The organism is Burkholderia vietnamiensis LMG 10929, assembly GCF_000959445.1.
GTDB lineage: Bacteria > Pseudomonadota > Gammaproteobacteria > Burkholderiales > Burkholderiaceae > Burkholderia > Burkholderia vietnamiensis.
The window spans coordinates 343,731-400,065 of the sequence record NZ_CP009630.1; the positions used below are offsets into that span (position 1 = coordinate 343,731).

Sequence of the window (56,335 nt, forward strand, 5' to 3'; positions counted from 1 at the left end):
GCTGAACCCGAAGAAGCTGATCCAGGATCTGGTCGTCGGGATGGCCGGCGGCACCGATGCCGCGTATGCGGGCAGCCCGTACCCGGGCATCCCGGTCGGCCAGCATCGCGGCGAGCCGAACGGCCCGATCGTGTCGGGCCTGATCGAGGAGCAGACGCTGTGGTCGTGCACGACCTGCCGTGCATGCGTGCAGGAGTGCCCGATGCTGATCGAGCACGTCGACGCGATCGTCGACCTGCGCCGCAACCGCACGCTGGTGCACGGCACGGTGCCGGGCAAGGGCCAGGAGGTGCTCGCGAACCTGCGCGAGACGGGCACGATGGGCGGCTACGACACGGCCGCGCGCTACGACTGGTCGGTCGACCTGAACGCGCCGATCGCGCAAGCGGGCAAGCCGGTCGACGTGCTGATCGTCGCGGGCGAAGGCGCGTTCGACATGCGCTACCAGCGCACGCTGCGTGCGTTCATCAAGGTGCTGAACAAGGCGGGCGTCGACTACGCGGTGCTCGGCGGCGCCGAGACCGACACGGGCGACGTGGCGCGCCGCCTCGGCGACGAAGCGACGTTCCAGCAGATGGCGAAGCGTCTGATCGGCACGCTCGACGCGCTGTCGTACCAGCAGATCGTCACGGCCGATCCGCACGTGATGCACAGCCTGCGCAACGAGTATCGCGCGCTCGGGCTGCGCGTGACGGTCAAGCATCACACGACCTACCTCGCGGAGCTGGCCGACAGCGGCAAGATCGCGCCGAAGGCCGTCGATGCGCTGCGCGAGAAGCGCACCACGTACCACGATCCGTGCTATCTCGGCCGCTACAACGGCGAGACGGAGTCGCCGCGCAAGTTGCTGAAGACGATCGGCATCCAGGTCGTCGAGATGGAGCGCAACGGCATGCGCGGGCGCTGCTGCGGCGGTGGCGGCGGTGCGCCGCTGACCGACATCCCGGGCAAGCAGCGCATTCCCGACATCCGCATCGCCGACGCGCGCGCGATCGGTGCGGACGTGGTCGCGGTCGGCTGCCCGAACTGCACGGCGATGCTCGAAGGCGTCGTGGGCCCGCGCCCCGATGTGCTCGACGTAGCCGAACTCGTTGCCGCCTCGCTGGAGTGAATCGATGAACCCGATCAAACGAATCGATCCGCGCCGGCCGTTCATCATCACGGCTGCCGGCCTGAAGCGCATCACGCTCGGCGAGGAAGGCAGCGCCGACGCGAGCGCCGCGCAGTGGTCCGCGCACGGTCATGGCGGCGCGGCCGCGAAGCCGCGCCGCGCGGTGCAGGACCCGAAGCACGTGATGCTGGTGGTCGCGCACACCGAGCGCGGCGCGCTCGACGACCACGCGCGGCAGGCGATCGCCGCCGCCGCGGTGCTCGCCGACGCGCAGACGGAAGTCGCGCTGCTGGCGTTCGGCGAACTGAAAGACGACGCGGCCGCGCTCGGCGTCGACAAGCTGGTCGAGCTGACCGGCTTCGACCGTCGCGCGTTCGCGCCCGAAAGCGAATTGCAGGCGTTGCAGGCCTGTGCGGCCGCGCTCGCGCCGAAGCACGTGCTGATGCCCGACAACGCGACGGGCGACGGCGATCTCGGCCGGCGCTACGCGGCGGCGGCCGGCGCGAGCGTCGCGACCCATGTGGTCGAGATCGACGCGAAGCACGTCGGCGCGTATGCGCACGCGGGCCGCGCGTTCGCCACCCGTGACCTGCCCGACGTGATCCTGCTCGCGCCGAACGCGGTGGAGCCGAAGCTGCCGTTCGTCGGCGCCGGCGAGCGCCTGGCTGCGGACTTCATTCATCCGACCGGCGACGCGGCCGGCGCGGCCGGTGCGGCCGACGCCTATCGCGACCTCGGCCTCGACGAAATCGACGCGGCGCAAGTCGCGCTGGAGGAAGCCGACTTCATCGTGTCGGCCGGCAACGGCGTGTCCGACATCGCTGCGTTCGAGCGGCTCGCCGGCGTGTTCGGCGCGGCGATCGGCGCGAGCCGCGTCGCGGTCGACAACGGCCATTTCACGCGCGACAAGCAGGTGGGCGCGACCGGCAAGACGGTCGAGGCGAGCGTGTACATCGCGTTCGGCATCTCCGGCGCGGTGCAGCATCTGCAGGGGATCAAGGACTGCCGCCATGTGATCGCGGTCAACCTCGACGGCAGCGCGCCGATCGCGAAGCGCGCGAACCTGACGGTCGTGGGCGACGCGCAGGCGACGATCTCGGCGCTGATCGAACAGGTGCAGGCCGCGCGCGCGGCGCGCGGACAATCGCCGGCCGCGGTCGGCGCCCGTGAAACGGAAGGAGTCGCAGCATGAACGCCCCCCGCCAGTTGCAACGCATCGCGGTGCTCGTGTCCGTGGGCCGGCATCCGGTCAGCGGCACCGCACGATACAGCCGCAACGACGCGGCCGCGCTCGAGCTTGGCCGCCAGCTCGCCGAGCGGCACCGCGCGCAGCTCGACGTCGTCCATGCGGGCGACCCCGCCAATCAGGCGCTCGCCGAATACCTCGCGCTCGGCGCGCGCGAGGTCGAGGTGCTCGCGTGCCGCGACGGCGACGACGCCGCGCACGCGCTCGCGGCCCGCGTCGAAGGCTACGACCTCGTGCTGACCGGCACCCGCGCGGAAGGCGCGTACGACACCGGCATGCTGCCGTACCGCGTCGCCGCGACGCTCGGCTACCCGCTGGTCGGTGCGGCCGTCGACGTGACGGTGGACGCCGGCCGCGCGGCGGTCCGGCAATTCTTGCCGAAGGGGCTGCGGCGCCGGGTCGACACGGCGCTGCCGGCGGTCGTCGCGGTGCATCCGCTCGCGAACGCGCAGCCGCGCTACGCGTATGCGCGGCTGCGGGCCGGCGCGATCCGGCCGGCGCTCGCGTCGAGCGGCGCGGATGCCGAGGCGGCCGCGTGGAAGGTCGGTCCGATCGAGCGTAAACCCGTAAAACTGGTCGCCGCCGAGAAGCGCTCCGGGCACGCGCGGATGCTGTCCGCGACGACGACCGAAAGCCGCGGCGGGAACGTCGTAAATGAAGGGAGTTCAGTCGAAAAAGCACAAGTGATCCTCGCGTATTTGCGCGAGCATCAGCTCATCGACTACTGATTTTTGGGGCCTGTCGGCAACCACCCAGGGATGCAAGGAATCCGGAGCAAACGATGAAAGTATCGGCAGACATTCGCGCACTGATCGAACGACGCAAGGCAGGCTACAGCCTCGAGGCACCGTTCTATACGAGCGAGGAAATTTTCGCGCTCGACATGGAGGCAATCTTCCGCCAGCACTGGATCCAGGTCGCGGTCGAGCCTGACGTCCCGGAGCCGGGCGACTACGTGACCGTCGAGCTGGGCAGCGACTCGATCCTGATCGTGCGCGACGACGACATGGAGATCCGCGCGTTCCACAACGTGTGCCGCCACCGCGGTGCGCGCCTGTGCAACGAGGACAAGGGTTCGGTGGGCAACATCGTGTGCCCGTACCACAGCTGGACCTACAACCTGACCGGGCAGCTGATGTTCGCCGAGCACATGGGCGAGCAGTTCGACCGCTGCAAGCACAGCCTGAAGTCGGTGCACGTGCAGAACCTCGCGGGCCTGATCTTCGTGTGCCTCGCCGACGAGCCGCCGGCCGACTTCGCGCAGCTGCGCGCGCAGATGGAGCCGTACATGCTGCCGCACGATCTGCCGAACGCGAAGATCGCCGCACAGGTCGACATCATCGAGGAAGGCAACTGGAAGCTCACGATGGAGAACAACCGCGAGTGCTATCACTGCGTCGCGAACCATCCGGAGCTGACGATCTCGCTGTACGAATACGGCTTCGGCTACCAGCGCTCCGACGCGAACGCCGAAGGCATGGACGCGTTCGCGGAAACCTGCGTGCGCCGCGGCAAGGAATGGGCCGAGATGGGCCTGCCGTCCGCCGAGATCGAGAAGCTGCTCGACGTGACCGGTTTCCGCACGCAGCGCCTGCCGCTCGACCGCAGCGGCGAATCGCAGACGCTCGACGCGAAAGTCGCGTCGAAGAAGCTGCTCGGCAAGTTCGAACAGGCCGACCTCGGCGGCCTGTCGTTCTGGACGCAGCCGAATTCGTGGCATCACTTCATGAGCGATCACATCGTCAGCTTCTCGGTGATTCCGCTGTCGGCCGGCAAGACGCTCGTGCGTACCAAGTGGCTCGTGCACAAGGACGCGAAGGAAGGCATCGACTACGACGTGAAGAACCTCACGGCCGTGTGGAATGCGACCAACGACCAGGATCGCGCGCTCGTCGAATTCTCGCAGCGCGGCGCGAGCAGCAGCGCGTACGAGCCCGGCCCGTATTCGCCGTACACGGAAGGCCTCGTCGAAAAATTCTCGGCCTGGTACATCGCCCGGCTCGCCGAAAAGATCGGCGCATAGTATCCAGCAGCGGACAAGCGGAGCAAGACATGATGCGAGATGCGGCCAATTTCGAGCCGGTGGACAGCCGGGTCACGCACCCGGCGTTCTGGAACGCGCTGCCGGAGCGCTGGACGAGCGACGTCGAGGAAACGCTGGTGTGCTGCCACGTGCGCCAGGAAACGCATGACGTGAAGAGCTTCTTCTTCCGTTCGCCGCAGGGCCGTACGTTCTCGTTCGAGCCCGGGCAGTTCATCACGCTCGAGCTCGACATCGACGGCGAGACGATCAATCGCTGCTACACGATCTCGTCGTCGCCCGCGCGGCCGCACACGATTTCGATCACGGTCAAGCGGGTGCCGGGCGGCAAGGTGTCGAACTGGCTGCACGACAACCTGCAGCCGGGCGCGCCGGTGCGCGTGCTCGGCCCGGCCGGCGAATTCACCTGCGCGCGCCATCCGGCGCGCAAGTATCTGTTCCTGTCGGCCGGCTCGGGCATCACGCCGCTGATGTCGATGAGCCGCGCGCATCACGATCTCGCCGAGGATCGCGACATCATGTTCGTGCACAGCGCGCGTACGCCGGACGACATCATCTTCGCGCGCGAGCTCGACCTGATCGCATCGAACCACACGAACTTCCGCACGTCGTTCGTCGTCGAGCGCGTCGGCGCGCGCACCAACTGGCCGGGCGTCACGGGTTTCCTGACGCTGCCGCTGCTGAAGCTGATCGCGCCGGACTTCATGGAGCGCGAGATCTTCACGTGCGGGCCGGCGCCGTACATGAAGGCCGTGCGCGACCTGCTCGACGAGGCCGGCTTCGACCGCAAGCAGTATCACGAGGAGAGCTTCTCGTTCGAAACGCTCGCGCAGACCGCGAGCGACGACGTGCTCGCCGAACTCGTGCCCGCGGCCGACGGCGGCGACGTCGCGACGAAGCAGTACACCGTCAGCTTCGCGAAGAGCAACCGCGAGATCTCGTGCGGCTCGGAGCAGCACGTGCTCGACGCGGCGCGCCAGTCGGGCGTGCGGCTGCCGGCATCGTGCACGCAGGGCATGTGCGGCACCTGCAAGGTGAAGCTCGTGTCGGGGCAGGTCGAGATGAAGCACAACGGCGGCATCCGCCAGCGCGAGATCGATCAGGGCATGGTGCTGCTCTGCTGCAGCAAGCCGCTGTCGGATCTCGTCATCGACAAATAGCGCGCAACGCATCGTCGGCCGTCCGTGCGCGTCGCGTGCGGACAAGCATCCGTCGCAAAATAGCGATACCGTGGATTTGTGGTTGAAGAACCTAGAGAGGCAACGCGCAGTGAGCGCATATCAAGGAGATCGACCATGAAGCTGTTCGGGAAACTGCTGTGGGCCGGCGCAGTGTCGGCGATGGTGACGCTGAGCGCGTCGGCAATCGCGGATACGAAGCCGACGCTGAAAATCGGTTACGTAGAAGGCTGGGACGACAGCGTCGCGACGTCGAACGTCGCGGCCCGCGTGATCGAGAAGAAACTCGGCTACCACGTGCAGCTGGTGCCGGTCGCCGCCGGGATCATGTGGCAAGGCGTGGCGCGCGGCGACCTCGACGCGACGCTGTCGGCGTGGCTGCCCGTCACGCACGGCTCCTACTGGAGCGAATACAAGACGAAGGTCGTCGACCTCGGCGTGAACTTTCCGGACGCGAAGATCGGCCTGATCGTGCCCGACTACGTGAAGGCGAAGAGCATCGACGATCTCAACGCCGAGAAGAGCAGCTTCGGCGGCCGCATCGTCGGTATCGACGCGGGTGCGGGCGTGATGCGCAAGACCGACGAGGCGATCAAGAGCTACGGGCTCAGCTACACGCTGATGCCGAGCTCGGGTAGCGCGATGACGGCCGAGCTGTCGCGCTCGGTCGGTGCGAACAAACCGGTGATCGTGACCGGCTGGGCACCGCACTGGATGTTCGCGAAGTGGAAGCTGCGCTTCCTCGACGATCCGAAGAAGGTGTTCGGCGGTGCGGAGCACGTCGACAGCGTCGTCAATCCGCAGCTCGAAACGAAGGCGAAGCCGGTCGTCGCGTTCCTGAAGAAGTTCCAGTGGAAGCCGGGCGAGATCGACAGCGTGATGCTGGCGATCCAGAACGGTTCGAAGCCGGATGCGGCCGCCGACGCATGGATCGCAGCGCATGCGGACCGCGTGAATGCGTGGACTGAAGGCGCGCAGTAAGCCGCAATAAGCACACGACGGTTCGTCCCGCGAATCGTCACGACGACACGCCGGGAATGGCTAGCAGGAATCCGAAACAATCGCGAATCGTCACGACGACACGCCGGGAATGGCTAGCAGGAATCCGAAACAATCGTGAATCCATGCGTCCATATCCCGGCTTTCTTTTGCTGATTCTGCAAAAAACCCCGCAAGTTGTTACACTACGGCGCTCGTGCGGAGTCATCTGCTTTGCATCGAACCAGCGTAAACGCTAAAGCGCCAACACTGATCGAGAGGAGGAATTGGATGAGTCAAGCAGGACTGCGTGCGAATCGCACCAGCGATGTCGAGACAACCATCTCACATGATTCGACGGGCCACACGCTGCAGCGTGGCCTGACATGGAAAGACGCATTCTGGGTGACGAGCGGCGTGCCGGCTGGCGTGCTGTTCACGATCGGCGGCGTATGCACGACGATCGGCCAGCCCGCGTGGGCGATCTGGATCGCCGCGATCACGATGGGGCTGATTCAAAGCGCGACTTATGCGGAAATTTCGGGGCTATTTCCTCATAAATCGGGCGGCGCGTCGGTGTACGGCGCGATCGGTTGGGTCCGTTACAGCAAGCTGATTGCCCCGGTTTCAGTGTGGTGCAACTGGCTCGCGTGGTCGCCGATGCTCGCGCTTGGCTGCGGCCTCGCGGCGAGCTACGCGCTCACGAGTCTCTTTCCCGCCGACGCGGCGGTGCTGCACTGGCAGCTCAAGGTCGCCGATCTCGGTTTCATCAAGCCCGGCCTCTCCCTGCGAATCAACGCGACGTTCATCATCGCGACGATTCTTCTCCTCATCACGTTCAAGCTCCAGCACAGCGGCGCATCGAAGGCGGCGCGCACGCAGCGCATCCTCGGCATCGCGTCGCTCACGCCGCTGTTGATCGTCGGCATCGTGCCGTTCGTCACCGGCGACGTGCCGATGTCGCATCTGCTCCCGCTGCTGCCGCTCGGTCACGACGCGAACGGCAACGTCACGGCCGCGACGTTCGGCACGTGGAACGGGCAGGGCGTCACGATGGCGCTCGGCGCGATGTTCATGGCCGGCTGGGCGTCGTATGGGTTCGAGACGGCCGTCTGCTATACGCGCGAGTTCCGCGATCCGCGCCGCGACACCGCGAAGGCGATCTTCTGGTCGGGCGCACTGTGCCTGGTCGTGATGACGCTGGTGCCGATGGCGTTCCAGGGCGCGCTCGGCACGCAGGCGCTGCTCGATCCGGCGATCGGCGACGGCACCGGCGTCGCGGCGGCGATGGCGAAGATCGTCGGCGGCGGCGCGTGGGTCGCGAATGCGGTCGTCGTGATGCTGATGCTGTCGATCCTGCTGATCGTGATGACGTCGATGATGGGCTCGTCGCGCACGCTGTATCAGGCATCGGTCGACGGCTGGCTGCCGAAGTACCTGTCGCACGTGAACGAGCACGGGTCGCCCACGCGCGCGATGTGGACCGATCTCGGCTTCAATCTCGTGCTGCTGATGATGTCCGACTACATGACGGTGCTGTCGATCTCGAACGTCTGCTACATGTTGTTCGTGTTCCTGAATCTGCAGTCGGGCTGGATTCACCGGATGGATCGCGGCAACTGGGAGCGGCCGTTCCGCTGCCCGACCTGGCTGCTCGTCGGCGGCGCGATCTGCGGCTATGCGAATCTCGTCTACGTCGGCGCCGGTGCGAACCTGCAGGGCGACGGGACGCTGCGCAATGGGCTGATCGCGATGCTGCTGATCGTGCCGGTGTTCCTGTATCGCCACTACTGGCAGGATCGCGGCCGCTTCCCCACCCAGATGCAGCGCGACATGGAGCTCGAAGTGCCGCAGCGTGCGACGTGGCTGAACCTGATGCCGTATGCGTCGCTGGTCGGCGCGGCGCTCGCGATCGGGTTGTCGTATTACTTCGCCTGGGTGAAATGAGTCACCGCGCGCGACACGCGTCGCGCGCTTCACCGAAGTGCACGTGACAAAAAAAATCGACCGGCTTTTGCCGGTCGATTTTTTTGCGCGCAGCCCGCGTCCGAGCGGGACCGTCGGCGCGCGCTTACGGAAACACCACCGTCCGGTCGCCGTTCAGGAACACGCGCCGCTCGATGAACGCCTTCACCGCGCGCGCGAGCGTGAGGGATTCGACGTCGCGGCCCACCGCCAGCAACTGCTCCGGCCGCAGCGCATGATCGACGCGCTCGACGACCTGCTCGATGATCGGGCCTTCGTCGAGATCGTCGGTCACGAAGTGCGCGGTGGCGCCGATCAGCTTCACGCCGCGCGCATGCGCCTGGTGATACGGCTTCGCTCCCTTGAAGCCGGGCAGGAACGAGTGATGGATGTTGATCGCGCGATTCGCGAGCTTCGCGCTGGTCTCCTGCGACAGCACCTGCATGTAGCGCGCGAGGATCACGAGTTCCGCGCCGCTCGATTCGAAGAAGTCGAGCCACTGCGCTTCCTGCTGCGCCTTCGTATCTGCCGTGATCGGGAAATGGCGGAACGGCAGCCCGTGCTGCGCGGCGAGCGGCTCGAAGTCGGGATGGTTCGACACGATGCCGACGATGTCCATCTTCAGCTCGCCCATCCGCCAGCGGAACAGCAGATCCGCGAGGCAGTGCTCGAGCTTCGACACCATGATCAGCACCTTGGGCCGCGCGTTGACGTCGTGAATCGCCCATTGCGTGTCGCCGCCGTCACCGGCGAGCGCGGCCGCGATCGGCCCGAACTCGTGGCGCAGCGCGTCGATCTGCAGCGTCTCGTCGGTCGGATGAAACACGCAGCGCACGAAGAAGTGGTTGCTGAGATCGTCGTCGAACACGTTCAGCGCGTCGACATAGCAGCGATGGCGCTCGAGAAAGCCGACGACGGCAGCGACCTGGCCGGCCGCGCTCGGGCACGACAGCGTCAGGACGAATTGATCGGGGCGTGAGTCGGCGGTCATGGGATTCCTCGGATGTCATGGGGCGCGAAGCCGCGGCGCAGCGCGGCTTCGCGCCGCGTGTCGCGGTAGCGGGAGGCTCAAGTAAATCAGGACGATTACGCGGCGGATAGAACCATCCCGCCGTGTGGCTGGTATCGGTGCGCCAGCGCCGCCGCGCCCATGCGCGATGGCGCGCGGCGCGTCACGCCGTTGCGCACGCGTCGAGCAGCCAGCGCCGGAACACGTGGGTCGCGTCGGTTTCGGGCCGTTGCGGCGGCCGCACCAGGAAGTAGCCGCGCGACGTGACGACCGGCGCGTCGACGAGTTTCACCAGTTGCCCGGACGCGACCAGCTCGTCGACGAGCGGCGACCAGCCGAGCGCGACGCCTTCGCCGAGCAGCGCCGCGTGGATCACCAGCGCATAGCTGTTGAAGGTCACGCCGCGCGCGGCGGCTGGCGCGTCGAGGCCGTGCGCGTCGAACCAGCCGGCCCACGACAGCCAGCGCTCCGGGTGCGTCGGCTGCACGTGCAGCAGCGGCAGCGCGTGCAGATGTTCGGGCCGCGCGACGTGCGCGTGCGCCGCATGGAACGCCGGCGCGCAGACGGGCGTGACCGCTTCGGGAAACAGCCGCGCGGCCGTGCACGACGGCCAGTGGCCGTCGCCGAACAGGATCGCGATGTCCGCGTGATCGCGCTGCACGTCGTAATCCTGTGACGTGACGACGCGCACGTCGACGTCCGGCATCACGCGTTTCAGCCCGGCCAGGCGCGGCATCAGCCAGTAGGTCGCGAAACCGACGTCGGTGACGATCGTCAGCGCGCCGTGCTCGCGGCGCGCGCGCAGCGTCGCGGTCGCGCCGCGCAGCGTCTCGAGGCTCGCGCGCACGGCTTCGTACAGGCACTGGCCGTCGTTCGTCAGCGTGACGCCGCGCGGGCTGCGCTCGAACAGCGGCACGCCCAGCTCCGCTTCCAGCTGGAACACCTGCTGGCTCACGGCCGGCTGCGTCGAGCCGAGCTCGCGCGCGGCGGCCGTGAAGCTCTGCAGACGCGCGGCCGATTCGAACGCGCGCAGCGCCTGCATCGACGGTAACGATTCGGATTTCGACATAAGCCTCTCTAATGGCCCCATAAGAGCCGGACGTCTTCCCGCGCGGATTCGGGCGGGAGATAGTGCATCGGACGGCTCGGCGCCGCGCCGCCTGTCGCGATTCTAGCCAGTCGCGGCCCGAGCGCGCGGCACTTCGTGCAGCCGCGTCCGTCATGCCGGCTGCGTCGCTGCAACAGCGTCGCGCCGTTCCGTTCGAACACCGATTTCCCCACGACCGCCGATGACGAACCCGACACCCAACATCCTGATCCTGATGGCCGACCAGCTCACGCCGTTCGCGTTGCCGGCCTACGGCAACCGCGTCGCGCGCACGCCGACGCTCGACCGGCTCGCCGCGCAAGGCGTGGTGTTCGACGCCGCGTACTGCGCGAGCCCGCTGTGCGCGCCGTCGCGCTTCTCGCTGCTGACCGGCAAGCTGCCGTCGCGTATCGGCGCCTACGATAACGCCGCCGAATTGCCCGCGCAAACGCTGACCTTCGCGCACTACCTGCGGGCGGGCGGTTACCGGACGATGCTGTCCGGGAAAATGCACTTCTGCGGCCCCGACCAGTTGCACGGCTTCGAGGAGCGGCTCACGACCGACATCTATCCGGCCGACTTCGGCTGGGTGCCCGACTGGGACCACCCGACCGAGCGGCCGAGCTGGTATCACAACATGAGCTCGGTGCTCGACGCCGGGCCGTGCGTGCGCACCAATCAGCTCGACTTCGACGACGAAGTGACGTTCGCGGCCCGCCAGAAGCTGTTCGACGTCGCGCGCGAGCGTGCGGCCGGCCACGACGCACGGCCGTTCTGCATGGTCGTGTCGTTGACGCATCCGCACGATCCGTATGCGATCACGCGCGAATACTGGGACCTGTACCGCGACGACGAGATCGACATGCCGGCGGTGCGGCTCGACGCCCAGCAGAGCGATCCGCATTCGCAGCGGCTGCGCTTCGTCTGCGAGAACGACCGTACGCCGCCGACCGACGCGCAGATCCGCGCCGCCCGCCGCGCATACTACGGCGCGACCTCGTACGTCGACGCGCAGTTCGCCAGCGTGCTCGCCGCGCTCGAGCAATGCGGCTTCGCCGACGACACGATCGTGATCGTCACGTCCGACCACGGCGACATGCTCGGCGAGCGCGGGCTCTGGTACAAGATGACGTTCTTCGAAGGCGGCTGCCGCGTGCCGCTGATCGTGCATGCGCCGCAGCGCTTCGACGCGGCGCGCGTGCGCACGCCGGTGTCGCACCTCGACCTGCTGCCGACGCTGGTGGACCTCGCCGGTGTGACGCCGGCCGGCGGCTGGCCGGACCCGGTCGACGGCGCGAGCCTCGTGCCGCAGCTGCGCGGCGCGCCGGCGCACGACGTCGCGCTCGGCGAATATCTCGCCGAAGGCGCGGTCGCGCCGATCGTGATGATTCGCCGCGGCGACTGGAAGTACGTGCACTGCGCGGCCGATCCCGACCAGCTGTACAACCTCGCCGACGATCCGCACGAGCGCATGAACCTGGCCGGCCTGCCCGAAGCGGCGGAGGTGCTCGCCGCGTTGCGCGCGGAGGCCGCGCGGCGCTGGAACCTGACGGAGCTCGACGCGCAGGTGCGTGCGAGCCAGCGGCGCCGGCGCTTCCATTACGCGGCGACCACGCAGGGCCGCATCCACGCATGGGACTGGCAGCCGTTCACCGACACGAGCCAGCGCTACATGCGCAATCACATCGAACTCGACACGCTCGAAGCGATGGCGCGCTTCCCGCGCGTCGGCCGCTGAACGCATACATCGCGCACACCGACGAACGACGGAGGAACCGACTCATGAAACGGCAATGCAATGCAGCAATCCGCAGACTCGGCACGGCGCTCGCCGCAGCCGCCTGCGTCGCGGCGACGGCGCTGCAGCCCGCGCACGCCGCCGACGCGCAGACGTGTCGCGACGTGAAGATGGCGGCGCCCGGCTGGACCGACATCGACGCGACCAACGCGATGGCCGGCGTGGTGCTGAAGGCGCTCGGCTACCGCCAGGACGTGGCGAACCTGTCGGTGCCGATCACGTACCAGGGGCTGAAGAAAGGGCAGGTCGACGTGTTCCTCGGCAACTGGATGCCCGCACAGGCGCCGCTCGTGAAGCCGTTCGTCGACGAGAAGGCGATCGACGTGCTGCACGCGAACCTGAGCGGTGCGAAATTCACGCTCGCGGTGCCCGACTACGTGGCGGCGGCCGGCGTGCACACGTTCGCCGATCTCGCGGCCCACGCGGACCAGTTCGGCGGCAAGATCTACGGGATCGAGCCGGGCGCGCCCGCGAACCAGAACATCAAGCGGATGCTGGCCGATCATGCGCTGGGCGCGGCGAACTGGTCGCTGGTCGAATCGAGCGAGACGGGGATGCTCACGCAGGTCGAGCGCGCGGTGCGCGACAAGCGCTGGATCGTGTTCCTCGCGTGGGAGCCGCACCTGATGAACACCAAGTTCCATCTGACCTACCTGTCGGGCGGCGACGCGTACTTCGGGCCGAACTACGGCGGCGCGACCGTCAACACCGTGACGCGCGCGGGCTTTGCCGGCCAGTGCGCGAACCTCGCGCGGCTGTTCCGGCAGATGACGTTCTCCGTCGACGTCGAGAACCGCATGATCGCCGACATGCTCGACCACAAGACGCCCCCCGCCGTCGCGGCGCAGCACGTGCTGAAAGCTGACCCGTCGCTGGTCGAGCGCTGGCTCGACGGCGTGACGACGGCGGCCGGCGCGCCCGCGCTGCCGGCCGTGCGCGCGGCGCTCGACGCGCGCTGACGGCCTCTCGGGCGGCCGGTTTTCGGCCGCGCCGCCCGTCTCCGTGTTTTCCCGAACGGTCGCAACGAGACTATTTGTTGTCGCCTTCAGACGGGTGAGCCGAAATATGGGTTTGTACTTTTTGCCAATGGCTGCGTTATTGCGGAATACGTAATAGCGAAGCCAGAGGAGTACCGAATTCGAATCAGCCAGCGCAATGCGGCGCGCGCCAGCCAAGATTCCTTCCATCGAACGGTTCAGGGGGTAGTCGACAATGAAGCAAACGAAAGTTGCCGTAGCCGCCGCGCTCGCGTGCGCGGCCTGCATTCCCACCATCGGCCACGCGCAGAGCAGCGTGACGCTGTACGGGATTCTCGACGCCGGCATCACGTACGTGAACAACACGGGCGGCTCGCACGTGGTGAAGTTCGACGACGGCGTCTCGTACGGGAACCGCTTCGGCCTGAAAGGCACGGAAGATCTCGGCGGCGGCCTGAAGGCGGTGTTCGCGCTCGAGAGCGGTTTCCACCTCGGCAACGGGCAGCTCGGCTTCGGCGGCGCCGAATTCGGCAGGCAGGCTTATGTCGGGCTGCAGAACGACTGGGGCACGCTGTCGTTCGGCAACCAGCTCGACATCACGAACGAACTCGTATCGATCTACAACATCTCGGCGTGGGGCAGCGGCTATGCGATCCACCAGGGCGACTTCGACCGGTTCAACGGCGACCGCCTGCCGAATTCGGTGAAGTTCCTGTCGAACGACCTGAGTGGCTTCAAGTTCGGCGCGATGTACTCGTTCGGCAACGTCGCCGGCAACTTCCATCGCAACAGCGCGTGGAGCGCGGGCGCGAGCTTCACGAAGGGCGACTTCTCGATCGGCGCCGCGTACACGCGCCTGAACAACCCGAACGGCATCTATGCGTTCGACCCGTACGCGATGATCGGCACGCATACGTTCCTCGGGCAGCAAACGGTCACCGTCGATCCGGCCACCGGAGCACGCACCGACCTGTTCGCGAACACGGCGATGGACGTCGACAGCCAGGGCACGTTCGGCATCGGCACGAGCTACACGATCGGCAAGCTGTCGCTCGACGCGAACTTCTCGTACACGACGATCAAGGGCTTCGGCCAGTCGTCGCACATGCAGGTCTACGAAGGCGGCGGCTTGTACCAGTTCACGCCGGCGCTCAGCTTCATCGCCGGCTACCAGCACACGCGCTTCGAGGGCCACCACTGGAACCAGGGCACGGCCGGCCTGCACTACCTGCTGTCGAAGCGCACCGACGTGTACATCTCCGGCGATTACCTGCGCGCGTCGCAGGGCGTCGACGCGGTGATCGGCTACAGCTTCACGCCGTCGACCACGCAGACGCAGGCCGACGTGCGGATCGGGATGCGGCATTCGTTCTGAGCCCGGCAGGGTAGTTCATTCGACGTCTTCAGCGAGGTCTCTCTTTCGCGCGAACTGCGGTTCGCGCTTTTTTTTTGTTGCGATTTTTTTTGCGATAGGGCGCCGGGTGCGACATGCGCGTGCCGAGCGCGGTCGCGGCACTTGACGATATCATCGCGGTTCGACACGCGCCGTGTCGCGCCGATCGCCTGCCGGCGACACGACGATATCCCGTCGATATCCCGCCGATGACCCGCCGATGACCCGATGACCGCCCCGTTACCCGAATCCGCTCCGCCGTCGCCGCTACCCGCGAATCTGTTCCGTCATGCGCCGTTCCAGCGTTTCTGGGGGACGCGCGTGACGTCGTCCCTAGCGTTCCAGATCCTGTCGGTCGCGATCGGCTGGTACGTTTATACGCTCACGCACAGCGCATTCGCGCTCGGCCTCGTCGGGCTTGCGCAGTTCGTGCCGATGTTCGCGCTGACGCTCGTCGTCGGGCAGGTGGCCGACCGCTACGACCGGCGGCGCATCGCGACGATCTGTCAGAGCGTCGAGGCGCTGGCTGCCGGCGTGTTCCTGCTCGGCGCGGCCCGCGGCTGGCTGACGGCGCCGGGCGTCTACGCGCTCGCGGCGCTCGTCGGCACCGCCCGCGCGTTCGAATCGCCGTCGGTGTCGTCGCTGCTGCCGGCCGTCGTGCCGCGCGGCGACCTGCCGCGCGCGACCGCGCTGTCCACCTCGGCCAACCAGGCCGCGCAGATTCTCGGGCCGGCGTTCGGCGGGCTGCTGTACGGCGTCGGCGCACCGGCCGCGTTCGGCACGAGCGCCGTGGCGTTCGCGATTGCCGCGGTGCTCAGCGGCACGATCCCGCTGCGCAGCGCGCCGCCCGCGCGCGAGCCGGTCACGCTGCGTTCGGTGTTCTCGGGCATCGCGTTCATCCGGCGCGAGCCGGCGATCCTCGGCGCGCTGTCGCTCGACCTGTTCGCCGTGCTGTTCGGCGGCGCGACTGCGCTGTTGCCGATCTATGCGCGCGACATCCTGCAGGTCGGGCCGTGGGGGCTCGGCGCGCTGCGCGCGGCGCCGGCCGTCGGAGCGCTCGCGGGCACGCTGTGGCTTACGCGCTTTCCGCTCGACGTGCGGCCGGGCCGCGCGATGTTCGGCGGCGTGATCGCGTTCGGCATCGCGACGATCGTGTTCGGCCTGTCGCGGCATTTCGCGCTGTCGCTCGTCGCGCTCGCGGCATTGGGCGCGTCGGACGTGGTGAGCGTCGTCGTGCGTCTGTCGCTCGTGCAGCTGCGCACGCCGGACGACATGCTCGGGCGCGTGAGCGCGGTGAATTCGCTGTTCATCGGCACGTCGAACCAGCTCGGCGAATTCGAATCGGGCGTGACGGCCGCATGGTGGGGTGCGCCGGCGGCGATCGTCGTCGGCGGCACGGCGACGATCGCGGTCGCGCTCGCGTGGATGCGCCTGTTTCCTCAGCTGACCGGCATGAAGTCGCTCGAACGCGACCGGTGATGCGCGTCACGCATCGGGCGTCACGCACACCGCGGTGCCGTAGCAGATCACTTCGGTGACGCCCGAGCCGATCTCGGTCGAGTCGTAGCGCATCGCGACGATCGCGTTCGCGCCGAGCTTGCGCGCATCCGCGAGCATCTTCTCGAATGCCTGCTCGCGCGCCTTCTCGCACAGCGACGTATAGAGCGTGATGTTGCCGCCGAAGATGGTCTGCAGCGCCGCGCCGAACGAGCCGACGATCGAGCGCGAACGCACGATGATGCCCTGCGCGACGCCGAGCGAGCGGACGGTCGTGTGGCCCGGCAGATCGAAGGCGGTCGTGACGCGTGCGGGCGTGAGCGTATCGGCGGAGCGGGAAAGGTCGGTCATGGCGGCGCACCGTATCGCGGAAGTGGATGGACGACGATTCTATCCGGAATGACGGGCCTGCCCGGCGCGGGCCGCGTGCGCATGCCGTGCGCGCACTGGCTGCGCGATCGCTAGCGTTCGCCTTCTGCCTCGTTCATTCGCCGCGTCGATCGCGCATCCGCGTGAAGGCGTCGCGCAACTCCACACAGAATGCATCGCCGAGCATCGACAGCGGCTGCGACGCGGACGTCACCAGATAGAAGTGATCGGGCACGGCCGGCTCGAACGGCTTCACGGCCACGCGATGCCCGGCAAAGGCCGCCGTCACCGGATCGATCAGCGCGACGCCGGCGCCGTTCGCGACGAAGGCGACGATCGTCTGCGACAGCTGCGCCTCGATCGACAGCACGCGCGACACGCCGGCCTCGACGAACAAGCGGTCGATCGCGCTGCGCGCGTCGAAGCTCGGCGGAAACGAGATGAACGACTCGCCGCTCAGATCGGCCGGCCGCACCACGCGCTTGCGCGCGAGCCGGTGCCCGCGCGGCACGATGCAGCACATCGCGCCTTCCGCGAGACGCTCGGTGCGCACCGCCGGATGCGGGACCGGCTCCGCGATCAAGCCGACGTCGCACTGGCCCGACGCGACCTTGTCGACCACGGTGGACGCGCTGTGCGCGAGCAGCGTGATGTCGACGCCCGGATGCGCGTGCGAGAAACGCGTGACGAGTTCCGGCAGCAGGTCGAGCGCGACGGCCGGCGAGCCGGCCACGCGCAGCGTGCCGCGCCGCATCGCGCGGATCTGCTCGGCGGCCTGCGCGACGCGATCGAGCCCGACGAACGCGCGCTCGACCTCCTCGTACAGCACGCGCGCCTGCGCGGTAGGCGTGAAGCGTCCCTGCTGGCGCTCGAACAGCACGAAGCCGACGCGATCCTCGAGATCGGCGATCAGCCGGCTCACGGCCGGCTGCGAGATATGCAGATCGCGCGCCGCGCGCGTGACGGTATGGCGTTGCATCACCGCGCGGAACGCTTCGATCTGCCGGATTCTCAGGGATGGCGTGGTCATAACACTGGATTATGGGTCGTTGATCAAGCTGTATTGGACAGCCTATTTTGCCTGCCCGAACATCGGTTCATCAACGATATATACGCAAGGAACCGCGCCGACATGGCCCATAACACGCATCGACCGACCGGCTCGCCGCGGAGCCGCACATGAGCACGCGCGGCTTCGACGTCGTCGTCGCTGGCGGCGGCCTCGTCGGCATGGCGCTCGCGTGGGGCATCGCACGCGCCGGCAAGCGCGTCGCCGTGTGCGACGGCGACGACATCGCGTTTCGCGCGGCCCGCGGCAACTTCGGGCTCGTCTGGGTGCAGGGCAAGGGCGGGCGCTGCCTGCCGTATGCGCGCTGGTCGCGCGAATCGTCGGAGCGCTGGCATGCCTTCGCGGCGCAGCTGCAGCGAGAAACCGGCGTGAACTGCGGTTTCGAACGCCCCGGCGGCATCGAACTGTTCGAGCACGCCGACGAGCTCGCGAGCGCGACCGCGCTGCTCGAGTCGCTGCATCGGCAGGACGCGGCGCTGTCGTACGAAGTGCTCGATGCGGCCGCGCTGCGCAGACGGATCCCCGCGGCGTCCGCTGCGCTCGCCGGCGCGCTGTGGTCGCCGAACGACGGCCATGCGAATCCGCTCTATACGCTGCGCGCGATGCTGCAGGCGTTCGTGCAAAGCGGCGGCGTCTATCTGCCGCGCAACCCGGTGAACGAGATCCGTCCGCGTGCCGGGCGCTTCGAGATCGACACGCGCGAAGGCCGTCTCGAAGCCGGGCGCATCGTGCTCGCGGCCGGACTCGACAATGCACGCCTCGCGCCGATGGTCGACATGCACGCGCCGATCGCGCCGCTGCGCGGCCAGATCATGGTCACCGAACGGCTCGCGCCGTTTCTCGACTATCCGACGCTGGTCGTGCGTCAGACGCCAGAAGGCTCGGTGCTGCTCGGCGATTCGGCGGAAGACGTCGGCTTCGACGACGGCCAGACACGTGCCGCGATGGTCGACATCGCACGCCGCGCACGCACCGCGTTTCCGGTGCTCGCGCATGCGCGCATCGTCCGCGCCTGGGGCGCGCTGCGCATCATGACGCCCGACGGGCTGCCCGTGTACGAAGCGTCGACTACGCATCCCGGCGCGTTCGTCGCGATCTGCCACAGCGGCGTGACGCTCGCGGCCGCGCATGCCGACCTCGTCGCGCCCTGGATCGCAGGCGACGCCGCACCGGCCGACCTGTCCGCCTTCAACACCGCGCGCTTCGCCGCGCCCCCGGAGCACCGGCATGTTTGAATCCATCGTTCCCGCCGCCGCGACGCGCGAGCGCGTGCGCATCCATTTCGACGGCACGCCGCACGACGTGCCCGCGCACTACAGCGTCGCCGCCGCGTTGCTCGCCGCGGGCGTGCTCGCGTGCCGCGCCAGCGCCGTCGGCGGCGCGCCGCGCGGCCCGTTCTGCATGATGGGCGTGTGCTTCGACTGTCTCGTCGACATCGACGGCGTGCCGAACGTGCAGGGCTGCATGACGCCCGTGCGCGACGGGATGCAGGTGCGTGCGATGCATGGCCGCGCGAGGCTCGCATGACGCGCAGCCAGTGCGATCTGCTGATCGTCGGCGCCGGGCCGGCCGGGATGGCCGCGGCCGCCGCCGCGTGCAAGGCGGGGCTGTCGGTCGTGGTCGCCGACGAAGGCGCGGCGGCCGGCGGCCAGATCTATCGCAACGTCGCGGCCGCGCCTGCCGAACTCGCGCGCTGGCTCGGCAGGGATTACGTCGCCGGCCGGCCGCTCGTCGACGCGTTGCATGCGAGCGGCGCGCGTTATCTGCCGCGCAGCACGGTATGGCAGGTGGCGTTGGAGCCGGAGCCGGTCGCGATGCTGACGCGAAGCGGTCCGTCGGGCGGCACGCTCGAAATCGGCGCGCGCGCGGTGCTGATCGCGGCCGGCGCGCAGGAGCGGCCGTGGCCGATACCGGGCTGGACGCTGCCGGGCGTGATGGGCGTCGGCGCCGCGCAGTCGTTGCTGAAATCGTCGGGGCTCGCGCCGTCGGCCGACACCGTGCTCGCCGGCAGCGGCCCGCTGCTGTGGCTGTTCGCGGCGCAATTGCTGAACGCGGGCAGGCGCGTGCGCGCGCTGGTCGACACGACGCCGCGCGATGCGTGGCGCCGTGCGCTTCCGCACGCGCTGCCGGCGCTGCGCGGCGCCGACTATCTGCTCAAGGGCTGGCGCATGCTGCGTGCGGTGCGCGATGCGGGCATCGCGGTTCATCGCGGCGCGACCGACGTGCGGATCGACGGCGACGGCCGCGCGCAAGCCATCCACTTTCGCGACGCGCACGGCATCGCGCATTCGCTCGACACGTCGCTCGTGCTGTTGCACCAGGGCGTGATTCCGTCGACGCAGCTCGCGCGCGCGCTCGGCTGCGCGCATGAATGGGACGGACGCGCGGCATGCTGGCGGCCGCAATGCGACGCGCGCGGCCGCAGCAGCGTCGCGCCGGTCTGGATTGCCGGCGACGGCGCCGGCATCGGCGGCGCGCAGGCCGCGGCACTGGCGGGCGAAGTCGCTGCGCTCGACGTTGCTGCCGCGCTCGGCGTGCTCGATCGGCACGCGCAGGCCGAACGCGAGCGCCCGTTGCTGCGTGCGCGGCGCCGTCATCTCGCCGTGCGTCCTCTGCTCGATGCGCTCTATACGCCGCCCGCCATGCTGCGCCGCCCCGACGGCGACACCATCGTATGCCGCTGCGAGGAGATCACGGCCGCCGAAATACGCGGCCTCGCGGCGCTCGGCTGTCCGGGGCCGAACCAGATGAAGGCGTTCACGCGCTGTGGAATGGGGCCGTGCCAGGGGCGCTGGTGCAGCACGACGGTCGGCGAACTGATCGCCGACGTGCAGCGGCGCGACGTCGGCGACGTGGGCCACTACCGGATCCGCGCGCCGATCAAGCCCGTGACCGTCGGCGAGATGGCCGACGCGCTCGAACTGTCGAACGATTTCCGGCGCGGCGAATTCCCGAGCTGACGCACGGCCCGCGCATGCCCCAGCTTGCCCACCCGAACGGAGCCTGACCATGAAGAACAAGACCCGCATCACGATCCTGCTTTCCGCCGCCACGATGGCTTTCGCGACGCTGGCGTCGGCGAAGGAGTGGACGACGATCCGCATCGGCGTGGACCCGACCTATCCGCCGTTCGAATCGACCGCGACCGACGGCAGCGTGCAGGGCTTCGACGTCGACCTCGGCAATGCGCTGTGCGCGAAGCTGAACGCGAAATGCGTGTGGGTGTCGAGCAGCTTCGACGGACTGATTCCGGGCCTGCAGGCGCGCAAGTTCGACGTGATCCTGTCGTCGATGGCCGCGACCGAACAGCGCCGCCAGCAGATCGACTTCACCGACCGCCTGTACCGCAACCAGACGCGCCTGATCGCCCGCACGGGCGCCGGGCTGCTGCCCGACGCGGCGAAGCTCGCCGGCAAGCGCATCGCGGTCGAACAGGGGACGATCCAGGAGACCTATGCGCGCGAGAAATGGGCGCCGGCGAAGGTCGAGGTCGTGCCGTACCCGAGCTACGACCAGGCGTATGCGGACCTCGTGACGGGGCGCATCGACGGCGTGCTGATGGATGCGGTGCAGGGCCAGTTCGGCTTCCTGGCGACGCCGCGCGGCAAGGGCTTCTCGTTCGCGGGCGGCGTCGTGTTCGATCCGCGGATCATGGGCAACGGCGACGCGATCGGCGTGCGCAAGGCCGATACCGACCTGCGCGACGCGCTGAATCGCGCGATCGCGCAGATTCGCAGCGACGGCACGTATCGCAAGATCGAGTCGAAGTACTTCGACTTCGACATGTACGGGAATTGACGGCCGTCGCCGCGGCGCGCGGCAACGCATCGGTTCGCGGCGCGCCCCGCACCGCTCAGCGCTTCGGCGCGAGGCCGCCGCGGTCGCTGCGCGGGCTCACGCCGAAGCGCGTGCGGTACGTGCGCGAGAAATGCGACGGCGATTCGAACCCGCACGCGACGCACACCGACGTGATGCTCATGTCGGTCTGCTGCAGCAGCTCGCGGGCGCGATCGAGCCGCAGGTTCAGATAGAAGCGCGTCGGCGTGTCGTTCAGCGTCGCGCTGAACAGCCGTTCGAGCTGGCGTCGCGTGATCGATACCTCCTGCGCGAGCGCGTCGGAGCCGAGCGGCGTCTCCATGTGCCGCTGCATCGAATCGATCACCTGGATCAGCTTGCGGTTGTGCACGCCGTAGCGCGCGGCGATCTCGAGGCGCTGGCTGTCCGAGCGCGGCCGGATGCGGCTCACGACGAACTGCTCGGAGATCGCCGCGGCGAGATCGGCGCCGTGCCGCCGGCCGATCAGGTCGAGCATCATGTCGATCGACGCGGTGCCGCCCGCGCAGGTGATGCGCCGCTCGTCGATCTCGAACAGCTCCTGCGTCGCGTTCAGGCGCGGGTAACGCTCGCGGAACGCGGCGAGCGCCTCCCAGTGCAGCGTCAGCGTTTGCGACGCGTCGAACAGCCCGGCTTCCGCGAGCACGAAGCTGCCGGTATCGATGCCGCCGAGCGTCGCGCCGTGCCGGTGCTGGCGGCGCAGCCAGTCGGCGAGCGCGCGGTCGTAGCAGGCGAGCGGATCGAAGCCGGCGACGACGAACACCGTGTCGACCTGCCCGACGTCCGCATAGGCGGCCTCGGCCGCCACCGGGATGCCGTTGCTCGCGGCGACGGGTGCGCCGTCCGCGCTGATCACGTGCCAGCGGTACAGCTCGTTGCGGAACCGGTTAGCGACCCGCAGCGGTTCGACCGCGGACATGAAGCCGAGCGCGGAGAAGCCGGGCAGCAACAGGAAGTGGAAATCCTCGGGCATCGCGGGGGCGCGTCGAATCGGATGAAGGCCGGGCGGCGAGCGGGGCGCAGTGCGCGCCGGACGCTCGACACTGGATTATCGCGGGTTTGCGCGGCGCTCCGCGTATTTTCGTGCGACGGCCGCTGCAGCCGCTCGACCGAGAAGCGGGCGACGAGATCGAAGTTCAGCGGGATCAGGCGGTACAGCGAATACTTCGACTGGCCCGCGAAACGCTCGGCGTGCGGTCGCCGACGGCAGCTCGCCGAATTGCGTGTTGTAGACGGTCGCGAAATTTCCGAGGCGGATGAGGCCCCGGCGCGCGGCGGCAGCGCTGACCGGCGTCTCGGCGTGGCGCGTGCCGCCGGTCTAACCGCCGCAGCCTCATCATGTTCAGATCTGCTGCTGACCGCCGTCGACGAACAGCTCGATGCCGTTCACGAAGCTCGCATCGTCCGACGCGAGGAACAGCGCAGCGCCCGCGATTTCCTCGGGTTCGCCGAGGCGCCCCATCGGAATCAGCGAAGCCAGATAGTCGGCGAGCCCCTGACGCTGCGCGGCGTCCTGGCCGGCGAGGTCGAGCAGGCCCGGCGTACGCGTCGCACCGGGGCTGATCGTGTTCACGCGGATGCCGCGCTCCTTGAGGTCGAGAATCCAGTTGCGTGCGAACGAGCGTACCGCGGCCTTCGACGCCGCATACACGCTGAACGCCGCGGTGCCGGCGCTGGCTGCCGTCGAGCCGGTGAGGATCACCGACGCGCGGTCGGCCAGCAGCGGCAGCGCCTTTTGCACCGTGAACAGCACGCCTTTCACGTTGCGATCGAACGTGTCGTCGAAGTGCTCTTCGGTGATGCTGCCGAACGGCAGCATCGAGCCGCCGCCCGCGTTCGCGAACAGCACGTCGAGGCGGCCGCGTTCTTCGCCGATCTGCGCGTACAGCGCGTCGAGTTCGTCGAGCTTCGTCGAGTCGATCCGCACGCCGGTCGCGCTGCCGCCGTTGTCGCGGATCGAGCCGACCGCGGCGTCGAGTTCGGCCTGACGGCGGCCGGTCACGTAGACGTGCGCGCCTTCCGCGGCGAAGCGCTGGGCGGTCGCGAGGCCGATCCCGCTGGTACCGCCGGTGACGAGTGCGATCTTGTTGTCGAGCTTGCGTGCCATGGTGCTTCTCCTTTCGATATCTGGATGAGGGGGTTCGTGTTACGTGCTGCGATGTAAGGAGAATATCGACGCACCCAGGCTTTCGAAATAGAATTGATTGCAAGCCAACGTTGCATAAATGAAAAGATGAGGGGAAATGGCCAGATTGCCTGACTTCGAGGGGCTCGCGATGTTCGCGAAGGTCGCCGAGGAGGGCTCGTTCGCGGCGGCGGCCCGCTCGATGGGCGTGTCGGTGGCGACCGTGTCGCGCGGCGTCGCGCGCCTGGAAGACCGGCTCGGCGGGCGGCTCTTCAACCGCACGTCGCGGCAGCTCGCGCTCACCGAGTTCGGCCGGACCTTGTGCGAAAAGGCGGGCGACATGTATCGCCACGCGGAAGAAGCGGAGAGCGCCGCGCGCGAGATGGCCGTGCAGCCGCGCGGGCTCGTGCGGCTCGCGGTGCCGATGTCGTTCGGGCTGCGTTGGGTCGCGCCGCTGTTGCCGGCGTTCTTTCGCGCCTATCCGGAAGTGTCGATCGACCTGCATCTGTCGGATGCGTCGGTCGATCTGATCGCCGACGGTTTCGATGCCGCGCTGCGGATCGCCGCGTTGCCCGATTCGTCGCTGGTCGCGCGGCGCCTGTGCGCGGTGACGCAATACGTGGTCGCGTCGCCGGCCTATCTGGCGCGCGAAGGCCGGCCGATGCATCCGCGCGATCTGGCCGCGCGCGCATGCCTGTCGTATGCGTACCGCGCGCACAGCGACGTGTGGCGCTTCACGAACGACGCTGGCGAAGAAGAGCCGATCCTGCCGAACGGGCCGCTGCGCGTCACGAATTCCGACGCGCTGCTGCCGACGCTGCTCGAAGGGCTCGCGATCGGCGAGCTGCCGGAGTTCATCGCCGGCGAATATCTGGCCGACGGCCGGCTCGAAGCGATCCTGACCGACTGGTCGCTCACCAAGGGCGGCCTGTACTTCATCACGCCTTCCGCGCGCGCCCGGCCGGCGAAGATCGCCGCGCTGTCCGACTTCTTCGCCGAACATCTGTCGGAGCCGAGCTGGCGGTGGCCGAGGTAGGCGAGCGGCGCGGCAACGCGCAGCGCGCCTCCGCGCCCCGTCGTACCAAGCGCAGCGGCTTTCGCTAGAATCGGTCGTCGTCGATGCAACCGTCATCCGATGTTGCATTGCAGCGGCGGCGTCCGCCCGGATGCCGCGCGCGCTCATCCCATGCCAGATTCTTTACCGGAGGCGAACGTGCCAGGATTACTTCCCGATGTCGACCGCGACGGGCTTCTCGAATATTCGGTGGTGTACACCGACCGGTCGATCAATCACATGTCGCAGCGCTTCCAGCACGTGATGCGCGACATTTCCGCTGCGTTGAAGCAGGTCTACCACGCGAAGGCCGTCGCCATCGTGCCGGGCAGCGGGACCTTCGGCATGGAGGCCGTCGCGCGGCAGTTCGCGACCAACCGCAAATGCCTCGTGATCCGCAACGGCTGGTTCAGCTTCCGCTGGTCGCAGATCTTCGAGATGGGCGGCATTCCGTCCGAAGCGATCGTGCTGAAGGCGCGTCCGGTCGAGCCGGGCCGGCAGGCCGCCTATGCGCCTGCGCCGCTCGACGAAGTGGTCGCCGCGATTCGCGAGCACAAGCCGGACCTCGTGTTCGCGCCGCACGTCGAGACCGCCTCCGGCATGATGCTGCCCGACGCGTATCTGCGCGCGGTGGCGGACGCCGTGCATGCGGTCGGCGGGATGTTCGTGCTCGATTGCATCGCGTCCGGCACGGTGTGGGTCGACATGGAGGCGACCGGCGTCGACGTGCTGATCAGCGCGCCGCAGAAAGGCTGGAGCGCCTCGCCCGGCTGCGGACTGGTGATGCTCGGCGCGCTGGCGCGCGAGCGGATCGACGCGACCACCAGCACCAGCTTCGCGTGCGATCTGCGCAAGTGGCTGCAGATCATGGAGGCGTACGAGAACGGCGGCTTCGCGTATCACGCGACGATGCCGACCGACAGCCTCGCGACGCTGCGCGACGTCATCGCCGAAACACAGGCGTACGGCTTCGACAAGGTGAAGGCCGAGCAGCTCGAGCTCGGCGCGCGGATTCGCGCGTTGCTCGCGCAGAAGGGGTTTCGCAGCGTGGCGGCCGAAGGCTTCGAGGCGCCGGGCGTGGTCGTCAGCTATACCGACGACGACGGGATCCGTTCCGGCAAGAAGTTTGCCGACGTGGGCGTGCAGATCGCGGCCGGCGTGCCGCTGCAATGCGACGAGCCGGCCGACTTCAAGACCTTCCGCATCGGCCTGTTCGGCCTCGACAAGCTGCATGACGTCGATGCGGCGGTGGCGCGCTTCGCCGCTGCGCTGGAGCGCATCGTATAAGCGCAACGGGCGGTGCGCAGCACCGGACGAGGGGCCGCCTCGGCCGCCCCTCGTCCGTGGTCGTTACGCCGCCGCGTTGCGATTCGCCTCGATCACCGTCAGCGCGGTCATGTTCACGATCCGCCGCACGGTCGCGCTCGACGTGAGGATGTTCACCGGCGCATTGACGCCGAGCAGGAACGGCCCGACCGCGACGTTGCTGCCCGCTTCGGTCTTGAGCAGGTTGTACGCGATGTTGCCGGCGTCGACGTTCGGGCACACGAGCAGGTTTGCCGCGCCCTTGAGCGGCGACATCGGCAGCAGCCGCAAGCGCAGCGACTCGTCGAGCGCGCAGTCGCCGTGCATCTCGCCGTCGGCCTGGATGTCCGGCGCCTGCGCGCGGATGATCTCCAGCGCGTTGCGCATCTTCGCGCCCGACGCCGCGCTCCCCGACCCGAAGTTCGAACGCGACAGCAGCGCGACCTTCGGCGTCAGGTTCAGCCATTCCATCTGGCGCGCCGCCGCGATCGTGAATTCGGCGATCTGCTCCGCATCGGGGTTGTCGTTGACGTGCGTATCGACGAGCGCGACGGTCCGCTGGTTCAGCAGCAGGATGTTCATCGCCGCGTAGGTCGACGCATCGGGCTTCCTGCCGATCACTTCGTCGACGAAGCGCAGGTGGTTGTGATATTCGCCGACGGTCCCGCAGATCATCCCGTCCGCATCGCCGAGCCGCACCATCATCGCGCCGATCAGCGTCAGGCGCCGGCGCATCTCGACGCGCGCCATCTCCTTCGAGATGCCGTCGCGGCAACGCAGTTCCCAATACGTCGTCCAGTACTGCGGGAAGCGCTCGTCGTATTCCGGATTGGTGACCTCGACGTCCTGGCCGAGCCGCAGGCGCAGCCCGAAGCGCTCGATGCGCGCGAGCAGCACCTCGGGGCGACCGACCAGGATCGGACGCGCGAGCTTCTCGTCGACGATCACCTGCACCGCGCGCAGCACGCGTTCGTCCTCGCCCTCGGTGAACACGATGCGCGCCTTGCCGCCGTCGCGCACCAGCTGGCGCGCGGCCGCGAACAGCGGCTTCATGAACGCGCCCGAGTGATAGACGAACTGCTGCAGCTGCTCGACGTACGCGTCGAGGTCGGCGAGCGGGCGCGTCGCGACGCCGCCTTCGATCGCGGCCTTCGCCACCGCCGGCGCGATACGGACGATCAGGCGCGGGTCGAACGGCTTCGGAATCAGGTATTGCGGGCCGAACGACACCTCGTCGCCGCCATAGGCCGCCGCGACGATGTCGCTCTGTTCTTCCTGCGCGAGACCGGCGATCGCGTGGACCGCGGCGATTTCCATTTCACGCGTGATCGTGGTCGCGCCCACGTCGAGCGCGCCGCGGAAGATGTACGGGAAGCACAGCACGTTGTTGACCTGGTTCGGGAAATCCGAGCGGCCGGTCGCGATCACGACGTCGTCGCGGGTCGCATGCGCGAGCTCCGGGAAGATCTCCGGCGTCGGATTCGCGAGCGCGAGGATCAGCGGGCGCGCGGCCATCGCGCTCAGCATCTCCGGCTTCAGCACGCCGCCGGCCGACAGGCCGAGGAAGATGTCGGCGCCGCCGATCACCTCGGCCAGCGTGCGCGCGTCGGTTTCCTGCGCGAAGCGCTCCTTGGCCGGGTCCATCAGCGTGGTGCGGCCGCGGTAGACGACGCCTTCGATGTCGGTCGCCCACACGTTTTCGATCGGCAGCCCGAGGTCGACGAGCAGGTCGAGGCAGGCGAGCGCGGCCGCGCCGGCGCCCGAGGTCACGACCTTCACGTCCGAGATCGACTTGCCGACCACCTTCAGCCCGTTGATGAACGCGGCCGCGACGGTGATCGCGGTGCCGTGCTGGTCGTCGTGGAACACGGGGATCTTCATGCGCTCGCGCAGCTTGCGCTCGACGGTGAAGCACTCGGGCGCCTTGATGTCCTCGAGGTTGATCCCGCCGAAGGTCGGCTCGAGGCCGGCGATGATGTCGACCAGCTTGTCCGGGTCGGTCTCGTTGATCTCGATGTCGAACACGTCGATCCCGGCGAACTTCTTGAACAGCACGGCCTTGCCTTCCATCACCGGCTTCGACGCGAGCGCGCCGATGTTGCCCAGACCCAGCACCGCCGTGCCGTTGGTGATCACGCCCACCAGATTGCCGCGGCTCGTGAAGCGATGCGCGTTCAGCGGTTCGGCGGCGATCGACTCGCAGACGCTCGCGACGCCCGGCGTGTAAGCCAGCGCCAGATCGCGCTGCGTCACGAGCGGCTTGCTGGCGACGACCGAGATCTTCCCCGGCGTCGGAAACTCGTGATAGTCGTACGCGGCTTGCTGCTGGGTCTCTGTCTGTTTCATGTTTTGGGTCCGGGCAGGTGCGTCAGGCCAGTCCCGACGCGATCGATGACGGCCATTCTAGGGATCGGCCATAAGGAGATGATTCTGTTTTAATATCGGGCCATCACTTTTTCCTGATGGTGCGGCGGTCCCAAGGTGACATTCGACGCAAACGACGTGGTCCGGCGCCTCGGTGCGCGGCTGAAGATGCGGCATCTGATGCTGTTGCTGCAGATCCAGCAGCACGGCTCGCTGACGCGCGTGGCGGAGCACATGGCCAGCAGCCAGCCGGCCGTGACCAACGCGCTGTCCGAGCTGGAGAGCATGTTCGGCACGCCGCTGTTCGAGCGCTCGTCGCGCGGGATGCGGCCGACCGCGCTCGGCGCGGTCGTGCTGGAGCGCGCGAAGGCGATGCTGAAGGACCTCGAGCATCTGGCCCGCGAAATGGAGGCGGTGGCGGCCGGCCATGCGGCCCACCTGCACATCGGCGTGATCCCGTTCATTTCGGGCCAGATGCTGTCCGCGGCGCTCAAGCGGCTGCAGGCGGGGATGGAGCGGCGTCTGACCGTGACGATCCACGAGGGCACCAGCGACCAGTTGCTGCTGCAGCTGAAGGATCACAGCGTCGATCTGGTGATCGGCCGCGCGTCGTCGGCGATCGATCTCGGGCAGGTGTCGTTCGAAGTGCTGTATCAGCAGCAGCCGCGGATGATCGCGAGCCGGCGTCTCGCCGCGAAGCTGGCCCGCATGCCGCTCGACTGGGAGAAGCTGCGCGCGCTCGACTGGATTCTCGGCGCGCCGCACACGCCGATGCGCGAGCAGGTGACCGACCTGTTCCTGTCGGCCGGCATCGCGCCGCCGGTGCCGATCGTCGAGAGCTACTCGTCGAAGCTGATCGGCGAAATGATCGCGTCGAGCGACGATGCGGTGTCGATCGTGCCGGCCGATATCGCCGAGGAAATGGTGCGCATCGCGGGCGTCGCGATCGTGCCTTACTCGCTGGTCTGGACGCTGCCGCCGATCGCGCTGTTCACGCGCGCGGCCGAACCGCATGCGCCGACGCGCGATCTGCTGGTCGACGCGCTGCGCGCCATCTGCCGCGAAACCTACGTCGACGTACGGCGCTGACGCGTCGCCGTTGCGGCGCCTCCGCGTCACCGTCCCGACGCCGCATCCGGACAACCGCCCGCCCGCCGCGATCGCCGTAAAACCCCCGCCGCACAAGCCGCTGCGCGCGCGTAGTGGTTTCCACTCATAGTCGCAAACAGTCAAGAACAGGTCGCCGGCGGTCGCCTTGCGGGCAATATGGCCCGTTACTTTTACTCCCACGATGCAGGCCGGGACGCACTTCCGCGAACCCGTCGGACATCGGTCCAACCGGGAGAGAAGACCATGAAGTCGACAAAGATCGCCGCGTTCGCCGCGGCCGTGCTGGCGACCGGCGCATGCGCGACTGCCGCGCAGGCCGAGACGGAGGCGGCGAGCTGCCGCAACGTCCGCTTCGCCGACATCGGCTGGACCGACATCACGTCCACCACGGCGCTCGCGTCGACGGTGTTCGAAGGGCTCGGCTACAAGCCCACGACGACGATCGCGTCGGTGCCGATCTCGTTCGCCGGCCTGAAGAGCAAGCAGCTCGACGTGTCGCTCGGCTACTGGTGGCCGGTGCAGCAGAAGCAGCTGCAGCCGTTCCTCGACAGCAAGTCGATCAACGTGGTCGAGCCGCCGAACCTGTCGGGCGCGAAGGCGACGCTCGCGGTGCCGAGCTACGAATACCAGGCCGGCCTGAAGACCTTCGACGACATCGCCAAGCATCGCGCGGAGCTCGACGGCAAGATCTACGGGATCGAGCCGGGCAGCAGCGCGAACGCGACGATCCAGAAGATGATCGACACGAACCAGTACGGCCTCGGCGGCTTCAAGCTGGTCGAGTCGAGCGAGGCCGGGATGCTGGTGACGGTCGAGCGCGCGATCCGCGAGAAGAAGTGGGTCGTGTTCCTCGGCTGGGAGCCGCATCCGATGAACATCCAGATCGGCATGAACTATCTGGCCGGCGGCGACGCGGCATTCGGCCCGAACTACGGCGAAGCGCGCGTGTACACGCTGACCGCCTCCGACTTCATCTCGCGCTGCCCGAACGCCGGCAAGCTGGTCGAGAACCTGCGCTTCACGACGCAGCTGGAGAACCAGCTGATGCAGTCGGTGATGAACAAGACCAAGCCGTCCGACGCGGCGAAGGCCTACCTGAAGAAGAACCCGCAGGTGCTCGATGCGTGGCTCGCCGGCGTCAAGACGTTCGACGGCAAGGACGGGCTGCCGGCGGTGAAGGCCTATCTCGGCCTGTGACACAGCGTCCGCTGCAAGAGCAAAACTGAACGACACGAACCGAATCAAGCGAGGGCAAGCGGCATGAACAATGAAGTTATCATCACCTGTGCGGTCACCGGTGCGGGCGATACGGTCGGCAAGCATCCGGCGATTCCGGTCACGCCGAAGCAGATCGCGGCGGCCGCGATCGAAGCGGCGAAGGCCGGCGCGACCGTCGCGCACTGCCACGTGCGCGATCCGCACACGGGCCGCGGCAGCCGCGACCCGAACCTGTACCGCGAGGTGGTCGACCGGATCCGCTCGGCCGACGTCGACGTGATCATCAACCTGACGGCCGGCATGGGCGGCGATCTGGAGATCGGCGCCGGCGAAGATCCGATGCGCTTCGGCCAGGGCACCGACCTCGTCGGCGGCCTCACGCGCCTCGTGCATGTGGAGGAGCTGCTGCCCGAGATCTGCACGCTCGACTGCGGCACGCTCAATTTCGGCGACGGCGACTACATCTACGTGTCGACGCCCGCGCAGCTGCGCGCCGGCGCGCGGCGCATCCAGGAGCTCGGCGTGAAGCCGGAGCTGGAGATCTTCGATACGGGCCATCTGTGGTTCGCGAAGCAGCTGCTAAAGGAAGGGCTGCTCGACGATCCGCCGCTGTTCCAGCTGTGCCTCGGCATCCCGTGGGGCGCGCCGGCCGACACCGGCACGATGAAGGCGATGGTCGACAACCTGCCGTCCGGCGCGCACTGGGCCGGCTTCGGCATCGGCCGCATGCAGATGCCGATGGTCGCGCAGGCGATGCTGCTCGGCGGCCACGTGCGGGTCGGCCTCGAAGACAACATCTGGCTCGATCGCGGCGTCCATGCGACCAACGGCACGCTGGTCGAGCGCGCGCGCGAAATCGTCGAACGCCTCGGCGGGCGCGTGCTGACGCCGGCCGAAGGGCGTCGCAAGCTCGGCCTGCCGGCGCGCGGCGAGCGCTCGCTCGAGCGCCGCCCGATCACCGAATTCGCCTGAGCGCCGGTTCAGCAGTTCAGCGATTCATTGCGGCGGCGCGCAGCTGCGCGCGCGCCGTCCGATTTTCCTCGCTTCGAAGGATGCATTGACATGGCAGTGAAGACCGACATCAGGACGTTCGCCGCGATCGGCACCGGCGTGATCGGCAGCGGATGGATTTGCCGTGCGCTCGCGCACGGTCTCGACGTGGTCGTGTGGGACCCGGCGCCGGGCGCGCCGGAGCGGCTGCGCGCGAGCGTCGCGAACGCATGGCCCGCGCTGGAGCGCGTCGGCCTCGCGCCGGGCGCGGCCCCGGCGCGGCTGCGTTTCGCAGCGACGATCGCGGAGTGCGTCGCCGACGCGGACTTCATCCAGGAAAGCGCGCCCGAGCGCGAAGCGCTGAAGCTCGAGCTGCACGAGCAGATCAGCCGCGCGGCGAAGCCGGACGCGATCATCGCGTCGTCGACGTCCGGGCTGCTGCCGAGCGACTTCTATGTGCGGGCCACCCATCCGGAGCGCTGCGTGGTCGGCCATCCGTTCAATCCGGTCTATCTGCTGCCGCTCGTCGAGGTGCTCGGCGGCGAGCGCACGTCGCCGGAGGCCGTCGAAGCGGCGATGACGATCTATCGCACGCTCGGCATGCGGCCGCTGCACGTGCGCAAGGAGGTGCCGGGCTTCATCGCGGACCGGCTGCTCGAGGCGTTGTGGCGCGAGGCGTTGCATCTCGTCGACGAAGGCGTCGCGACGACCGGCGAGATCGACGACGCGATCCGCTTCGGCGCGGGCATCCGCTGGTCGTTCATGGGCACGTTCCTGACCTACACGTTGGCGGGCGGCGACGCGGGCATGCGACACTTCATGCAGCAGTTCGGCCCCGCGCTCGAACTGCCGTGGACGAAGCTGGTCGCGCCGCAGCTGACCGATGCGCTGATCGACCGCGTCGTCGACGGCACCCGCGAACAGCAGGGCACGCGCAGCATCAAGGAGCTCGAGCGCTATCGCGACGAGTGCATCACCGAGGTGCTCGACGCGATCGCGACGGTGAAGGCGCGGTATGGGATGCGATTCGAGGATTGAACCAACATGACCGGCGATACTCCGCTGACGATTTACCACGACGTCGTGCGGCCCGAGTGGGTCGACTACAACGGCCATCTGCGCGATGCGTTCTATCTGCTGATCTTCAGCTTCGCGACCGACGCGCTGCTGGACCGGATCGGCCTCGACGACGCCGCGCGTCGCGAGCGCGGCCGCTCGGTCTACACGCTCGAAGCGCACGTCAACTATCTGCAGGAAATCAAGGAGGGTGCGCGCGTGCGCGTCGACGTGCGCGTGCTCGCGCACGATGCGAAGCGGCTGCATCTGTATCTCGAACTGTTCGCCGACGGGTACGACGCCGCGGTGGCGGCGAGCGAGCAGATGCTGCTGCACGTCGCGACGCGCGGCGGCGCGAAATCGGCGCCGTTCGACGACGACGTGGCCGCGCGCGTGGCCGGCTTGCACGCGTTGCAGCTCGATTGCGCGGCGCCCGCCTACGCGGGGCGCGTGATCGGCCTGCCGCCGCGCCGCTGACGCGGCGAACGACGGCGCGCACGCGATGCTCGAAGCGCAAATCGCAGCGTTCGTCGCGGCGGTCGACGCCGCGTATCCGGCCGGCACGGCCGCGCGCTCGCCGGCCGAGCAACGCCGCATCTACGATCGCTTCGCGGCCGCGTGGACGCCCGCCGAACTGCCGCCGGGCATCGTGCGGCACGACGCCTTATGGCGCGCGCCGCACGGGCCCGCGATCGCGCTGCGGCGCTACGCGCCGGCGCACGGCGCACCGCGCGGCACCGTGTTGTTTTTCCATGGCGGCGGCTTCGTCGTCGGCTCGCTCGACAGCCATGCGCTGATCACCGCGCAGCTCGCGGCCGACACCGGGCTCGCGGTGATCGCCGTCGCTTACCGGCTCGCGCCCGAGCATCGCGCGCCGGCCGCGCTCGAGGATTGCCTGGCCGTCACGCGCGCCGCGCGCGATGCGGCGCACTGGCCGTTCGGCCCGTGCGCGCGGCCGCTGACGCTCGCGGGCGACAGCGCGGGCGGCAATCTCGCGGCGGCCGTCGCGACCGCGCTGCGCGACGCCGGCGAAGCGGGCCTCGACGGCATCGCGCTCGCGTATCCGATGCTCGGCATCGAGCCGCAGGCACCGGCGCGCGACACCGAAGCGCATGCGCGGATGCTCACGCTCGACGACGTTCGTCGCTATCGCGCGCTGTACTGGGCGCAGGCCGACGCAGCCGCACTGAGCGCCGATCCGCTGCTGCGCGCGTCGGTGCCGCTCGTGGCGTCGCGCTTCGACGGGCTGCCGCCGGTGCTCGCGATCGGCGCGCAGCACGATCCGCTGCGCGACGATGCGCGCGTCTACGTCGAACGGATCGTCGCGGCCGGCGGCGTGGCGCGGTACTGGATGGGGGAAGGGCTGGTGCACGGCTGCTGGCGCGCGCTCGGAACGAGCCCGCAGGCGGCGCGGATGCACCGGATGATCGGCGGGTTTCTGCTCGCACCACACGCGTAGCGGGCGTTTCCGGGAGGCAACGATGCAGGCAGCGCAACACCGTATCGAGGACTGGCGGACCTTTTCCGCCGACGCGACGATCGCCGCGGCGACGCTCGGCGACGCAGCGGTGGAGGTCGAGTGGAGCGACGCGCGCCGTTCGCCGTTCCACTTCGACTGGCTGCGCGACAACTGCACGTGTGCCGCGTGCGTGCATGCGCTGACGCGCGAGCAGGTGTTCGAGATCGCCGATGCGCGCGCCGATCTGTCCGCGCGCGTCGTGCACGTCGACCGCGACGGCGCGCTGCACGTCGAATGGAACGACGGGCATCGCAGCGCGTGGTCGCCCGGTTGGTTGCGCACACATGCATATGACGACGTATCGCGCGCCGAACGCCACGCGGCGCACGGGCCGCACGTATGGCTCGGCGACGATGCCGCGGCGCTCGGCGTGTTCGCGTGGCGCGACCTGATGGACGACGACGGCGCGTTGCACGCATGGCTCGGCGCATTACAGCGCACCGGCCTGACGCTCGTCGAAGGCGTGCCGGCCGAGCGCGGGCGGGTCGCCGACGTCGCGCGGCGCGTCGGCCTGATCCGCGAGAGCAATTTCGGCGTGCTGTTCGACGTCGAATCGAAGCCGCGGCCGGACAGCAATGCGTACACGTCGCTGAATTTGCCACCGCACACCGACCTGCCGACCCGCGAGCTGCAGCCGGGCGTGCAGTTCCTGCATTGCCTCGCCAACGACGCGACGGGCGGCGACAGCGTGTTCATCGACGGCTTCGCGCTCGCCGACGCACTGCGACGCGAACATCCGGCCGATTTCGAGCGCCTCGCGTCGACGCCGTTCGAGTTCTGGAACAAGAGCGCGCACAGCGACTATCGCTGCTCCGCGCCCGTGATCGGGCTCGATGCGCGCGGCAACGTCAGCGAGGTGCGCGTCGCGAACTTCCTGCGCGGGCCGCTCGACGCGCCGGCCGATGCGGTCGCCGCCGTCTATCGCGCGTACCGGCGCTTCCTCGTGCTGGCGCGCGAGCCGCGGTTTCGCGTGCAGCGCCGGCTGCGTGCGGGCGACATGTGGGCGTTCGACAACCGCCGCGTGCTGCATGCGCGCACCGAGTTCGATCCGGCGAGCGGTCGCCGGCATCTGCAGGGGTGTTACGTCGATCGTGACGAATTGCTGTCGCGCTGGCGCGTGTTGTCGCGAACGCTGGGCGCCGTGGCCGCGCCGCGTTGACGGCGCACGGCTTGGCCGCATCTACCTCGGCGGGGAAAAAGCGCCCGGACGCGGTGCGTCCGGGCGAAGCCACCCGTTGCCGGGCGGCGGAGGTATGCGTATCGCAAAACAAGACGAGCCCGCTTGACGGGCTCGTCCGGGTACTGCTTCAGCGCGCCAGGCGCTGTGCGCCCGCCGAGGGCGCGTCGGCTTACTGGCCGAAGAAAACCGAGTCGCGGGCGTTCGACGACGTTGCCGCCGCCGGGGCGCCCGAATGGACGACCGGCGCCGGCTGCGCGCCGTAACCGCTGGCGTCCGCACCGTGCACGCGCGCTTCGGCGGCCTGGATGTCGGTCGGGTAATACGGGCTCGCGAGGCCCGGCTTGTAGCCGGCCTTTTCGAGCTGAACCAGTTCGTTGCGCACTTGCGCACGCGTCACGGTGCTTTGAGCGAACGCGCCGAACGAAGCGGACAGCGCAACAGCGGCAACGACTGCGGAAACGAGCGATTTCATGATGACCTCCGGTGTTTTATTTGATTCGCTTGCGACACCATGTCTGCAGCGATTGGGTTGAATCTTAGTCACCGGGTCGTTCAGGGTAAACGCTGATTTTGACGATAGATTGTTTCCTGATGAGTAACAGTGCGGCGCCGATCCAGCCTTTCATCGTGCTTTCGTTTCCGCCTGTGCAATGAGTCGCAGCGCGCCGCGACGTCACGTCGGCCGACTCGGCTGCATGCCGGCGCGACGCCCGTGCGTGCGGATACCCACGGCGTGCGCGTCGGATGACACAGGCAGCAGAGACGGGGAATCGGCGCGCCGCTTGCGCGTCGCGCAGCCGCCGACGTGGCGGCGCCGCCGCGCGCTTAGCGGTTGCCGGCCAGCGCGAGCACTTCGGCCGCGGAGATCATCGCGGCCGCGTTGGCGGGCGCCGGGCGCTCGGCCGGGCGGAACACTTCGTCGCCGCGCTGGATCACCTGGCGCGACAGCGCGCAGGTGCCGGTGCGTTGCGCGAAGCGGCGGCGCCAGCGCTGTTCGCCGTAATGGCAGCGGCCGGGTTCGACCCAGCGAACCACCAGCAGCGTATCGGAACGTTCGAGAATTTCGACGTGGACGTCGGCGGGATCAAGCGCAGGCATGGATTGGGGTGCCTTCATTTTGCCGTTTCCTAAAGCGCAGTGCGGTTTCGTCGATGGCAGTGGATGTCACTACCCGAGCGCGAATCCGTAGCGGTTTCCATGAGTGGTGCGCTAAATGTAAGCGTCTGTGACGGGAAAAAACATCCTGTTTGGCTCAAATTACCTTTTGCCGATTTAGAAACAATGAGGGCGCGTTTTCGGGTAAAACGCCCACGACAAAAGCGCCCCGGACTTAAACGTCCGGGGCGCGAAATCGGCCCGCGCCAACGTGCCCGCTCGCCCGGGCACGTCGGACCCCGCGGGGGACGGAGATGCCCGCCGCACTTGGCGGCGGACGCTGCGGTGGACCGGTAGGGCGCGGCCGACGACGCCATGATCCCGTGCGCGCCCGGTTGCCAGCCTGACGCGAACATGACTTTTTTGTCAGTTTCGAGCCGGCCGCGCGCGCGGCGAGCGCGCGCCAATCGGCGCGAGCCGCATGCCTATTGGCGTTGCGGGCAATCGCGCGGCGCGGCGAAGGCTCGTTTCCCGACTTCTCCGACGCTTGGCGACCGATTTTGTCGCTCGGGAAAACACTGAATCCCGCGTTCGTGACAAATCCGGATTCTCTTCCTAATATTGGTTGGACCTTTGGTCCTTTGTGCCAATCGGCCGGCTCGACCGGCTCTCCCGGAGGGGCTCATGAGATTGCAGGGCAAGCGTGCGCTGGTGACGGCGGCTGGACAGGGCATCGGCCGCGCGACCGCGCTGCGGTTCGCAAGCGAGGGCGCCGACGTGCTGGCGACCGACATCAACGACACCGCGCTCGAGCAGCTCGCGGCCGATGCGCAACGTGCGGGCGGCCGGCTGTCCACGCGCCGGCTCGACGTGACCGCTGCGGCCGACGTGGCGGCGCTGGCAGCGCGGGAACGCGCGTTCGACGTGCTGTTCAACTGCGCGGGCTTCGTGCATCACGGCTCGATCCTCGACTGCGACGAGCGCGCGTGGGCGTTTTCGTTCGATCTGAACGTCACGTCGATGTACCGGCTGATCCGCGCGCTGCTGCCGGCGATGCTGGAGGCGGGCGGCGCGTCGATCGTCAACATGGCGTCCGCCGCGTCGAGCGTGAAGGGCGTGCCGAACCGTTTCGTCTACGGCACGACCAAGGCGGCCGTGATCGGCCTCACCAAGTCGGTCGCCGCCGATTTCGTCGAACGGCGCATTCGCTGCAACGCGATCTGCCCCGGCACGATCGCGTCGCCGTCGCTCGAACAGCGCATCGCCGAGCAGGCGCGCGCACGCGAGGTGTCGACCGACAGCGTGCGCGCGGCCTTCGTCGCGCGCCAGCCGATGGGCCGCATCGGCACCGCCGACGAAGTGGCCGCGCTCGCCGCGTATCTCGCGTCCGACGAAGCGTCGTTCACCACCGGCACGATTCACGTGATCGACGGCGGCTGGTCGAACTGACCGCGGCGGCCGCCCGCACCTTTCCATCCACTTCCGTTTCGCTGGGACGACATGAAACTGATGAGATTTGGCGACAAACACCACGAGAAACCGGGGCTGCTCGATGCGCAGCGCAGGATCCGCGACCTGTCGGGCGTGATCGACGACGTCGCCGGCGACGCGCTCACGCCCGCGTCGCTCGCGCGGCTGCGCGAGCTCGATCCGGCGTCGCTGCCGCTCGTCGACGGCACGCCGCGGCTGGGCGCCTGTGTCGGCCGGGTCGGCAAGTTCATCTGCATCGGCCTGAACTATTCGGATCACGCGGCCGAGTCCGGCATGGAGGTGCCGAAGGAGCCCGTCGTGTTCGGCAAATGGACCAGCGCGATCTGCGGGCCGAACGACGACGTCGAGATTCCGCGCGGCTCCGAGAAGACCGACTGGGAAGTCGAGCTCGGCGTGGTGATCGGCCGGCCCGGCCGCTATATCGACGAAGCCGATGCGCTGTCGCACGTCGCCGGCTACTGCGTGGTGAACGACGTGTCGGAGCGCGAGTACCAGCTCGAACGCGGCGGCACGTGGGACAAGGGCAAGGGCAACGACACGTTCGGCCCGCTCGGCCCGTGGCTCGTCACGGCCGACGAAGTGCCGGACCCGCACGCGCTGCGCTTGTGGCTCGAGGTGGACGGCCACCGCTACCAGAACGGCTCGACAGCGACGATGGTGTTCCGCGTGCCGTTCCTGATCAGCTATCTGAGCCGCTTCATGAGCCTGCAGCCGGGCGACGTGATCTCGACCGGCACGCCGCCGGGCGTCGGCCTCGGGCAGAAGCCGCCCGTCTATCTGCGCGCCGGGCAGGTCATCACGCTCGGCATCGACGGGCTCGGCGAGCAGCGCCAGCGCACCGTGCAGGCCTGAAACCCTTTAACGGAGCGTTCGCCATGCCTGTCATTCGATCGATGCGCGTCCTCGACGTGCGCTTTCCGACCTCGCGCGAGCTCGACGGCTCCGATGCGATGAATCCGGACCCCGACTACTCGGCCGCCTACGTCGTGCTCGAAACCGACCGCGACGGGCTCGCGGGCCATGGGCTCACGTTCACGATCGGGCGCGGCAACGAGATCTGCTGTGCGGCGATCGAGGCGATGCGTCACCTCGTCGTCGGCCTCGATCTCGACTGGATCCACGAGGACATGGGCCGCTTCTGGCGGCACCTGACGTCGGACAGCCAGTTGCGCTGGATCGGCCCCGACAAGGGCGCGATCCATCTGGCGACGGGCGCCGTCGTCAACGCGGTGTGGGACCTGTGGGCGAAGGCGGTGGGCAAGCCGTTGTGGCGGCTGGTGGCCGACATGAGCCCGGAAGAGATCGTGCGCGCGATCGACTTTCGCTACCTGACCGACTGCCTCACGCCGGACGAGGCGCTCGACCTGTTGCGCCGCCAGGCGCCGGGCAAGGCCGCGCGGATCGCGGCGCTCGAGCGTGACGGCTACCCGTGCTACACGACCTCGGCCGGCTGGCTCGGCTACGGCGACGACAAGCTGCGGCGCCTGTGCCGCGAGGCGGTCGACGCCGGTTTCGACTACGTGAAGCTGAAGGTCGGCGCGAACCTCGACGACGACATCCGCCGCGTGTCGATCGCGCGCGACGTGATCGGCCCGGCGCGCAAGCTGATGATCGACGCGAACCAGGTGTGGGAAGTCGGCGAGGCGATCGACTGGGTGCGCGAGCTGGCGTTCGCGAAGCCGTGGTTCATCGAGGAGCCGACGAGCCCCGACGACGTCGAAGGGCATCGCAAGATCCGCGACGCGATCGCGCCCGTGCAGGTCGCGACCGGCGAGATGTGCCAGAACCGCGTGCTGTTCAAGCAGTTCATCGCGCGCGGCGCGATCGACGTCGTGCAGATCGACGCGTGCCGGCTCGGCGGCGTCAACGAGATTCTCGCGGTGATGCTGCTGGCCGCGAAATACGGGCTGCCGGTGTGTCCGCACGCGGGCGGCGTCGGGCTGTGCGAATACGTGCAGCATCTGTCGATGATCGACTACGTGTGCATCTCGGGCACGAAGGAAGGGCGCGTGGCCGAATACGTCGATCACCTGCACGAGCATTTCGTCGAGCCGTGCATCGTGCGCGGCGCGGCCTACATGCCGCCGACCGCGCCCGGCTTCTCGATCGAGATGAAGCCCGACTCGCTCGAGCAGTACCGGTTCCGCGGCTGACGCAGGGTGCTGGCGGCGCGGCGTCGCACGACGTCGCGCGACGAGATGGACGATACGAACGACACGAACGACGGAGACGCGAAGTGGATCTGGATCTGCAGGACAAGGTCGTGATCGTGACCGGCGGCGCATCGGGCATCGGCGCGGCGATCACGTTGCGGCTGGCCGACGAAGGCGCGATTCCGGTGGTGTTCGCGCGCCACGCCCCGGACGACGGCTTTTTGCGTGCGGTCGAACGGAAGCAGCCGCGCGCCGTGTGCGTGCGCGTCGAGCTGCAGGACGACGCGCAGTGCCGCGACGGCGTCGCGCAGACCGTCGCGCGCTTCGGCCGCATCGACGGGCTCGTCAACAACGCGGGCGTCAACGACGGCGTGGGGCTCGACGCCGGGCGCGACGCGTTCGTCGCGTCGCTCGAACGCAACCTGATCCACTACTACGCGATGGCGCATCACTGCGTGCCGCACCTGAAGGCGACGCGCGGCGCGATCGTCAACATCTCGTCGAAGACGGCCGTCACCGGGCAGGGCAACACGAGCGGCTATTGCGCGTCGAAGGGCGCGCAGCTCGCGCTGACGCGCGAATGGGCCGTCGCGCTGCGCGACGACGGCGTGCGCGTCAACGCGGTGATTCCGGCCGAGGTGATGACGCCGTTGTACCGCAACTGGATCGCCGGCTTCGACGATCCGGACGCGAAGCTCGCCGCAATCGCCGCCCGCGTGCCGCTCGGCAAGCGCTTCACGACGGCGGAAGAGATCGCCGATACCACCGTGTTCCTGCTGTCGGCGCGCGCGTCGCACACGACGGGCCAGTGGCTGTTCGTCGACGGCGGTTACACGCATCTCGATCGTGCGATCGACTGACGGCGGCGACCGATGCGAGCAGACCCGAACCCCAACGACGCGCCGCCGCTGATCGCGTTGAGCGGCGTCAGCAAGCGCTTTCCCGGCGTGCTCGCGCTCGACGACTGCCGCTTCGACCTGCGCGCCGGCGAAGTGCATGCGCTGATGGGCGAGAACGGCGCGGGCAAATCGACGCTGATGAAGATCCTCGCCGGCGTGTATCAGAAGGACGGCGGCGAGATCCGGATCGACGGCCGCGCGGTGGAGATCGCCGAGCCGCGCGCGGCGCAGGCGCTCGGCATCGGCATCATCCATCAGGAGCTGAACCTGATGAACCACCTGAGCGTCGCGCAGAACATCTTCATCGGCCGGGAGCCGCGCGGCCGCTTCGGCGTGTTCATCGACGAGGACCGGCTCAACCGCGACGCGGCCGCGATCTTCGCGCGGATGCGGCTCGCTCTCGATCCGCGCACGCCGGTCGGCCGGCTGACGGTCGCGAAGCAGCAGATGGTCGAGATCGCGAAGGCGCTGTCGTTCGACTCGCGCGTGCTGATCATGGACGAGCCGACCGCCGCGCTGAACAACGCGGAAATCGCCGAGCTGTTCCGCATCATCGGCGACCTGCGGGCGCACGGCGTCGGCATCGTCTACATCTCGCACAAGATGGACGAGCTGCGCCAGATCGCCGATCGCGTGACGGTGATGCGCGACGGCAAATGGGTGGCGACCGTGCCGATGGCCGATACGTCGATGGACGCGATCATCGCGATGATGGTCGGCCGCCAGCTCGATACGCAGCCGCGCACGCCGCCCGATACGTCCGCGAACGACGTGGCGCTCGAAGTGCGCGGGCTGTCGCGCGGCCGCGCGATCCGCGACGTCGGCTTCACGTTGCGGCGCGGCGAGATTCTCGGCTTCGCGGGGCTGATGGGCGCGGGCCGCACCGAGGTCGCGCGCGCCGTGTTCGGCGCGGACCCGGTCGACGCGGGCGAGATTCGCGTGCACGGCAAGCCGGTGACGATCCGCACGCCGGCCGATGCGGTCGCGCACGGGATCGGCTACCTGTCGGAGGACCGCAAGCATTTCGGGCTCGCGCTCGGCATGGACGTGCAGAACAACATCGCGCTGTCCAGCATGCCGCGCTTCGTGCATCGCGGCATGTTCGTCGACGCGCGCGCTGCGCGCCGCCGCGCACGCGTACGTGCGGCAGCTCGCGATCCGCACGCCGTCGGTCGCGCAGCCGGTGCGGCTGCTGTCCGGCGGCAACCAGCAGAAGATCGTGATCGCGAAGTGGTTGCTGCGCGATTGCGACATCCTGTTCTTCGACGAGCCGACGCGCGGCATCGACGTCGGCGCGAAAAGCGAGATCTACAAGCTGCTCGACGCGCTCGCCGCGGACGGCAAGGCGATCGTGATGATCTCGTCGGAGCTGCCCGAGGTGCTGCACATGAGCCACCGGATTCTCGTGATGTGCGAAGGGCGCGTGACCGGCGAGCTGCGCGCGGCCGACGCCACGCAGGAAAAGATCATGCAGCTCGCGACGCAGCGCGAGTCGACCGTGTTGTCCTGATTCAGGTGTCCACTCCGATCATGTCCAACGATACGCATCCCGTTCCGCCCCTCGCGTCCGCCGACACGCCGGCCGGCGCCGCGAACCTGAAGTCGCGCCTGTTCAACCCGGCCGCGCGGCAGAAGCTGCTCGCGTTCGCGAGCCTCGTGCTGCTGATCGTGTTCTTCGGTTTCGCGTCGCCGAACTTCCTCGAGGTCGACAACCTCGTCGCGATTCTGCAGGCCACGGCCGTCAACGGCGTGCTGGCCGTCGCGTGCACGTACGTGATCATCACGTCGGGCATCGACCTGTCGGTCGGCACGCTGATGACGTTCTGCGCGGTGATGGCCGGCGTCGTGCTGACCAACTGGGGGATGCCGCTGCCGCTCGGGATCGTCGCCGCGCTCGGCTGCGGCGCGCTGTCGGGCTGCGTGTCGGGCTTCGTGATCGCGAAGATGAAGGTGCCGCCGTTCATCGCGACGCTCGGCATGATGATGCTGCTCAAGGGGCTGTCGCTCGTGATCTCCGGCACGCGGCCGATCTACTTCAACGACACGCCCGGCTTCACGTCGATCGCGCAGGACTCGCTGATCGGCAGCGTGATCCCCGCGCTGCCGATTCCGAACGCGGTGCTGATCCTGTTCGTCGTCGCGATTGGCGCGTCGATCGTGCTGAACCGCACGCTGTTCGGCCGCTACACGTTCGCGCTCGGCAGCAACGAGGAAGCGCTGCGGCTGTCGGGCGTGAACGTCGATGCGTGGAAGATCGCCGTCTACACGTTCGGCGGCGCCGTGTGCGGAATCGCCGGGCTGCTGATCGCGTCGCGGCTGAACTCCGCGCAGCCCGCGCTCGGCCAGGGCTACGAGCTCGATGCGATCGCGGCGGTCGTGATCGGCGGCACGTCGCTGTCGGGCGGCTCGGGCAGCATCGTCGGCACCATCATCGGCGCGTTCATCATGAGCGTGCTGACCAACGGGCTGCGCATCATGTCCGTCGCGCAGGAGTGGCAGACGGTCGTCACGGGCGTGATCATCATCCTCGCCGTCTACGTGGACATCCTGCGCCGGCGCCGCCGCTGATGCACGAAAGAACGCAGAAACGCAAACCCGCATGCGCTTCATCGCCGGCCGGGCCGGCATTTCAGTCGATACAACCAAGGAGACGCGAAGTGATCAGGAGCAAGGTGTTGAACGCGATCGCCGGGCTGACGTTCGCCGTCGGCGTGACGGCCGGCGCGCATGCGCAGGAAGCCTATATCCCGCTGATCTCGAAGGGCTTCCAGCATCAGTTCTGGCAGGCCGTGAAAGCCGGCGCGATGCAGGCGGCGAAGGACTACAAGGTGAAGGTCACGTTCGAAGGCCCCGAGACCGAGGCGATGGTCGACAAGCAGATCGACATGCTGTCCGCGGCGATCGCGAAGAAGCCGGCCGCGGTCGGCTTCGCGGCGCTCGACAGCAAGGCCGCGCTGCCGCTGCTGAAGAAGGCGCAGGCCGAGAAGATTCCGGTGATCGCGTTCGACTCGGGCGTCGACAGCGACATTCCGGTGACCACCGCCGCGACCAACAACAAGGCGGCCGCCGCGCTCGCGGCCGACAAGCTCGCCGCGCTGATCGGCGACGAAGGCGAGGTCGCCGTGGTCGCGCACGACCAGACGAGCCGCACCGGCATCGACCGCCGCGACGGCTTTCTCGAACGGATGAAGGCCGCGCATCCGAAGGTGCAGGTGGTGACCGTGCAATACGGCGAAGGCGACCAACTGAAGTCCACCGAGGTCACGAAGTCGATCCTGCAGGCGTATCCGAAGCTCAAGGGTCTGTTCGGCACCAACGAGGGCTCGGCGATCGGCGTGGTCAACGGCGTGCGCGAGATGAAGCGCAAGGTCGTGATCATCGGCTACGATTCGGGCAAGCAGCAGAAGGACGCGATCCGCAGCGGGCTGATGGCCGGCGCGATCACGCAGAACCCGGTCGGGATCGGCTACAAGACGGTCGAAGCCGCGGTGAAGGCGATCAAGGGCGAAAAGCTGCCGAAGGTCATCGACACCGGCTTCTACTGGTACGACAAGACCAACATCGACGACCCGAAGATCACCGCGGTGCTGTACGACTGAGCGTCATGCGGCGCGCGACGATGCTGCGCGCGGCGACGACGCGAGGTGAAGCACGAGGACACCATGAGCGCAGTGCGTATCGATTCCCATCAGCACTTCTGGCGTTATCGCGCGGCCGACTATCCGTGGATCGGCCCGGCAATGGACGCGCTCGCCCGCGACTACCTGCCCGCTGCGCTGTGGCCGCAGATGCACGCGCATGCGCTCGCTGCGTCGATCGCGGTGCAGGCGCGCGCCGGGCGCGACGAGACGGCGTTCCTGCTCGAGCTCGCGCGCGACGACGCGCGAATCGCGGCGGTGGTCGGCTGGGAGGATCTCGCGGCGCCGGAGCTGGCCGAGCGCGTCGCCGCGTGGCGCAGCCCAAAGCTGCGCGGCTTTCGCCATCAGCTGCAGGACGAAGCCGACGTCGCGGCGTTCGTCGGGCAGCCCGCGTTCAATCGCGGCGTCGCGTGGCTTCAACAGCATGGCTACGTATACGACGTGCTGGTGTTCGAGCGCCAGTTGCGCGACCTGCGCGCGTTCTGCGCGCGGCACGACGCGCACTGGCTCGTGCTCGATCATGCCGGCAAGCCGGCGCTCGCGGAATTCGAGCGCGACGCGACGGCGTTCGCGCGCTGGCGTGCCGAATTGCGCGAGCTGGCCGCGCTGCCGCACGTCGTGTGCAAACTGTCGGGGCTCGTGACCGAGGCGGACTGGCGGCGCGGCCTGTGCGCGCCGGACCTGCGCCACGTCGAGCAATGCCTCGATGCGGCGCTCGCCGCGTTCGGCCCGCAGCGGCTGATGTTCGGATCGGACTGGCCCGTGTGCCTTCTCGCGGCGTCGTATGACGAAGTGGCGTCGCTGGTCGAGCGCTGGGCCGCCGCGCGGCTGTCTCCGGCCGAGCGCGACGCGCTGTGGGGCGGCACGGCCGCGCGCTGCTATGCGGTGCCGGGCGATGCGATGGCCGGCATATAGAATAGGCGCGCACGGCCCGGCGCTCGATGCGTCGGACCGTGCGCAAAACAACCGCTCATCCGTATCGAAGTATGTCCATCCAGCCGATTCAGAACCGCCGCCTGTACCAGCAGATCGCCGACAAGCTCAGTGCGATGATCGAGTCCGGCGATTTCCCGCCGGGCAGCTACCTGCCGCCCGAGCGCGAACTGGCCGAGCGGTTCGGCGTGTCGCGCACGTCGGTGCGCGAGGCGCTGATCGCGCTCGAGGTCAACGGGCTCGTCAGCGTGCGCGTCGGCGACGGCGTGAAGGTGCGCCAGCGCGAGGCCGCTGCCGCGCCGCAGCCGCTTGCTGCCGCGAAGGTCGCGCCGTTCTCGATCGTCGAGATCGATCCGGAGCTCGGCATCGCGCTCGACCTCGACACCGAGATCCCGCCGTTCGCGCTGTTGCAGGCGCGCCGCCTGATCGAGCCGGAAGCGGCGGCGCTCGCCGCGCAGCACGGCTCGGACGCGCAGATCGAGGGGATTCGCGACGCGTTCCTGCGCAACCAGGAAGACAACCAGAGCGGGTCGCTCACGCATCCGGGCGATCGTCTGTTTCATATCCGGATCGCGGAGGCGAGCGACAACGCCGCTTATGCGCTGATGATCAAGCAGTTGCTCGCGCACAAATACGATCCGATGTTCCAGCGGCTGCAGTCGCTCTACATGCCGAACGACATGCCGCACCGGTCGGAGCTGGAGCACCGCGCGATCCTCGACGCGATTCGCGCGCGCGACCCGGCGGCCGCGCGTCGCGCGATGGCCGAGCATCTGGACGAAGTGATCGAGATCTTCGGCCGCGCGCTCGACTGAGCGCAGGCCGCCGGCGTCAGAAGCGCTCGGCGCGGTAGGGCGTCGGATCGGTGAACGGCGTTTCGCCGGTCATCATCTCGGCCAGCAAGCGGCCGGACACGGGGCCGAGCGTGAGCCCGTGATGGTTGTGCCCGAACGAGAACCACAGCCCGCGATGCGCGGGCGCGGGGCCGATCACCGGCCGCATGTCGGGCGTGCACGGGCGAAAGCCGAGCCACGGCTGCGGATCGAGCCGCTCGCCGAAGCCGAACACCGGACGCGCGATGCGTTCCGCGCGATCGAGCTGCACGCCGGTCGGCGGCAGGCCGCGGCGCGCGATTTCGACGCCCGTGGTGAGCCGCAAGCCGCGCCGCATCGGTGCGATCACGTAGCCGTATTCGCGATCGACGATCGGCGCCGACGGCGTGCCGCGCGCCGATGGCGCGTAGTGCATGTGATAGCCGCGCTTCTCGCGCAGCGGGATCTTGTAGCCGAACTTGCCGAACACCGTATCGGACCACGGGCCGAGCGCGACGACCATCGCCGGCGCGGCGATCTTGCCCTGGTCGGTCATGACCTGCCAGCCGGGCGACAGCGCGTCGACGCTCGCGGCATCGCCGGTGAGCAGCGTGCCGCCGCCTTGCACGAACAGCTGCGCATAGCTTTTGACGAGCGCGGACGGATCGACGACGCTTTTCGGATCGAGCCAGTGCAGTGCGCCGCAGAAGCCGGCCGCGAGGCTCGGTTCCTTGGCGCGCAGTGCTGCGGCGTCGAGCGGCTTGATGCCGAGCCCGTGGCGGCGCGCGGTGAGGCCCGCATCGGCGACGGCGCGCTCGAACGCGGAAGGCGTGCGGAACGCTTCCATCCAGCCGCTCGCGCGCACGAGCTCGCCTGCGCCGGCGCGCGCGATCAGCGCGTCGTGCTCGGCGATGCAGCGCTCGATCAGCGGCAGCATGTCGCGCGACGCGGCCGCGTGGCGCAGCGGCGCCGATTCCCACCAGAAGCGCGCGAGCCACGGCGCGAACGCCGGTAGCGACGCGCTGTGCCAGTAGAGATCGGTCGAGCGGTTCAGCGCGTAGCGCATCAGCGTGAACGGGCTGCGCGGAAACGGATACGGCTCGATCGACGAGCGCTCGATCAGCCCCGCGTTGCCGAAGCTCGTGCCTTCGCCGGGCGCGGCGCGGTCGACGAGTGCGACCTTGCGGCCGCGATCCTGCAGGTGCAGCGCGGCGCTGACGCCGACGATGCCGGCGCCTAGAACGATTACGTCGAAGTCCATCATGTCAGTGGCTGTTGGCGGGGCGCTGGGCCGGGTGACGGGGTGCGCGCCGGGATTGGAGAGTGTTCGAACCCCAAGCATACTCGCGGCGGAGTGGGGCACCAAGCGGGTATGCGCTGTCGACGTAGTGCAGATGGGCCGTGCGCGACTATTGGAGGTTGTCCGGCTCAGTCGGGGCAGCAGCCCGCGCACGGTCCAGCAGTCGGGTGGGACGGGCGATATATGCGCTGCGGATTTGACGCGCTCCAATGCGATGGGCGGCGTGTTCGTGGGGGCGGACGAGATTCCGGCCGAGCTCTTTTGATGTGCCGATGTCGCGGCTCGAACTAGTGGCGGGACCTGTTGCGTGGACAACCAACGTAACCACGAGCAGTGGACTTCTACCGGCTGCAATGAACGCATCGTTGGCGATATTCGTTAACGGCGCGGACATGCGGTAAGCGTTTGCGTACGACGCGGGCCGGACATTCGGCGGGGCGCTACTGACGAGGGTATGGAGTTTGCCCGCGACGATCTGTGCTCTCCCGTGCAAGTTCGCTCGTTGCATAGCCTGGCCCTCCAGATCATTGAGTGTCGCCAGCCTTGGCCGAAAAGTCGGGGGCTTCAAACGGCGGCGGCAGATATGTCGTGTCGATTGTGTAGCCCTCAGCCGTCCATTCTGCTTCATGTTTCGCTCGTTCCGCCCTTGCCGGCGTCAATTCGTCAGACAGGTATTTCTTCCATTGCCTCCGGCGTTCGATGCTATCAGTAAAATACGGCGTGTAATTATCAGATGCCGTGCTTACCTGAATATCTGTCAGGTAATATCCCATGCCGGGAGTCGACGACGATTGAAATGAAAGGGATAGTGTCAAAAAGACGCCGTCAGCATAAAAAAGCCATCGTGGCTCGGATGAGATTAAGCTTTTCCATTCCTCCGCGGTCGGTGTGTAGGTAGAGTCGATCGAATAAAGCGTACCGGGTTGCGACAAAGCATAAGCCGTTGCCTCTTTGCCGACGAGCCGCGGATCGGATGTCTCGATATACCTCTTCCACCCCGCATCTCTCAGTTTTGTCAGCAGGGCTATGATTTTGTCGCGAGCCTCTTCGTACGAGGTTGTACCCGAAGGTGAGATGTTGAAATTGACATCCCAACTATCAACTCCGCTTTCCGGACTGTCTTTGTCGCCCAACCCGGTCGCGATCGCCACGTTGTCGAGATCGAATGAATACTGTCCTTGAAGATATCTTGCCCGTCCGAGCTTCTTTGGATCGTCCCAGCGCATTTGATATACGTACACGCCAGACGGGTGATTCATCGTGGAAAATCCTTGTGCCACGGCATCCGATTTTCCGTCTGATCCGAATTTAATGGTGACAACTTGAGGTGATATTCTTGTGTTCTTTTCGCGTCGGACGGCTGTTGATGCGTAAATTGCAGCGCACAAAGCGATGGCTGAAAAAATGCACCACAGAAATTTCATCGATTTACGTTCAGGCAACATGGGCATTGTCGCCTTTGTGTGAAAAATCAATCATGTTAGACCGCTCATGACTGCAGTCGCTGTTTCGGAAACGGCTCCAACCGCTTCCGGCATTGTCATCTTAGACCTTGCCTCGATCGACGATCGCTATCTTGAATGTCTCGCGGCTGCAAGCAAATCCCTTTGCAAGCTTGGACTGAGTGACGATAACTCATGCAAATTGTTTCAAATCGCCGCATTCTTGAAATCGAGTGACGTTGCTGGCATCAGCGAATGAGACGCCGCCGTGCGCACAAGCAATTGCATGCCTATGCCTAATGGCGAACGTTAAGGCGAGTCGGAAATATTGCGCGTAAATGATGTCCTAATAGGACTGTCCAACGATGATCGCGCGTATATCGCGCGCGCGAATGGGCGCTAGGCGTTCACCGGACATGTCGAAGCATCGGCTCGTCGAATGAGTAAAAAGGAGGAATCCGGGAAATCAAAAAATCGGCAGTAAACGAGCGCGGGCCGCAAGTGCTACCAACACTCACGGCCCGCTGACCACAGCCAACTAACCAGGAGTTGCCCATGGCTAAGGCGAATGATAAAGCACGTGCCCCGATTACGGAACGCTTTGTGACGGTCCAGGAGATCTGGGGTTTTCCGAAAAACATGAGCGTCAGGCCCAAGACGTTTTATCCGTACATGAAGATTGGCGGAATGTGGCTCGTCAATGATGCGGGTTTTGAGCCGGGCGAGAAGGTGCGGATAGCGATCGAGCCAGGTAGGCTGGTCATCACGGCGATGTGAGACGCCGCCGCGGCGCTGCACGTCGATGCGATTCGTCGAGAGGCGCATCGGCTGATCGGCTAGTGTGGCGGAGCAACTACATCCCGCCCAGGGACCGCCGTTGAATCGGCGATAGCGAAGGCCGCGCGGACGCACCGCGCGGCCTAGTAGAATTTCGCTACGCTCAAGTACGAGTCTCAACTCCGCGTGCGGTCGTGTCCCGCAAAGCCGCACCTCAAGCCCCGGCAGGACAGCTGCTACCCCACCACAGCCCCCATCACCTCCCGATATTGCAAACCGACCGCGACGTCCCCGCGCCGCGCGTAACCACGCAACGCAAGCGCGCACCGTTGTCGTAGAACAACGCACGCGGCGGCGGTGGCAGCACAGCCGAATTGAACCGGTTCGACGCGTCGGGCACGTAGAGGAATGGATTCGGCGCGCCGATGGAGTAGTGCGGTACATCGACGGGCCGCTGCTCGTCGGCCCACCGATGTTCGTTCCGGCGCTGCTCGCGCTGTTCGATCTCCGACAGCACGCGACCGAGGCCGCCGCCCGTCGAAGGCTGCGGCTCGAGCTTGTCCCCCGACACACGCAATGCCCGCGTATCGCGCGTATCGAACGGGCTGCGCTTGAGCGGCACCGCTTCCTTCTCGCGTCGTTTCGCGCGAACCGGGCGGACGTCGTTCCGGGCCGCGGCGCGACGTTCCGAATGAAACAGATTGGTATTGCCCGAACCGTCGATCAGCGAATCGCGACTCGAAGCGTCGGCAGCACCGAGCGAAAGCGCGCAGGCAATGGTGGCGGCGGAAGAAAAACGAAGAGGATGATGCATCGGGCCCTCCGGCAGGTGACATGCAACGAGAAAAACGGCAGATCACTGGCTGGCTGCGGTGCGACAGGGGGCGCGACAGGGGCGCGTCAAACGACGTGCAGGAGGGCTGGCTGGATTGCGGTTGCGAGTTCGAATTATTTCACAGATATAACAATATGCTTTCGCGGTGCATGAAATCGTCAGCATAAAGAAGGAAATCGCGCGATCCGCTCGCGCCCCACGCCGGTGCGTTCGCCCGAATCCTCTGTTGAATACCTGCCGCGGCATACAGCCGTGCACGACTTCCGAATCACGCGTCATGTCTCCCGATCTCGCCGAACGCATTGTCCAGCAAGGCTTCATCGTGCAGAGGGCTTAAAAATCGCAACCCGATTGCACCGGCCACCAACCTCACGACCGTCACCCAGTTGCTCCCCGATCGCCACCGCCACCGCCCGAGGTTTCTCCGTGTTTTCCCTCATAGGAGACGCATTTTTGACAGACGTTTCAAAAACGCCCATATAATTTCGGCTGCCTTGCCAACGGCTGTCGGAACATCCCTCCGACCAGCGATTTGGCAAGCGGGGCAGGCGAAACGCTTGCGCAATGCAAGACGCATCACGATGTCTTTCCGAACCAGACGTCCCCTTCGGGGACTGCAAGAGCCGGGCCCCGCTACGCATCATCCATCCGCAGGTCCGTCTTCATGTGTCTCGGGCGTGTCCCATATCCTCGCCCCGGGTGCTGTTCGATTGCGCAAGTCATGCCGCCTTTGCCCGTATGACTAACAACATCGAGGAGTTCCTGATGACGCTGTCCCGTCTTACCTCCATTTCCGTCGCCGCCGTGCTGTTCGCCGCCGGCGCCGCCGCCGCGCAAGCGGAAACCGTGAAGATCGCCTTCGCCGGCCCGATGAGCGGCTCGGTCGCCCAGTATGGCGACATGGTGAAGGCCGGCGTGCTGACCGCGGTCGAACAGATCAACGCGGCAGGCGGCGCGGGCGGCAACAAGCTCGAACTGGTGACGATGGACGACGCATGCGAACCGAAGCAGGCCGTCGCCGTCGCCAACAAGATCGTCAGCCAGAAGATCAAGTACGTGATCGGCCACGTGTGCTCGGGCTCGACGATTCCCGCCTCCGACATCTACGAGAACGAAGGCATCGTGATGGTCACGCCGTCGGCCACTGCGCCGCAGCTGACCGAAGGCAAGAAGCGTCACTTCATCTTCCGCACGATCGGCCGCGACGATCAGCAAGGCCCGGCCGCCGCGCACTACATCATCAACAACGTGAAGCCGAAGAAGGTCGCGATCCTGCACGACAAGCAGTCGTACGGCCAGGGCATCGCATCGTCGGTGAAGAAGGACCTCGAAGCCGCGAAGATCCCCGTCGTGCTGTTCGAAGGCATCAACGCCGGCGATTCGGACTACTCGGCGGTCATCACGAAGCTGAAGTCGCAAGGCGTCGATTTCGTCTACTTCGGCGGCTACCACCCGGAAATGGGCCTGCTGATGCGCCAGGCGCGCGAGCAGGGCGTGAAGGCCACGTTCATGGGCCCCGAAGGCGTGGGCAACAAGGACGTGACCGCGATCGCCGGCCCGGCGTCGGAAGGTATGCTGGTCACGCTGCCGGCCGACTTCTCGGCCGACCCGGCCAACGCGGGCCTCGTGAAGGCGTTCGCCGACAAGAAGCGCGACGCGAACGGTCCGTTCCAGATGCCCGCATACGCAGCGGTGAAGATCATCGCCGATTCGATCGCGGGCGCGAAGACGACCGACCCGACGAAGGTGGCCGCGTACATGCACAAGACGACGTTCGACACGCCGATCGGCAAGGTCGCGTACGACGCCCAGGGCGACCTGAAGGCGTTCAAGTTCGTCGTCTACACGTGGCACAAGGACGCGACGAAGACCGCCGCCAAGTAACAACGCAGCACCCGCCCGCTCACCCGCCTCGTCCGGCATCCGGACGGGGCGGCGTGCGTATTGGTCGCGCATCGGTCGCGCATCGGCCCGATGCGCGCCGACGGGCGGCCCGAGACACACCAGACACACCGTGCATCGCGCGCGGCCCCACGCCACGATCCGGCGGCGGCCCGCGACCGATGCCAACGGGAGCTTCCCGCACATGACTGACTTCTTTCCCCAATTCGCCCAGCAGCTGGTCAACGGCCTGACGCTGGGCGCGATCTATGCGTTGATCGCCATCGGCTATTCGATGGTCTACGGCATCATCGGCATGATCAACTTCGCGCACGGCGAGATCTACATGATCGGCGCGTACGTGGGCCTCGTGACCCTTACGGCAATCGGCATCTCGGCCGGCTATCCGCTGCCGCTCGTGCTCGGCGCCGCGCTGATCGTGTCGGTGCTCGTCACCGGCCTGTACGGCTTCGCGGTCGAGCGCGTCGCGTACCGGCCGCTGCGCGGCGGCCCGCGCCTCGTGCCGCTGATCTCGGCGATCGGCATGTCGATCTTCCTGCAGAACTACGTGCAGATCGGCCAGGGCGCGCGCGACGTGTCCGTGCCGGTGCTGATCTCCGGCGCGTTCGACATCCATCTCGGCGGCGACTACGACGTGACGGTGCCGTATGCGCGCCTGCTGATCGTCGGCGTGACGCTCGTGCTGATGATCGCGCTCACGCTGTTCATCTCGCATTCGCGGATGGGCCGCGCATGCCGCGCGTGCGCCGAGGACATGAAGATGGCGAACCTGCTCGGCATCGACACGAACCGCGTGATCTCGTTCACGTTCGTGCTCGGCGCGATGCTGGCGGCCGTCGGCGGCGTGCTGATCGGGCTGACGATCGGCAAGCTCAATCCGTACATCGGCTTCGTCGCCGGCATCAAGGCGTTCACCGCCGCCGTGCTCGGCGGGATCGGCAGCATCCCGGGCGCGATGCTCGGCGGCGTGCTGCTGGGCCTCGCCGAAACCTTCGCCGCAGGCTACATGCCGGCCGAGTACAAGGACGTGGTCGCGTTCGGCCTGCTCGTGCTGATCCTGCTCTTCCGCCCGACCGGCCTGCTCGGCAAGTCGGACATCGAAAAGGTCTGAGGGAGACGCAGATGAGTCAAGTCATTTCCGTGCGCCGTCCGTCCGCCGGCGCGACCGCCGGCCAGGCGCTGAAGAATGCGGTGGCCGCCGCGCTGCTGACCGCGATCCTCACGATTCCCGTGTTGGGCCTGCAGCTGAAGCTCGACGGCTATCAAGTGGTGCTGACGCCGCACTGGCGTCCGGTCTGGATCGCGGTCGCGGCCGTGTTCCTGTTCCAGCTGTTCAAGCCGTGGCTCGTGCGTGCGAAATCGGCGGTGAAGCTGCCGGCGGCGCCCGCGATCGGCGCGCCGCAGCAGCGCGCGATCATCTGGGTGCTGCTCGCGGTCGGGCTTGTGTGGCCGTTCTTCGGCTCGCGCGGCGCGGTGGACGTCGCGACGCTCGCGCTGATCTACGTGATCCTCGGCCTCGGGCTGAACATCGTGGTCGGCTTCGCGGGGCTGCTGGATCTCGGCTACGTCGGGTTCTACGCGGTCGGCGGCTATACCTACGCGATGCTCAACCAGTATTTCGGGCTGTCGTTCTGGGAGTGCCTGCCGATCGCGGCGCTCGCCTCGGCGACCTTCGGCTTCCTGCTCGGCTTCCCGGTGCTGCGGCTGCGCGGCGACTATCTGGCGATCGTCACGCTCGGCTTCGGCGAAATCATCCGCCTGCTCGCGAACAATCTGACCGACCTGACGGGCGGCCCGGACGGCATCTCGAGCATTCCGAAGCCGACGGTGTTCGGCTTCGAGATGGCGCGCTCGGCGAGCGTCGAAGGCGCGAAGACCTTCCACGAGCTGATCGGGCTGGAATACAGCGGCGAGCACATGGTGATCTTCCTGTACCTGATCGCGCTCGCGCTGGTCGGCTTCACGCTGTTCGTGACGAGCCGCCTGATCCGCATGCCGATGGGGCGCGCGTGGGAAGCGCTGCGCGACGACGAGATCGCGTGCCGCTCGCTGGGCCTGAACCCGACCCGCATCAAGCTGTCGGCGTTCACGCTCGGCGCGGCGTTCGCCGGCATCGGCGGCGCGTTCTTCGCGGCGCGCCAGGGCCTCGTGAATCCCGAATCGTTCACGTTCATCGAATCGGCGCTGATCCTCGCGATCGTCGTGCTCGGCGGGATGGGTTCGCAGCTCGGCGTGATCCTCGCCGCGATCCTGCTGACCGTGCTGCCCGAAGTCGCGCGCGGTTTCGCCGAGTACCGGATGCTGATCTTCGGTCTGGTGATGGTGTTGATGATGATGTGGCGTCCGCAGGGCCTGCTGCCCGCGAGCCGTCCCCACGTGGAGCTGCCGCAATGAGCGCGAATCCAGAACTGTTGAAGGTCGCCGGGCTGCAGATGCGCTTCGGCGGATTGCTCGCGGTGGACGGCGTCGATTTCGACGTGCGCCGCAACGAGGTGTTCGCGATCATCGGGCCGAACGGCGCGGGCAAGACCACGGTGTTCAACTGCGTCGGCGGCTTCTACAGGCCGACCGGCGGCGACGTCGTGCTCGACGGTCATGCGATCGCCGGGCTGCCGAGCCACAAGATCGCATTGAAGGGCCTGGTGCGCACGTTCCAGAACATCCGTCTGTTCAAGTCGCTGACGGTGGTCGAGAACCTGCTGGTCGCGCAGCACCGCAAGGTGAAGTCGGGGCTGCTGCCGGGCCTGTTCGCGACGCCCGCGTATCGCCGCGCCGAGAAGGAAGCGCTCGAACGCGCGGCCGTGTGGCTCGACCGGATGGGGCTGACGGCGGTCGCCAACCGGCCGGCCGGCACGCTGTCGTACGGGCACCAGCGGCGTCTCGAGATCGCGCGCTGCATGATCACCGAGCCGCGCCTGCTGATGCTCGACGAGCCGGCGGCCGGCCTGAACCCGCAGGAGAAGATCGAGCTGCAGCATCTGATCGACAGGCTGCGCCGCGAGTTCGGCGTATCGGTGCTGCTGATCGAGCACGACATGAGCCTCGTGATGGGCGTGTCGGACCGCATCCTCGTGATGGAGCACGGCCGGCCGATCGTGATCGGCACGCCCGACGCGGTCCGCAACGACCCGCGCGTGATCAAGGCGTACTTGGGGGAAGAGTGATGCTGAAGCTGGAACAGGTCCATACGCACTACGGCGCGGTCGAAGCGCTCGCCGGCGTGTCGATCGAAGTGAACAAGGGCGAGATCGTCACGCTGATCGGCAGCAACGGCGCCGGCAAGACGACGTTGATGATGACCGTGTGCGGCACGCCGCGCGCGTCGTCCGGCCGCGTGCTGTTCGAGGGCAACGACATCACCGCGATGTCGACGCACCAGATCATGCGGCAGGGGATGGCGATCTCGCCGGAAGGGCGGCGCGTGTTCCCGAGCCTGACGGTGCTCGAGAACCTGAAGATGGGCGGCTTCTTCGCGAGCCGGCACGAGATCGACGACGGCATCGAGCACGTGTTCAAGCTGTTTCCGCGCCTGAAGGAGCGCGCGGCGCAGCGGGCCGGCACGATGTCGGGCGGCGAGCAGCAGAT

Annotated in this window: 51 protein-coding genes and 2 pseudogenes (2 of these 53 only partly in view); 40 read left to right on the top strand and 13 right to left on the bottom strand. The window is 67.7% G+C overall.

The features are described from left to right. The 7 genes from AK36_RS01895 to AK36_RS01925 form a co-directional block, all read left to right on the top strand. Nucleotides 1-1,111: the 3' portion of a (Fe-S)-binding protein gene (locus tag AK36_RS01895; RefSeq protein ID WP_045577726.1), read on the top strand. It extends 815 nt beyond the left edge of the window; only the last 1,111 of its 1,926 coding nucleotides appear in the window; its start codon lies beyond the left edge, outside the window; its stop codon occupies nt 1,109-1,111. Between the two features lie 4 nt (nt 1,112-1,115). After that, nucleotides 1,116-2,303 carry an electron transfer flavoprotein subunit alpha/FixB family protein gene (locus tag AK36_RS01900; RefSeq protein ID WP_011880771.1) on the top strand — a complete coding sequence of 396 codons (1,188 nt, stop codon included), beginning with the start codon at nt 1,116-1,118 and terminating at the stop codon, nt 2,301-2,303. Next, nucleotides 2,300-3,085, top strand: coding sequence for an electron transfer flavoprotein subunit beta/FixA family protein (locus tag AK36_RS01905; protein WP_045577727.1), 786 nt, complete (start codon nt 2,300-2,302; stop codon nt 3,083-3,085). The genes AK36_RS01900 and AK36_RS01905 overlap by 4 nt, the downstream gene beginning before the upstream one ends. 53 nt (nt 3,086-3,138) lie before the next feature. Further along, on the top strand, nt 3,139-4,380 hold the full coding sequence (locus AK36_RS01910) for an aromatic ring-hydroxylating oxygenase subunit alpha (RefSeq protein WP_011880769.1): 1,242 nt from the start codon (nt 3,139-3,141) through the stop codon (nt 4,378-4,380). 29 nt (nt 4,381-4,409) lie between these two features. Beyond that, nucleotides 4,410-5,558 (top strand): FAD-binding oxidoreductase, encoded by a 1,149-nt coding sequence (locus AK36_RS01915; protein WP_011880768.1) that lies wholly within the window; start codon nt 4,410-4,412, stop codon nt 5,556-5,558. Between the two features lie 135 nt (nt 5,559-5,693). Beyond that, a complete protein-coding gene (locus tag AK36_RS01920; protein WP_034195493.1) occupies nt 5,694-6,557 on the top strand; it encodes a glycine betaine ABC transporter substrate-binding protein in 864 nt (287 codons plus the stop codon). A gap of 288 nt (nt 6,558-6,845) precedes the next feature. Next, a complete protein-coding gene (locus tag AK36_RS01925; RefSeq protein ID WP_045577728.1) occupies nt 6,846-8,501 on the top strand; it encodes a trimethylamine N-oxide permease in 1,656 nt (551 codons plus the stop codon). Between the two features lie 124 nt (nt 8,502-8,625). Here AK36_RS01925 and purU read toward each other — a convergent pair whose 3' ends face one another. After that, nucleotides 8,626-9,510, bottom strand: coding sequence for a formyltetrahydrofolate deformylase (gene purU / locus AK36_RS01930; protein WP_011880765.1), 885 nt, complete (start codon nt 9,508-9,510; stop codon nt 8,626-8,628). Between the two features lie 181 nt (nt 9,511-9,691). Next, on the bottom strand, nt 9,692-10,618 hold the full coding sequence (locus AK36_RS01935; protein WP_080938588.1) for a choline sulfate utilization transcriptional regulator: 927 nt from the start codon (nt 10,616-10,618) through the stop codon (nt 9,692-9,694). A gap of 199 nt (nt 10,619-10,817) precedes the next feature. Between AK36_RS01935 and betC the strand changes: the two genes are divergently transcribed. From betC to AK36_RS01955, 4 genes are all read left to right on the top strand, one after another. Further along, nucleotides 10,818-12,353 carry a choline-sulfatase gene (gene betC, locus AK36_RS01940; RefSeq protein WP_045577729.1) on the top strand — a complete coding sequence of 512 codons (1,536 nt, stop codon included), beginning with the start codon at nt 10,818-10,820 and terminating at the stop codon, nt 12,351-12,353. Between the two features lie 44 nt (nt 12,354-12,397). Beyond that, nucleotides 12,398-13,372, top strand: coding sequence for a choline ABC transporter substrate-binding protein (gene choX / locus AK36_RS01945; protein WP_011880762.1), 975 nt, complete (start codon nt 12,398-12,400; stop codon nt 13,370-13,372). Nucleotides 13,373-13,625: 253 nt separating this feature from the next. Next, on the top strand, nt 13,626-14,765 hold the full coding sequence (locus AK36_RS01950) for a porin (protein WP_011880761.1): 1,140 nt from the start codon (nt 13,626-13,628) through the stop codon (nt 14,763-14,765). A gap of 246 nt (nt 14,766-15,011) precedes the next feature. Then, on the top strand, nt 15,012-16,262 hold the full coding sequence (locus AK36_RS01955; RefSeq protein ID WP_045577730.1) for an MFS transporter: 1,251 nt from the start codon (nt 15,012-15,014) through the stop codon (nt 16,260-16,262). Between the two features lie 6 nt (nt 16,263-16,268). On the opposite strand, the gene AK36_RS01960 is transcribed toward AK36_RS01955, so the two are convergent. Together AK36_RS01960 and AK36_RS01965 are read right to left on the bottom strand one after the other, a co-directional pair. Then, a complete protein-coding gene (locus AK36_RS01960) occupies nt 16,269-16,631 on the bottom strand; it encodes a YbjQ family protein (protein ID WP_011880759.1) in 363 nt (120 codons plus the stop codon). 133 nt (nt 16,632-16,764) lie between these two features. Next, complete coding sequence (locus AK36_RS01965) at nt 16,765-17,679, bottom strand: LysR family transcriptional regulator (RefSeq protein ID WP_011880758.1); 915 nt, start codon at nt 17,677-17,679, stop codon at nt 16,765-16,767. A 149-nt stretch (nt 17,680-17,828) separates the two neighbouring features. Between AK36_RS01965 and AK36_RS01970 the strand changes: the two genes are divergently transcribed. The 4 genes from AK36_RS01970 to AK36_RS01985 are packed head-to-tail and all read left to right on the top strand — an operon-like array spanning nt 17,829 to nt 21,516. Next, complete coding sequence (locus AK36_RS01970) at nt 17,829-18,953, top strand: NAD(P)/FAD-dependent oxidoreductase (protein ID WP_011880757.1); 1,125 nt, start codon at nt 17,829-17,831, stop codon at nt 18,951-18,953. Further along, complete coding sequence (locus AK36_RS01975; RefSeq protein ID WP_045577731.1) at nt 18,946-19,245, top strand: (2Fe-2S)-binding protein; 300 nt, start codon at nt 18,946-18,948, stop codon at nt 19,243-19,245. Before AK36_RS01970 ends, AK36_RS01975 begins: the two co-directional genes overlap by 8 nt. After that, on the top strand, nt 19,242-20,678 hold the full coding sequence (locus AK36_RS01980) for an FAD/NAD(P)-dependent oxidoreductase (RefSeq protein WP_045577732.1): 1,437 nt from the start codon (nt 19,242-19,244) through the stop codon (nt 20,676-20,678). The genes AK36_RS01975 and AK36_RS01980 overlap by 4 nt, the downstream gene beginning before the upstream one ends. 49 nt (nt 20,679-20,727) lie before the next feature. Further along, nucleotides 20,728-21,516, top strand: coding sequence for an ABC transporter substrate-binding protein (locus tag AK36_RS01985; protein WP_045577733.1), 789 nt, complete (start codon nt 20,728-20,730; stop codon nt 21,514-21,516). A 55-nt stretch (nt 21,517-21,571) separates the two neighbouring features. Here AK36_RS01985 and AK36_RS01990 read toward each other — a convergent pair whose 3' ends face one another. From AK36_RS01990 to AK36_RS01995, 3 genes and pseudogenes are all read right to left on the bottom strand, one after another. Beyond that, nucleotides 21,572-22,525 (bottom strand): GlxA family transcriptional regulator, encoded by a 954-nt coding sequence (locus tag AK36_RS01990; protein ID WP_045577734.1) that lies wholly within the window; start codon nt 22,523-22,525, stop codon nt 21,572-21,574. 122 nt (nt 22,526-22,647) lie between these two features. Next, nucleotides 22,648-22,746 (bottom strand): annotated as a pseudogene (locus AK36_RS32450) (glycosyltransferase); the annotation flags it as partial. 148 nt (nt 22,747-22,894) lie between these two features. Continuing rightward, nucleotides 22,895-23,659 carry an SDR family NAD(P)-dependent oxidoreductase gene (locus tag AK36_RS01995; protein WP_014723959.1) on the bottom strand — a complete coding sequence of 255 codons (765 nt, stop codon included), beginning with the start codon at nt 23,657-23,659 and terminating at the stop codon, nt 22,895-22,897. Nucleotides 23,660-23,795: 136 nt separating this feature from the next. On the opposite strand from AK36_RS01995, the gene AK36_RS02000 reads away from it, so the two are divergent. Next, nucleotides 23,796-24,713 carry a LysR family transcriptional regulator gene (locus tag AK36_RS02000; RefSeq protein WP_045577735.1) on the top strand — a complete coding sequence of 306 codons (918 nt, stop codon included), beginning with the start codon at nt 23,796-23,798 and terminating at the stop codon, nt 24,711-24,713. Between the two features lie 177 nt (nt 24,714-24,890). Beyond that, the gene (locus AK36_RS02005; RefSeq protein WP_014723956.1) at nt 24,891-26,018 is read left to right on the top strand and encodes an aminotransferase class V-fold PLP-dependent enzyme; all 1,128 of its coding nucleotides are present in this window, start codon (nt 24,891-24,893) and stop codon (nt 26,016-26,018) included. A 63-nt stretch (nt 26,019-26,081) separates the two neighbouring features. Here the strand turns inward: AK36_RS02005 and AK36_RS02010 are convergent, their stop codons facing one another. Continuing rightward, nucleotides 26,082-28,382: an NADP-dependent malic enzyme gene (locus AK36_RS02010; RefSeq protein ID WP_011880749.1), complete on the bottom strand. Its 2,301-nt coding sequence runs from the start codon at nt 28,380-28,382 to the stop codon at nt 26,082-26,084. Nucleotides 28,383-28,517: 135 nt separating this feature from the next. Here AK36_RS02010 and AK36_RS02015 point away from each other — a divergent pair, with 135 nt between their 5' ends. The 7 genes from AK36_RS02015 (at nt 28,518) to AK36_RS02045 (ending at nt 35,452) form a co-directional block, all read left to right on the top strand. Further along, nucleotides 28,518-29,489: a LysR substrate-binding domain-containing protein gene (locus tag AK36_RS02015; protein ID WP_034195484.1), complete on the top strand. Its 972-nt coding sequence runs from the start codon at nt 28,518-28,520 to the stop codon at nt 29,487-29,489. A 264-nt stretch (nt 29,490-29,753) separates the two neighbouring features. After that, nucleotides 29,754-30,707 (top strand): choline ABC transporter substrate-binding protein, encoded by a 954-nt coding sequence (locus tag AK36_RS02020; protein ID WP_011880747.1) that lies wholly within the window; start codon nt 29,754-29,756, stop codon nt 30,705-30,707. A 63-nt stretch (nt 30,708-30,770) separates the two neighbouring features. Then, nucleotides 30,771-31,700 carry a 3-dehydrocarnitine:acetyl-CoA trimethylamine transferase CdhC gene (gene cdhC / locus AK36_RS02025; protein WP_045577736.1) on the top strand — a complete coding sequence of 310 codons (930 nt, stop codon included), beginning with the start codon at nt 30,771-30,773 and terminating at the stop codon, nt 31,698-31,700. A 90-nt stretch (nt 31,701-31,790) separates the two neighbouring features. Then, nucleotides 31,791-32,756, top strand: a complete 966-nt coding sequence (locus AK36_RS02030) for an L-carnitine dehydrogenase (RefSeq protein WP_045577737.1) — start codon at nt 31,791-31,793, stop codon at nt 32,754-32,756. Nucleotides 32,757-32,762: 6 nt separating this feature from the next. Continuing rightward, on the top strand, nt 32,763-33,251 hold the full coding sequence (locus AK36_RS02035; RefSeq protein ID WP_011880744.1) for a thioesterase family protein: 489 nt from the start codon (nt 32,763-32,765) through the stop codon (nt 33,249-33,251). 25 nt (nt 33,252-33,276) lie between these two features. After that, nucleotides 33,277-34,233: an alpha/beta hydrolase gene (locus AK36_RS02040; protein ID WP_011880743.1), complete on the top strand. Its 957-nt coding sequence runs from the start codon at nt 33,277-33,279 to the stop codon at nt 34,231-34,233. Between the two features lie 22 nt (nt 34,234-34,255). Further along, on the top strand, nt 34,256-35,452 hold the full coding sequence (locus AK36_RS02045; protein ID WP_045577738.1) for a TauD/TfdA family dioxygenase: 1,197 nt from the start codon (nt 34,256-34,258) through the stop codon (nt 35,450-35,452). Nucleotides 35,453-35,642: 190 nt separating this feature from the next. Here the strand turns inward: AK36_RS02045 and AK36_RS02050 are convergent, their stop codons facing one another. Beyond that, nucleotides 35,643-35,945 carry a DUF4148 domain-containing protein gene (locus AK36_RS02050; protein ID WP_011880741.1) on the bottom strand — a complete coding sequence of 101 codons (303 nt, stop codon included), beginning with the start codon at nt 35,943-35,945 and terminating at the stop codon, nt 35,643-35,645. A 353-nt stretch (nt 35,946-36,298) separates the two neighbouring features. Then, complete coding sequence (locus AK36_RS02055) at nt 36,299-36,589, bottom strand: DUF3331 domain-containing protein (RefSeq protein WP_011880740.1); 291 nt, start codon at nt 36,587-36,589, stop codon at nt 36,299-36,301. Nucleotides 36,590-37,252: 663 nt separating this feature from the next. On the opposite strand from AK36_RS02055, the gene AK36_RS02060 reads away from it, so the two are divergent. The 9 genes and pseudogenes from AK36_RS02060 to AK36_RS02100 all read left to right on the top strand — a co-directional run bounded on the left by AK36_RS02060 (nt 37,253) and on the right by AK36_RS02100 (nt 46,497). After that, nucleotides 37,253-38,017: an SDR family oxidoreductase gene (locus AK36_RS02060; RefSeq protein WP_011880739.1), complete on the top strand. Its 765-nt coding sequence runs from the start codon at nt 37,253-37,255 to the stop codon at nt 38,015-38,017. Between the two features lie 51 nt (nt 38,018-38,068). Beyond that, nucleotides 38,069-38,911: an ureidoglycolate lyase gene (locus AK36_RS02065; protein ID WP_034195481.1), complete on the top strand. Its 843-nt coding sequence runs from the start codon at nt 38,069-38,071 to the stop codon at nt 38,909-38,911. A 23-nt stretch (nt 38,912-38,934) separates the two neighbouring features. Continuing rightward, the gene (locus AK36_RS02070; RefSeq protein ID WP_045577739.1) at nt 38,935-40,212 is read left to right on the top strand and encodes an L-fuconate dehydratase; all 1,278 of its coding nucleotides are present in this window, start codon (nt 38,935-38,937) and stop codon (nt 40,210-40,212) included. Nucleotides 40,213-40,295: 83 nt separating this feature from the next. Next, nucleotides 40,296-41,072 (top strand): SDR family oxidoreductase, encoded by a 777-nt coding sequence (locus tag AK36_RS02075; protein WP_011880736.1) that lies wholly within the window; start codon nt 40,296-40,298, stop codon nt 41,070-41,072. A 12-nt stretch (nt 41,073-41,084) separates the two neighbouring features. Next, a pseudogene (locus AK36_RS02080) lies at nt 41,085-42,621 on the top strand (sugar ABC transporter ATP-binding protein). Between the two features lie 20 nt (nt 42,622-42,641). Next, nucleotides 42,642-43,679 (top strand): ABC transporter permease, encoded by a 1,038-nt coding sequence (locus AK36_RS02085; protein ID WP_011880734.1) that lies wholly within the window; start codon nt 42,642-42,644, stop codon nt 43,677-43,679. Between the two features lie 89 nt (nt 43,680-43,768). Continuing rightward, a complete protein-coding gene (locus tag AK36_RS02090; RefSeq protein WP_011880733.1) occupies nt 43,769-44,710 on the top strand; it encodes an ABC transporter substrate-binding protein in 942 nt (313 codons plus the stop codon). Nucleotides 44,711-44,773: 63 nt separating this feature from the next. Beyond that, a complete protein-coding gene (locus AK36_RS02095) occupies nt 44,774-45,664 on the top strand; it encodes an L-fucono-1,5-lactonase (RefSeq protein WP_034195478.1) in 891 nt (296 codons plus the stop codon). Between the two features lie 71 nt (nt 45,665-45,735). Further along, nucleotides 45,736-46,497, top strand: a complete 762-nt coding sequence (locus AK36_RS02100) for a FadR/GntR family transcriptional regulator (RefSeq protein ID WP_045577740.1) — start codon at nt 45,736-45,738, stop codon at nt 46,495-46,497. Between the two features lie 16 nt (nt 46,498-46,513). On the opposite strand, the gene AK36_RS02105 is transcribed toward AK36_RS02100, so the two are convergent. Both AK36_RS02105 and AK36_RS32455 read right to left on the bottom strand, forming a co-directional pair. Continuing rightward, nucleotides 46,514-47,755 carry an NAD(P)/FAD-dependent oxidoreductase gene (locus AK36_RS02105; protein ID WP_045577741.1) on the bottom strand — a complete coding sequence of 414 codons (1,242 nt, stop codon included), beginning with the start codon at nt 47,753-47,755 and terminating at the stop codon, nt 46,514-46,516. Nucleotides 47,756-48,318: 563 nt separating this feature from the next. After that, entirely contained in the window at nt 48,319-49,239 is a 921-nt protein-coding gene (locus AK36_RS32455) for a hypothetical protein (protein ID WP_131929098.1), read from the bottom strand. Between the two features lie 46 nt (nt 49,240-49,285). Here AK36_RS32455 and AK36_RS32460 point away from each other — a divergent pair, with 46 nt between their 5' ends. Further along, nucleotides 49,286-49,495 (top strand): hypothetical protein, encoded by a 210-nt coding sequence (locus tag AK36_RS32460; protein ID WP_126220612.1) that lies wholly within the window; start codon nt 49,286-49,288, stop codon nt 49,493-49,495. 296 nt (nt 49,496-49,791) lie between these two features. Beyond that, nucleotides 49,792-50,013 carry a SymE family type I addiction module toxin gene (locus AK36_RS02115; RefSeq protein ID WP_045577742.1) on the top strand — a complete coding sequence of 74 codons (222 nt, stop codon included), beginning with the start codon at nt 49,792-49,794 and terminating at the stop codon, nt 50,011-50,013. A 256-nt stretch (nt 50,014-50,269) separates the two neighbouring features. Here the strand turns inward: AK36_RS02115 and AK36_RS02120 are convergent, their stop codons facing one another. Continuing rightward, nucleotides 50,270-50,827, bottom strand: coding sequence for a hypothetical protein (locus AK36_RS02120; protein ID WP_045577743.1), 558 nt, complete (start codon nt 50,825-50,827; stop codon nt 50,270-50,272). Between the two features lie 786 nt (nt 50,828-51,613). On the opposite strand from AK36_RS02120, the gene AK36_RS02125 reads away from it, so the two are divergent. The 5 genes from AK36_RS02125 to AK36_RS02145 form a co-directional block, all read left to right on the top strand. After that, entirely contained in the window at nt 51,614-52,732 is a 1,119-nt protein-coding gene (locus AK36_RS02125; RefSeq protein WP_034195540.1) for a branched-chain amino acid ABC transporter substrate-binding protein, read from the top strand. A gap of 202 nt (nt 52,733-52,934) precedes the next feature. After that, nucleotides 52,935-53,861, top strand: a complete 927-nt coding sequence (gene livH / locus AK36_RS02130) for a high-affinity branched-chain amino acid ABC transporter permease LivH (RefSeq protein ID WP_011880725.1) — start codon at nt 52,935-52,937, stop codon at nt 53,859-53,861. 11 nt (nt 53,862-53,872) lie between these two features. Next, the gene (locus AK36_RS02135) at nt 53,873-55,144 is read left to right on the top strand and encodes a high-affinity branched-chain amino acid ABC transporter permease LivM (RefSeq protein WP_011880724.1); all 1,272 of its coding nucleotides are present in this window, start codon (nt 53,873-53,875) and stop codon (nt 55,142-55,144) included. After that, complete coding sequence (livG, locus tag AK36_RS02140; RefSeq protein WP_045577744.1) at nt 55,141-55,914, top strand: high-affinity branched-chain amino acid ABC transporter ATP-binding protein LivG; 774 nt, start codon at nt 55,141-55,143, stop codon at nt 55,912-55,914. Before AK36_RS02135 ends, livG begins: the two co-directional genes overlap by 4 nt. Then, nucleotides 55,914-56,335: the 5' portion of an ABC transporter ATP-binding protein gene (locus tag AK36_RS02145; RefSeq protein ID WP_006484776.1), read on the top strand. Its footprint extends 280 nt past the window's final position; the window shows 422 of its 702 coding nt (coding positions 1-422); it begins with the start codon at nt 55,914-55,916; its stop codon lies beyond the right edge, outside the window. The genes livG and AK36_RS02145 overlap by 1 nt, the downstream gene beginning before the upstream one ends.

Bases quoted from the DNA above. Each gene is read 5' to 3' on its own strand.
- AK36_RS02095 (WP_034195478.1), top strand. From the start codon at position 44,774: ATGAGCGCAGTGCGTATCGATTCCCATCAGCACTTCTGGCGTTATCGC.
- AK36_RS02020 (WP_011880747.1), top strand. From the start codon at position 29,754: ATGAAGTCGACAAAGATCGCCGCGTTCGCCGCGGCCGTGCTGGCGACC.
- AK36_RS02000 (WP_045577735.1), top strand. From the start codon at position 23,796: ATGGCCAGATTGCCTGACTTCGAGGGGCTCGCGATGTTCGCGAAGGTC.
- AK36_RS02010 (WP_011880749.1), bottom strand. From the start codon at position 28,382: ATGAAACAGACAGAGACCCAGCAGCAAGCCGCGTACGACTATCACGAG.
- AK36_RS01950 (WP_011880761.1), top strand. From the start codon at position 13,626: ATGAAGCAAACGAAAGTTGCCGTAGCCGCCGCGCTCGCGTGCGCGGCC.
- purU (WP_011880765.1), bottom strand. From the start codon at position 9,510: ATGACCGCCGACTCACGCCCCGATCAATTCGTCCTGACGCTGTCGTGC.
- AK36_RS02035 (WP_011880744.1), top strand. From the start codon at position 32,763: ATGACCGGCGATACTCCGCTGACGATTTACCACGACGTCGTGCGGCCC.
- AK36_RS01960 (WP_011880759.1), bottom strand. From the start codon at position 16,631: ATGACCGACCTTTCCCGCTCCGCCGATACGCTCACGCCCGCACGCGTC.
- betC (WP_045577729.1), top strand. From the start codon at position 10,818: ATGACGAACCCGACACCCAACATCCTGATCCTGATGGCCGACCAGCTC.
- AK36_RS02100 (WP_045577740.1), top strand. From the start codon at position 45,736: ATGTCCATCCAGCCGATTCAGAACCGCCGCCTGTACCAGCAGATCGCC.
- AK36_RS02070 (WP_045577739.1), top strand. From the start codon at position 38,935: ATGCCTGTCATTCGATCGATGCGCGTCCTCGACGTGCGCTTTCCGACC.
- livG (WP_045577744.1), top strand. From the start codon at position 55,141: ATGAGCGCGAATCCAGAACTGTTGAAGGTCGCCGGGCTGCAGATGCGC.
- AK36_RS01965 (WP_011880758.1), bottom strand. From the start codon at position 17,679: ATGACCACGCCATCCCTGAGAATCCGGCAGATCGAAGCGTTCCGCGCG.
- AK36_RS01905 (WP_045577727.1), top strand. From the start codon at position 2,300: ATGAACGCCCCCCGCCAGTTGCAACGCATCGCGGTGCTCGTGTCCGTG.
- AK36_RS01955 (WP_045577730.1), top strand. From the start codon at position 15,012: ATGACCGCCCCGTTACCCGAATCCGCTCCGCCGTCGCCGCTACCCGCG.
- AK36_RS02050 (WP_011880741.1), bottom strand. From the start codon at position 35,945: ATGAAATCGCTCGTTTCCGCAGTCGTTGCCGCTGTTGCGCTGTCCGCT.
- AK36_RS02115 (WP_045577742.1), top strand. From the start codon at position 49,792: ATGGCTAAGGCGAATGATAAAGCACGTGCCCCGATTACGGAACGCTTT.
- cdhC (WP_045577736.1), top strand. From the start codon at position 30,771: ATGAACAATGAAGTTATCATCACCTGTGCGGTCACCGGTGCGGGCGAT.
- AK36_RS32455 (WP_131929098.1), bottom strand. From the start codon at position 49,239: ATGTTGCCTGAACGTAAATCGATGAAATTTCTGTGGTGCATTTTTTCA.
- AK36_RS02105 (WP_045577741.1), bottom strand. From the start codon at position 47,755: ATGGACTTCGACGTAATCGTTCTAGGCGCCGGCATCGTCGGCGTCAGC.
- AK36_RS02085 (WP_011880734.1), top strand. From the start codon at position 42,642: ATGTCCAACGATACGCATCCCGTTCCGCCCCTCGCGTCCGCCGACACG.
- AK36_RS02065 (WP_034195481.1), top strand. From the start codon at position 38,069: ATGAAACTGATGAGATTTGGCGACAAACACCACGAGAAACCGGGGCTG.
- AK36_RS02125 (WP_034195540.1), top strand. From the start codon at position 51,614: ATGACGCTGTCCCGTCTTACCTCCATTTCCGTCGCCGCCGTGCTGTTC.
- AK36_RS01900 (WP_011880771.1), top strand. From the start codon at position 1,116: ATGAACCCGATCAAACGAATCGATCCGCGCCGGCCGTTCATCATCACG.
- AK36_RS32460 (WP_126220612.1), top strand. From the start codon at position 49,286: ATGACTGCAGTCGCTGTTTCGGAAACGGCTCCAACCGCTTCCGGCATT.
- AK36_RS02135 (WP_011880724.1), top strand. From the start codon at position 53,873: ATGAGTCAAGTCATTTCCGTGCGCCGTCCGTCCGCCGGCGCGACCGCC.
- AK36_RS02060 (WP_011880739.1), top strand. From the start codon at position 37,253: ATGAGATTGCAGGGCAAGCGTGCGCTGGTGACGGCGGCTGGACAGGGC.
- AK36_RS02040 (WP_011880743.1), top strand. From the start codon at position 33,277: ATGCTCGAAGCGCAAATCGCAGCGTTCGTCGCGGCGGTCGACGCCGCG.
- AK36_RS01915 (WP_011880768.1), top strand. From the start codon at position 4,410: ATGATGCGAGATGCGGCCAATTTCGAGCCGGTGGACAGCCGGGTCACG.
- AK36_RS01990 (WP_045577734.1), bottom strand. From the start codon at position 22,525: ATGCCCGAGGATTTCCACTTCCTGTTGCTGCCCGGCTTCTCCGCGCTC.
- AK36_RS01920 (WP_034195493.1), top strand. From the start codon at position 5,694: ATGAAGCTGTTCGGGAAACTGCTGTGGGCCGGCGCAGTGTCGGCGATG.
- AK36_RS01995 (WP_014723959.1), bottom strand. From the start codon at position 23,659: ATGGCACGCAAGCTCGACAACAAGATCGCACTCGTCACCGGCGGTACC.
- AK36_RS02045 (WP_045577738.1), top strand. From the start codon at position 34,256: ATGCAGGCAGCGCAACACCGTATCGAGGACTGGCGGACCTTTTCCGCC.
- AK36_RS01910 (WP_011880769.1), top strand. From the start codon at position 3,139: ATGAAAGTATCGGCAGACATTCGCGCACTGATCGAACGACGCAAGGCA.
- AK36_RS01980 (WP_045577732.1), top strand. From the start codon at position 19,242: ATGACGCGCAGCCAGTGCGATCTGCTGATCGTCGGCGCCGGGCCGGCC.
- livH (WP_011880725.1), top strand. From the start codon at position 52,935: ATGACTGACTTCTTTCCCCAATTCGCCCAGCAGCTGGTCAACGGCCTG.
- AK36_RS02055 (WP_011880740.1), bottom strand. From the start codon at position 36,589: ATGAAGGCACCCCAATCCATGCCTGCGCTTGATCCCGCCGACGTCCAC.
- AK36_RS02120 (WP_045577743.1), bottom strand. From the start codon at position 50,827: ATGCATCATCCTCTTCGTTTTTCTTCCGCCGCCACCATTGCCTGCGCG.
- choX (WP_011880762.1), top strand. From the start codon at position 12,398: ATGAAACGGCAATGCAATGCAGCAATCCGCAGACTCGGCACGGCGCTC.
- AK36_RS01970 (WP_011880757.1), top strand. From the start codon at position 17,829: ATGAGCACGCGCGGCTTCGACGTCGTCGTCGCTGGCGGCGGCCTCGTC.
- AK36_RS01975 (WP_045577731.1), top strand. From the start codon at position 18,946: ATGTTTGAATCCATCGTTCCCGCCGCCGCGACGCGCGAGCGCGTGCGC.
- AK36_RS02030 (WP_045577737.1), top strand. From the start codon at position 31,791: ATGGCAGTGAAGACCGACATCAGGACGTTCGCCGCGATCGGCACCGGC.
- AK36_RS01935 (WP_080938588.1), bottom strand. From the start codon at position 10,618: ATGGGGCCATTAGAGAGGCTTATGTCGAAATCCGAATCGTTACCGTCG.
- AK36_RS01925 (WP_045577728.1), top strand. From the start codon at position 6,846: ATGAGTCAAGCAGGACTGCGTGCGAATCGCACCAGCGATGTCGAGACA.
- AK36_RS01985 (WP_045577733.1), top strand. From the start codon at position 20,728: ATGAAGAACAAGACCCGCATCACGATCCTGCTTTCCGCCGCCACGATG.